The sequence below is a fragment of the Pseudomonas oryzihabitans genome (genome assembly GCF_007665395.1).
In the GTDB taxonomy this organism is placed as follows: Bacteria; Pseudomonadota; Gammaproteobacteria; order Pseudomonadales; family Pseudomonadaceae; genus Chryseomonas; species Chryseomonas psychrotolerans_C.
In genome coordinates, this window is record NZ_VDND01000015.1 from 57672 (window position 1) to 109454 (window position 51783).

Sequence of the window (51783 nt, forward strand, 5' to 3'; positions counted from 1 at the left end):
TAGCCAAGCTGGACCGTGCACGGCGCGTGGAAGAGGTGGCGCGCATGTTGGGCGGCGTCGACCTGACCCGTGAATCCCTGGCCCACGCTCGCAAGCTGGTGGTCAGCCGCTAGACGCAGGCAGCCACCAGACATGAAAAAGGCGACCCCGTGGTCGCCTTTTTCATGTCTGGGTCTTCACTTGCGCTGGCGGATGTACAGCACCAGATTGTGATCGACCAGTTCGAATCCATGCTCTTCGACGATCTCGCGCTGGCGCTTTTCGATGGATGCATCGGTGAACTCGATGACTTCGCCGGTATCCACATCCACCATGTGATCGTGGTGCCCGGTATCAGCCAGCTCGAACACGGCATGGCCGCCATCGAAGTTGTGGCGCACCACCAGACCAGCCGCCTCGAATTGGGTGAGGACCCGGTAGACCGTCGCCAGGCCCACGTCTTCGCCCGCTTCCATCAACGCCTTGTAGACGTCTTCGGCGCTCATGTGGCGCTGCTCGGTGGTGTCCAGCATCTGCAATATCTTGACGCGCGGCAGGGTCACTTTCAGACCCGCTTTGCGGAGTTCGTTGTTCTCTACCATGCTCTTTCTCGGTGCCGAGTGCTTTCGCAGCCCTCGGGAATACGGGTATGATCGGTGCTTCGTTGCCCAGCAAGATAGTGGAAGTCTCCCACCGATGCAAAACCTCAAGCAAACGCTGACCGGGCTCTCTCTGATGGGCCTAGCCATGCTCGCCGGCTGCTCTCTGCCGGGGGTTTACAAGATCGACATCCAGCAGGGCAACGTCGTCACCCAGGATATGATAGACCAGTTGCGCCCCGGAATGACCCGGCAACAAGTCCGGTTTATCATGGGTACGCCGCTGATCCAAGACACCTTCCATCCTGATCGCTGGGACTACCTGTACAGCCTGCAGGCTGCCGGTGGCCAGCGGAAGCAAGAGCGTGTCAGCCTGGTCTTCAACGGCAACAACCAGCTGAGCGGCCTGGCCGGCGACTTCATGCCCGGCACCAGTCGCGAACAGCAGATCATGGGTAGCGACAGCGGCAACAGCGTGGATACCACCGCTCCTGTCCAGCCTTCGGCCCCTGCCGCAGCTCCGGAGACCCCGGCGGTTCCCGGCTCGACCGAAGACAACATCCAGAAAGAGATCGACAGCGCCCGTCCTGCCGCCGTGCCGACGCCCGAGCGCATCCGTACCGACGGACAGTGATCCTCCGCTAGCGGCCAGCCTTGGCCCTGGCCTGGTCGGCGCGCCGCTTGCGACTCTCCTTGGGGTCTGCGAGCAGCGGCCGATAGATCTCCACGCGATCTCCCTCCATCAGCCGGGACTCCCCTGGCTTGGCGATCAGCTTGCCGAAGATACCGACCCGGTAGCCTTCACGCTCCGCGGGCTCCAGCTGCTCGAGCAGACCTGAAGCCAGTACCGCCTGCTCTACGGTGGCACCCTCTTCCAGCTGCAGACTCAACAGCCACTGGCGCTCCGGCAACGCCAGAGCCACCTCGATGGCGAGCCGCTCAGCCATACAAGGCCCGGGCACGCTGGCAGAAGGCATCCACCATGGTGTTGGCGGCCTGGTTGAACAGTGGCCCCAGGGTCGCGCGGACGATGGCGCTGTCATATTCGAAGGACAGATCCAGCGAGATCTTGCAGGCCTTGTCGCCCAGCGCCTTGAAGGACCAGACGCCGTGCAGCTGCTTGAACGGCCCCTTCTCCAGATCCATGGTGATGGACTCGTCAGGCACCAGGGTATTGCGGGTCACGAACTGCTGGCTGAGACCGCCCTTGGCCACGGTGAGCCCGGCGCGCATCTGGCTTTCATCCTGCTCCAGGATCTGCGCGGACGAGCACCAGGGCAGGAACTCTGGATAACGATCCACGTCATTGACCAGCGCATAGAGCGCCGAAGCAGGATAGGGCAGCAACGCCGAACGTTGGATGTGCGTGCTCATCGGAACCTCGTAGAATAGCGAATTCGGTGTCGGACCTTGAATTTGAGGGCGGCGCACGCATTTTACTCCCGCACCAGCCTGCCGCGGCCCAGAACCGCGGTATTGTCCGTGTTTGCTCATACCCGCTCAAGCGCGTGGCGACATTTCCCCTGACTCGCTGTACCCTGGAATCATGGCCAAGCAAAAGAAAGTCTCCCCCGGCAGCATCGCGCAAAACAAAAAGGCGCTACACGAATACTTCGTCGACACCCGTTTCGAAGCGGGTGTTTCCCTGGCAGGTTGGGAGGTGAAGAGCCTGAGAGCCGGCAAGGCACAGCTGACCGACAGCTATGTGCTGCTCAAGGATGGCGAGGCCTGGCTGCTCGGCAGCCATATCACCCCGCTGCAGACCGCCAGCACCCACGTCATCGCCGACCCGACGCGCACCCGCAAGCTGCTGCTGAACAAGCGCGAGCTGGGCAAGCTGTTCGGCGCCGTGCAGCAGAAGGGCTATGCCTGCGTCGCCTTGTCGCTGTACTGGAAGAAGCACCTGGTCAAGTGCGAGATCGCCCTGGCCAAGGGCAAGAAGGAGTTCGACAAACGCGCCACCGAACGCGAGCGCGACTCCGACCGCGAGATCCAGCGCGCCATCCGCAAGGATGCCAAGTAACCAAGCGGCCGAAAAACGTTTCGTCGACAATGACTTGCGTAGCGCGGCCGGAATTCCTATAGTGACTGACCAGCAAGTTTTGGGGGCGATTAGGATTCGACGCCGGTAACGAAACTTGAGGGGCATGCCGAGCTGGTAGCAGAACTCGTAAATTCGCTGCTGCAAACTTATAGTTGCCAACGACGACAACTACGCTCTAGCTGCTTAATGCGGCTAGCAGTCGCTAGGGGATGCCTGTAAACCCGAAACGACTGTCAGATAGAACAGGATCGCCGCCAAGTTCGCTGTAGACGTAACGGCTAAAACTTATACAGCTCGCCCAAAGCACCCTGCCCGTCGGGCCGCAATGGGTTAACTCAGTAGACAGGGCTAAGCATGTAGAACCGATAGCGGAGAGCTGGCGGACGGGGGTTCAAATCCCCCCGCCTCCACCAAACAAGCGTTACAAATCAAGGGGTTAGCCGCAAGGCCAACCCCTTTTTTTGGCTCGAAATGGGCCGTTTTGGCTCGGTAATGCCAGCGTAATGACAGCCTGGCCCTGGAGGGACCCTGATGTACAACCTGCTTGTCAGCTCAGCCCCCTGGGGTACGCGCCGAGGCACCTTTCCATCCGGACGAGTTCTGACTTCCTACGCATCCGACGCGGTCAATGCGCGGTTTCTCGTTGACGAGGAACCGGACCTCGATGCCCTCATGCTGCTTCCTGCCCTGTTCGCTCAGGAGGTTTACCCTCGTGAAAACAGGTTCGCGCGTGTCGGTCGCATTACCAAAGCGCAGATCCGCGGTCGTGAGGTACAGCTGGACTATTACTTCGATCAAGACGTGCCACCGATTCCTATGGAGGACATCGAGCGCCTAGCGGGAGAGCTTGGTATAGATATGTCCGGGGGGATCACCGAGCTTGAGCACACCCACTGGGTGGTGAAAGACATCGACTTGTTCGAGATCCTGTTCCTGCACCTCCGACAGAGCAGTCGGGTTCCTGCCCTTTTTGATCTGCCTTCGAGTCCGAACATCGATCAACTGCAGCTCTCTGCAATGATGCCTTTTGGCGGTGGCTTCCATGGCACTTACCAGGCTATTCGAGCAGCAGCAGCCCGCAACGGTATGCAGTGCGATAGGGCAGACACTATCTGGCAAAACGAAGCCATCATTGACGATGTGGCACACCTGATCGACAGGTCCCGCATCGTAGTTGTTGACTGCACCGGACGGAACGCGAATGTCTACTACGAGCTCGGGCTAGCTCATGCGTGGGGTAAGGAAGTTATTCTGATTACGCAGAGTGCTGCAGACATCCCCTTCGATATTCAGCACATTAGATACCTGCAGTACTATCCGAACGATCAAGGCATTCAAGGCCTTGAGGATCGACTATCGGAACGCATAGCGGCTATCTTGAATCGATAGCCCTGGCGCACTGGCAGGCAAAGTAGCCTGCTTATGGACCCCCGACTAGCAGCTGCCGGCACCTAATCGCGAGTTACTGGCAGCTGCTGACCGCCGCCACCAGCAACCGCTCGTAGCCGATCCGCTGCCGGCGCTCCGCCAGCAGCGCCCTCACCTTCACCTCCAGGCTGTCCTCCTTGCGCAGCCCCTCCGCCGCCCAGGCCGGCACCGCCGGCGCCTTCACTCGGTGCGGCACCTGGACCGGTACCTCTACGCGCACCAAGCGCGGCTCTAGATCGGCAACAGATTGAACAGCACGCCTCGCTACCTTCAGTGGAGACTTCGTCCGCCGATACCCTCAATGACCGTTGTGGTCATTACGGAGGATTGCCATGAAGAAAGTCGTTCTGTTCGGCCTACTGCTTGCTTTGTCTGGCCCGATGCTGGCCCAGGCCTGCCCCAAAGGCACCCATCCAGTTGGCGGCTCGGGCTCTCACCACAAAGGCGGTAGCTGCGTTTAACGCCTAGCCCGGCCTAGCGCCGGGCTTTCATTATCTAGACGCCCTACCCCCGCGGCTTCCCTCACTGCAGCGGGTTCATCTCGGTCTGCACCATGTTGCGGTACTGCCGAGTGCGAAACGGCCCTGCGCCGGGCTTCCTGTTCCTGCGTGTCACGATCCTGGTCTAAGCTGAGCCTTTGCCCTGGAGGTCGCTATGGAAGATCCTCTACTCGCCCTTCTATTTCGTCTCAACGAAAACCAAATCGCACTCAGCTTGGCCATCGACGAGCTGACAGCCTGGGTGACAGAGCGCGGCTCAGTCCAGGTCGGCGAGGCCGTCGAGCAGCACCTGCAAACGCTCCAGCTCAACGCCGACGCAATCGAAGACGCACTGGCTCAGCTTATTGCGGAACGGGCGCTGCGACCCCGCTCCTGATACACAACCAGTAAGCCCGCCATTTCGAGCTTTCCCGGGCATACGAGGTAGTATTTCCGCTTGGCCTTAAGTGCCTTCGGGGCGTTGAGCCGTGATCCACATAGGATCCAGGGCCTTGGACACAGTTGTCCTACCGATTTCCAGCGCCTAGGAAACGCTGGGTTGTCAAACGGAGCGGTGGCACTAAGCATATCTCCTCAGGTCTATGGAGCCCACATAGGCTTAAACACCTACTCCACAGGAGGTAGCCATGTCTATTGGTGATGCAGAGTATCGGCTACGCATGATGTTTCTCGATCATCTGAACCTCACGATGGTCATGGATCAGGCTCGTCTAGACCCTATCTTCATGGCTCAGCTGATCGCCCGGCTTAACGCAAAACGCCCAGATAGCTTAATGACGGAGGAAGGTGCTCTGCTGGAATGGGCATATTCCGCCCAACGCCTCCAGAGGCGACAGCCAAGAAGAACGGAGACCTAAACCGCGTTTCACCTGCTCGGTATGACCATACCGGGCTTAGCATTCTCAACTCTAGTGGTCGGCTTCTGCTAAGGTGCATGCCAGACAGTTTCCAGCCCCTCTCGACCCTTTGTCTGGTATTGGGCTGGGCCCGACTTGCATCGGGCCTTTTACACTTTCGCCAGGGACGGCGCCTTTTCTATTAGCCTCCAGCCCGATGAGCAAATCCCCTCTCGTCCAAGCCCTCCTCGACTCCCATCTTCGCATGACGTTGACCGGTCTCCCTGCGGACAAACGCGACTGCCTGTGCGAGCAGATCGCAGACCTGATGGACCGAGACATCGTCGTCAGCAACACCGTCGGACAGCAGGACTGGCTACTAGCGAAAGCCTGGGCAGCGGCCGCTGGGAGGACGAAACGAAATCTCCGCCACTCGGGGCCGCGCCGCGCGGCGAACATGGAGCAGATTCGCGCCACCCTTGCAGACGTGCTGATAGGGAAGTAGGGAGGGTCTAACTACCTTTTAATCCCTTGGATTTGAGGGCTTACTGGCAGCTGCTGACCGCCGCCCCTCGCAGTGATAGTCAACCTGCTGGCTCACAGGGCGTGCCAAACTGAAGCCAGCGTGCATATCTGCAGCCTCATTCGCATAATTGTCTGACGATTAATGTCAAAATGATATCTATTCCTTATCGCGCGAAGGAGGTAGGTGTGCAAAGAAAAAAGCAATTGAGGTGATCGCAATCGCGACGTGTGGTGCGTCATTCGCCTTGCTATCCGCATTCGTTATCGCAATACTCAGCGCGAATGGTTTGACGATAGAGTTCAAGCCAGAGATCGAAAAGGAGCGTTCGGTTGCGCTATCAATTGGCAAGGACAGTGACCCTCTTTAATCCTGGTGGCCACTATCAGGTGAACAGGCCTCCGCCTCTCTCAGGGCCACTCAAAGAGGACAGTAGCGGTGACGAGACAATGTTCCTTCTCCTAACGCTAAGCATGATGTGCGTAGGACTTGGTACGGTATTTTTCGCCGCGATACAGGCCCGTTGAGGGCCCTAGTACACCGTCACTGGCAGCTTGCAGCTGCAGCCTCCAGCACCCGCTCGTAACCAATTCGCTGCCTGCGCTCAGCCAGCAGCGCCCGGACCTCTACCTCGAGGCTGCCCTTCTCATATCCCCTTCCCCTAGCATACTGGATACCTGATCTTAATCTGCCCTTAAGCAAGCCACGCTACCCTCCTAGTAGCCATCTTTAGGATATAGCCATGACCATGGGCAATGGCGAGTATGAGCTCCATACGATGTTTCTAAGCCATCTGAACCTAAAGATGGTGATGGATCACGCTCGAGTCGATCCGGCCTTTATGGTTCATCTGATCAGTCAGCTTGAAGAACGTGGAGAAAAGCGAACCAAAGAGGAGAAATCACTTCTTGAGTGGTCGCGCTTAACGAGTCAAGCCCGAGGCATCAAAAAGTGACCGATGCGGAGCTTCGCGGTGTGGTCATCGTGTTGGCACTAGCTACGGCCATCGCCGGTGCGGCGTTCCTCGCGATAGCTCTCGGGCTCTGGTGAGGTGCGGCCCAGAAACTTTCCAGCCCACTAGAGGCCCTTGGCCGGGCATTGGGGCTAGGCCCCGAGTCGCAGAGGGCCCTTTTACGCTTTCGCCAGGGACGGCGCCTTTACGATCCGCCTATCCAAGAAACAAATGCGCAAGTCCCCGATCTCGGAAGTCCTCATTGATGCTACCCGGCTACTGGAATTAGGTAAGCTGACTAGCTACGAACGCCAGGCGATCTGCGACACGGTCATGGATTTGATAGGACGAGAAACCTCCCCTTGCAACAGTAGTGCTCAACAGCAGTGGCTGATAGCCAAAGCGTGGTCAACTGCTGCCGGCGTCACAAGTATGCAGGGGCGTAGCTTCGGTCCCCGTAATAGGGTTAGCTGGGACCGCATTCGTGCCATCCTTGCAGACGTGCCGATAGGGAAATAGGTGGGATCTTTCTACCTTCGCTAGGGACTACTGGCAGGCTTGTACTGCTGCTCCCTGCTCCCTGCTCCCTGCTCCAGCTCTTAGCCGAGCCACTGCCGGCGGTCACAGGCAGCGCCCCATCTCAAGGCTGTCCTCCTTACGCAGCCCCTCCACCGCCCAGGCCGGTACCGCTTAAGCCGTGACCCGGCACCGCACCTGAACCGGCATCTAAGCGCGCTCCCAAACATGTCAGTAAGCGTGGCCAGGCTTACAAACAGGGTTGGCCGAAGGCCCCAGCCGACCAGCGCACTTCAGAAACGAAACGACAAGCCGAAAGCATGGAATACTCCTACATAGAGCCATGCCCATGTCGCTTCGATCCCTCTCTATAGCCAAACGATTGATGCTAGGTTACGGCGTACTTGCTTTGCTCGTCACTGGTCTTGGACTCTTCGGCCTGTTGCAGCTATCAGAGCTTCGTGCTCAAGGCGTCATGATTGAAACCAATGCTGTCGCCGGCATCGCTGAGTCCAACAACCTCGCGTTGCAGGTGGCGCGTACCCGTACCGAGGTGGTGCGTCTCCTTACGACACCCGACGCGCAGACCCTGGCGTCCACCGAGAAGAAGATCCGCGAGCTCATTGTGTCTGCACAGGAAGGGTTCAAACGCTACGAGAAGATGGTGGATTCGGACCGCGAGCGACGTGCCTTTGAGAACCTGAAACGACTACATCAGGGTTACGTGAGCGATATTGATCAAGTGATCAGCTCACTGGTCAATGGAAAGCTCACCGAAGCACAGGCTCTGGTTCAGGCCAGCATGGTTGATATTGGAGCGAAAATGAATGACGAGGCTGAGGCGCTCGTTGAAATTAACAAAGAGGATATGCAGGCCACCTCGCGGGAGTCTGACGCCACATACACCCATACAAAGACCATTACCTGGACAATCATTGGTCTGGCTTTAGGCCTGACCGTGCTGCTGGCCTGGCGCCTGACCCTGAGCATGACCCGCCCCATCGCCGAGGCGGTGCTTGCCGCCCGGACCATCGCCAGCGGTGACCTGACCCAGAGCCTGGATACCCGCGGTCACGACGAAGCCGCCCAGCTGCTGCAGGCCATGCAGCAGATGCAGACCAACCTGCGCGACACCCTGGGGCACCTGGGCCATTCCGCCACCCAGCTGGCCTCGGCCGCCGAGGAAATGACCGCGGTCATGCAGGAGAGCGCCCACGGCCTGCAGCAGCAGAACAGCGAGATCGAAATGGCCGCCACCGCCGTTACCGAGATGAGCCAGGCGGTGGACGAGGTAGCCGGCAACGCCACCTCGACCTCCACCGAATCGCGCCAGGCCGCCGATACCGCGCGCCAGGGCCAGCGCCAGCTGGGCGATACCCTCGGCGCCATCGAGGTGCTCACCGAGAACGTGCTGGGCGCCAGCGAGCAGGCCCGCCAACTGGCCGAGCAGACCCGCGACATCAGCCAGGTGCTGGACGTCATTCGTTCGGTCGCCGAGCAGACCAACCTGCTGGCGCTCAACGCCGCCATCGAAGCCGCCCGCGCCGGCGATGCCGGTCGTGGCTTCGCCGTGGTCGCCGACGAGGTGCGCGCCCTCGCCCACCGCACCGGCGAATCCACCCGCGAGATCGAAGGCATGATCGGCAGCATCCAGCAGGGCACCGGCCAGACCGTCGATGCGCTGCTGACCAGTGCCGACCAGGCCCGCCAGACCCGCGAGCAGGCGCAGTCGGCCAACGCCGCCCTGGCCGCCATCGCCCAGTCGGTGTCGGGCATCGACGAGCGCAACCTGGTGATCGCCAGCGCCGCCGAAGAGCAGGCGCAGGTGGCCCGCGAGGTGGACCGCAACCTGGTACGCATCCGCGACCTGTCGGTGCAGACCGCTGCCGGCGCCGAGCAGACGCGTACCGCGAGTCAGCAGTTGTCAGAGTTGGCCGTAGAACTGAACAGCCAGCTAGAACGCTTTCGCTTGTAATTACAAATCAGAACTTTGGCGCACCTCACAACAGACTGATCCTGCCAGAAAGCTATGTCTATATGTGCGCCAAAGTCACCTCTACGGTGGCATGCCGAATCCGTAGTCAATAAAACCATTCTTGCATTCCCACTATCGCCTAAACTGTGACTCCATAAATGCACATAAGAGCATTAACGAAGCGTCACCAAGGTCAGGTGAGCAAAAAACTTCGGTGTAGTGCATAGCTAGAAAGCTCCGACCTGGCTTGCGGCAAGAAATTGAAGCACAGCTATCGACAAGACGTACCAATGCGTTCACCACCTCTGTTCTCGCAACCCATTTGCTTGGGAGGAATCTAACAAAAAAGCGAGATAAGCCCTGATCGAAGTAGAGACCGCTTGTCGGTTCCCAAAGCGGATCACTCAAGCCTAGAAAAATTGCGCCGAAACAAAGATATCACCTCTCCGCGAGTAGACCTCCATGTTTGGCACCAAGCTGAAAAAACGTATCGCCGCACTTGAGCTGGAATTAGCTGAGCACATGCAGATGCGCGAGTCCTTCCAAAAGGACGCTCTTTGCTGGGTATTAGATGCTAATAATAGATTCATCAGCCTTAACGAGAAGTTCGCGCGAGAGATGGGCTACCCGCAAGGTAGCATTGAAGGTCGAAACATCGAAGACTTCATTCCCAACTATGTTAAAGGTTTACCCTGCTACGCTGAGCTAATGAGCAAACTTGCCCAAGGACAGCAAGCTAGCGGTGTCCACAAGATTAATAGAGCAACTGGCGAAACAGCTTGGCTATACGCCATCTGGACACCACTACGGGACCAGAACGGCAGTGTCCGCATGATTAGGTGCTATGCTTACGATCGAACAGAGCAGATAAGCAAAGATGCTGAACAAGACAGCCTAATCGACGCACTACTTCGCTCTACCGCGGTAATCGAGTTCAACTTATCTGGCGAAGTGGTGATGGCAAATGATATATTTCTTCGCTCGATGGGCTACTCAAGCAGCCAGATCATAGGCAAGCATCATCGTATGTTTTGTGCGCCTGAAGAAAGCAACTCAATTGAGTATGCTCACTTTTGGGAGCGCCTAAAGCGCGGCGAATACATAGCGGCAAGATTCAAAAGGATAGATAGCTCTGGCAGAGTAGTTTGGCTAGAAGCATCCTATAACCCCATGAAGAACACTCGAGGCGAACTTTACAAAGTAGTCAAATTTGCAACCATCATCACCGAGCAAGTTCTTCAAGAACAAGCTATAGCGAGTGCTGCCCAAGTCGCATTCGAAATATCCCAGAGCACTGACGAGACGGCTAGACAAGGTGCTGCGGTAGTTCAGAGCACTACCATGGTAATGAAAGGAATTGCCACTGAGATACAGACCGCGTCTGATGGCATAGAAGCCCTGGGTGCACAATCAATCGAAATCAGCTCAATCGTGAAGACTATCCGGGGAATCGCGGAACAGACCAACCTGTTGGCTCTGAATGCTGCCATAGAAGCTGCACGAGCTGGAGAACAAGGACGCGGCTTTGCGGTAGTCGCCGATGAAGTCAGGCAACTGGCTGGCCGCACAAGCAAGGCAACCGAAGAAATCGTTGGGGTAGTTCAGCAAAACCAGAAATTGGCACAGACTGCGGTGGAAAACATGGCGAAAAGCCGACAGGAAGCTGAGCGCGGATTGCAGTTTGCAAGCGAAGCAGCGGCTCGAATCGGTGAGATTCAGGACGGTGCGCAGCAGGTGGTTAACTCTGTCAGCCAATTCGCTCGGCAGCTAAGTTAGCTAAGAACTCAGCCTCGTGGATCTTTTCCGATTAGCGCGCTAAACATACCGTTGTGATGTAGCTTTGCAGCGCGACTATCTGGTTGCGGGCTGTGGCGATGCCGTCTCGGAGACGCCAATAATCCCACTCAGCGGCGTCATCAAGTCGGGGGGCGGCGCCATCACCCAGGCCGGTGGAGCTGGGGGTATTGGGCACGTTGACGCCACTGGCTGGACAGCTGGCCTGGAGACGCAGCCGGCGACGGCCATCAGCAACATCGCCGCGCAGGCGGTCGTTCTCATCCTTCGCATTCTGTATTTCCTCGGTATGCTTGCGGTCCAGATCGGCTACTTTCTGCTGGGCATCCTGCTGCTTGGCCAAGGCCTCGCGGACCTGCTGAGCAGCGGCATTGGAGATCGCCGCCAGATCCGCCTGGTGGGCGGTGCGCTCGTTGGCGGTCTCGGTCTTGGCGCCGGACACCAGGCCGGATAGCCGCCAGCCATTCAGGGACCAGCCGATACCGACCCCTAAGGCGAGCAACACGATAGCGGTGACTGCGAGCACGGCCGTCCTGTACTGCTCGAATAGCGCGTTCACGCCAGCACCGCACGGCCGCGCGCGGCGAGAGCCAGGCGATCATCCAGGCCATTGGTGCCGCCGTTGATCTTCCGAGTGATAGCCGAGGTGTTTCCGGCGTCGGCCAGGTCGTTCAGCCCGTTGACTGACCAGAAGTGCGCAGCTGACATGCAGGCGTTCCATGGGAGTTCCAGCAACTCGGGATGGCTGATGAGATCCAGCGCCAAAGCGGCACCAGCGGCGACGTAGTTGGCCCGGCCGGTGACCTGCACCAGGCCGCGCCCGCGGTACTTCCAGCCGTCACCGGAGGCCTCCGAGCCATTCCCATTGCGATTGGCGTAGGCGTTGTTCGCGATTGCCTCTGGGCGGCGAGCCAGCTTGGTGGCCAACTCGTTCGGAGTACGCGGAATTGCCGACGCGGCCACGGCATAGCGGCTCGGCCAGGTGTTGGCCAGGCCCTGGGCGCTGTAGTTGAGGTTTTCCACCAGCACGGTGAGCTGGGCCGACTCGTGGCCACACTGGGCGATGAACTCGGCCATGCGTTTAGCGTTCTGGTCGATGCCATAGCGGTTCATGGCTGAATTGAGGGCCGGCACGAAGACGGCGGCCACCTTCCTGCTGTTCGGCAGGATCTGGACGAGCTGCTGCTCGGTGATGGGCATGGGTTTTCTCCAGGCGAAAAAATACCCGCGCTGGGCGGGCTGGTCGTCCTCATGGTCGTGAGGAATCAGGTAGGCAGTCGGTGTCAGGCGCAGCGATTCCGCTTGGTCGTGAGGATTTCAGTCGGCACCGTAGTGGCTCGCGCCACCGATCCGAACGCCGATCCACATGAGCCACGCTCGCCAGCGTGCAATGCCGCTCGAACGCAAGGCATTGAAGAAGACACGGTCGGCTTCCTGGCGCGGAAGCATTCCGGTGCGATACAGCCAGTCGTGCAGCACCGCGGCGGCGTGGCCGTAGGCGCCCACCAGTTCGAAGACCAACGGCAGGCGCGGCACACTGGCGAAGTCGGTCTCGAAGCCGGGTGGCACGGTCAGCAGCCCCTGGTCGGGGTCCAGATACGAAAATGGCGCCAGGAGGCGCCATGTCTTGCGGTCGGTCTGCAGTTCGGCCTGCAGCGGCTCAGGGAATCGGTTCACACCGTGGCCAGATCAGGCAGCACCGGCAACTCGGCCATAAAGGCGTCCAGCGTGGGAACGTCCCGCTCGCCCGCCTTCACCTTGGCCAGCTCCTCATAGGCGTAGGCCCAAACCAGTGAACGCCAGGCGCGGAATGCTCGGCCGTCGTCCTGGAACCGCGGCACCGCTGGCTCCTCCGCATAGCTCACCGCCGTGGCGATGGAGTCGTAGCCGCGCGCTTTCGCCGCGGCGTCGAGACTCGCCTGGATGGCCAGCTCGAAGGTACCCGTGAGGGCGAGCTGGGCCTGCTCCTGCTTGTGCGCCTTGGTGATCAGCCTGCTGGTGTCGATGTTACCCATTGGCTGCTTCCTCGCCTGCTATCGACTGGGTGATGGCAGGCAGATGGATATCGATCACTTTGCCGAACTTCTTCCCCTCAAGCACCGGAGGAAAGGCTTCTGCCTCTGTTGGCGTCGAGCTGATCGGCACCAGCAGAGACAGGTTGATCACGCCCGCATCATCACAGACGACGTCGGATGCCAGGTGCGGGGTCTGGACTGCATCGCGAGGCAGCGTGGCGCCCTTGTCCATGAATGAGAAGTCGAACGCCTCGTTATTGATCGTCAGCACCGCTCCTTGAACGGTCACCACGAAGTCCACTGCCGCCAAGCCAGCGGGTCGATATGGCAGTTGCGTGATATTGAACATCAGTACCACCTCCCCACAGCTCGCATCATCAAAACCCCAGTCATGTCACTACTGGTGTTGTTCGTTATAAAACCACTGACATATGTACTGTTCAGGGCTTCAATCCCTTCGACACGTCCGCCTGAATTACCGGCAGACATCTTCACGGTAACGGATGGCGTATCAGCGAACGCGGCCGCGAAGCCCAGGCTATAGCCGTTCGCCCGATTGGCAGACGCCGTGAAACTAGGCGTCGACCAACACTCCTGGGTGCCGTCGGCATAGCGGGTGTAGTTTCCGCTGGAGTTACTGCCGCGCTCGATGATTGCGCCCGTAACGGTTGAGCCGGAGCGCCCTACTGCCCCAACAATATTGTCTCGACGGTATCCGTTCGAGTAGAGCTCGGTGAAGTTGTCGTTGACCTTCCCGAACGCCGTTTTGGCAGGGTCCCCGATATAGGAACCATTGTTCGTCGTGGTATCTACAATTTTCTGAGCCATGCTCACGCCTCGTGACTAGGAACTGCATAGATGAACGGCCAGTTGAAATAGGGATCATTCCCCGATGGCGAGCCGTAGATGTCGTAGTTCTGGTAGTACTGCGCCATCGTGGTGCTGGCCCGGAAATAGCCGTAGGAAGGGGTATTGCCCGTGCCCGCCCCGTCTCCCAGGTAGCCGGTGAAGTTGGAGATCAGGATGTAACTGTTGGCGCTGACCGAGAACGAATCGGTTGTGGTCCAGTACCAGGTGCGGTTGTAGCCGGATTGGTTGATGGGCCCGTCACGCCGGTAGTTGCGGGTGGCGTACTGGAACACCATCTGCGGGTAGCCCGCGTCCAAGATCAGGCCCCCTTGCGCGTCCCACATCTGCACCCCCCAGGCACCCGAGCTGCGCGGCGGCATGAAGACCGCGACGCAGTAGGTGTAGGTCTGGGTGGTACCGACGATGTCCGGACTGATGGTCATCCCTGTCCAGTTTCCCGGGCTACCCAGCTGCCTGAAGTTGCCGCAGCCATAGCCGCTGGCATTGAGCTTCTGGAACACCATCGGCGGTTGCTGAGTGGTAACGGCCTGCGGCCAGTTCACCTGCAGTGGCTTGTTGGTGTTGGCGCCCACGACGTATTGCGCAGTGAAGAGCCAGTGCAGCAGCGAGTTCTGGCCATCGATCACCAGGGCGTTCTGGTCATTGAACAGCTGAATGGCGTAGCTCATCCGAAGGACACCGCCAATATCAGTACCGACAGGTTGCCGGTCATGTTGAGGGTCACGCGCCGGCCATCCACCCGGTAGGCCGGGATTCCATAGCCCTGTTTGTCTTCCTGCACCCAGATCATGTAGCGCGATCCCAGGTCGCCGGGCACGTCGTAGGTCATGGTCGTGAAGTTGTTGGTCGGGTTGGTGACGACGCCCCGGTGAATGATCCTCAGGGCGAAGCGGGCGCGATTGAGCATCACGCGCCCCGCCGCGTCGTTGATAATGAAGTCGTAGGCCATCAGAGCGCTTTCCCGATCAGCAGCCGCAGCACGCCGTTGCCGTCGTACATGGTCAGCCGCTGGTTGGTGATGTTCAGCCGCCCTTCCCCGGCGATCGAACCGTTGATTTCAAAGGCGCCCCCCTTATCCAACCTCCAGCCCGTCTGCCCGGCCACGTAGTCGTTGGACTGAATGGTCTGGCCGATCTTGGCGTTGGTGATGGTGCCGTCGCCGATAATGGCGGTGTTGATGATCGTCTGGCCGTTCTGGATCACGAACGGCGTAGTGACCGTGCTTCCATCGGTGTTGAGCACCGCGAACCGCGAGGCCATGACCAGGAACTGACTGGTGACGTCACCACCCGAGTAGTCCACGCCCAGCGCGATGCCGGCAGCGTAGCGCCGACCGTTGGCCGTGATCTCCGTCTTGATCGAGTAGGACGACGAGACTTTCGCAGCCAGGCCGTTCAGCGAGTTGGCCTGCTGGACAGTCGCTTGCTGGGCGACTTGCACGGCTGCGTTCGTATCCCCCAACGCGGCGGAAAGGGTATCGGTGCGCTGCGCCTGCGCCTGCGTGGCATCTGCTGCGACCGACTGGACGGTGATCGAGCCGGCATACACCGTCGCGTCACCCGCGCCCCAGCCGGAGTCGCCCGCGCCCTGCGGCATGATCAACGCTTGGATGCCCGAGGTCTGGGTCGCCATGGCAGAAAGCTGGTTGCCCTGGTTCGTCGCCTTGGTGTCCAGGGCGTTGATCGCATTGGCCTGCGCGGCCGTGGCGTTCTCGGTGTTCGTGACCCGACTGGTCAGGCCAGAGATCGCACTAGCCTGGCTCGTCAGGGTGGCGCCCTGCTGAGTCACGGTCGCCTGCGTATCGCTCAGCGCCTGTGCCGACGCCGCCGGCGCCTTCCTCCCGATCGACACCCAGGCGATATCGATCACCGCCGAGGTGTCTGCAGAGTTGGCCAAGTCGATTCGCAGCGAAGTGTTGGTCTTACCTACCCAACCCGTGTTCGCCGACAGGTCGATCTCCACCGTCTGCCAGTCCGTGGTCGACAGATCCACCGTCCAAGACGCAGCCCGTGCTTCAGCCAAGGCGCCATCCTGGTTCGCCCAATACAGGCGCGCCCCAGTGCCCCTGCTCGTGTTCTTCCGGCGAAACCGGATGCGCACGATGGGGTTGGCGGTACCGTCGATACCGGTGAACGTCGCGATCCGAAAGTTCGCATATCCCGAGATCGTGGCGTAAGCGGGATTCGCAGTGAGAGTGGCGCCCGAAGCCGCCTGCTCGAGGTACCAGCTGCGGAGGGATCCAAGAAACTCCCAGTTCGCGGCCGCAACGAAGATGCCCAAGCCACCCATCTGCGCCTGCAGATTGGTGATCTGCGAGCCCTGGCTGGTGATGGTCCCTTCCGCCGCCGATACGCGCGTGCCGAGCGCGGAGGTCGCGGTGGCGTTGGCCGCCGTCCCGACGGCATTCACCTTGCCATTGTCTTGCCAGCCGCTCGCCAGCGCGCCCACTTCCAACTGGGCTCGGTCAATCTCCCAGGTCACCGCGCTGATACTGCTGGTGCCAAGCACCCGAACGATAGCGCGGGTGTACACGGTCCCGGCCGGCAGGGTGAAGGTCAGCGTCAGCCGCTGCCAGTCCCCGGTTGCGGCGACCCGAGTGCCCTCCAGGTAGCCCAGGGACGCCTGGTTGGCATCAGCCCCGCGTAGCGCCAGGTAGAGCGGCACGCCTGCGGTGGCCTTCACGAAGGCCGACAGGGTCACCGTCTGCCCCGCCGCGGCCAGGCTGGCCCGGGCGAAGGTGTTGGTGACGTAGGCGCCCTTGTCCCCCGCCAAGCCCGTCAGGGCCGCCTTCTGGCTGAAGCCGGCCGGATCAAGGCTGCTGGTAGCGCGCGACCAGGTGACCGTGCCATCGGCGCCGCCCTCCCAGCCATCGGCCCAGGACTGCGTGGTGGCGGCCCAGGTATCGAAGGACGGGTTGAACAGCAGGTTCTCCCCGCCCACTGTTGCCAGGTTCGAGTTGATGGTGGTGATCTGGTTGCCCTGGGCGGTGATGCTGTTGCCCTGGCTGGTCACCGTGTTCTGCAAGGCATTGACGCTGTTCTGCGCCGCCGTCACGTTGCCGTTGGTGGTGCTCAGCCCGTTCTGCAGGCTGGTGATCGCCGACCCCTGGTTGGTGATCGCGCCCTCCGCCGAGGTGACCCGGGCGGTGACCGCGGCCGTTGCCGTGGCGTTTGCCGCGATGCCATCAGCCGCGACCTGGCCGTTGTTCTTCCAGCCGGTGACGATGGCGCCGACCTCGAGCTGTGCCCGGGTGCCTTCGACATAGCCATCGGCGACGCCGGAAGCGCTCGAGCGGATCCGGTAGAAAACCGAAACCAGGGCCGTATCCGTAGGCAGGCCAGGATGGGTGAAGCTGATCCGTTTGCCGGTGGTGTCCAGCTCGAAGAGAGCCGAGACGGGCGCACCGATAGCGGTTCCATCTGCCTTGAGCGCCTGGATGAAGATCTGCATCCGAATGCCGGCCGTGGCGCGAACATAGATCGAAGCGGTGAGCACCTGGCCGGCTGTTGCCTTTGCGCGGTAGGCAGAGGCGGTGACGATCGAGAAATAGCGGGCGCTGGTGTCGATCCCCTTGAAGTCGATTCGCATCGATTTCTCGGCGGAGCTGAGCCATGACGTCACGAGGCTGGCGGTGGCCGAGGTCGTGCTATCGACCGTGCCGCCATCCATGTTCCAGCCTTTGGCCAGCGCCGCATTGCTGCTGACCTCCGTGAACGCCGGGTTGTACAGCAGGTTCTCCCCGCCGGCATTCGCCAGGTTGGCGTTGATGCTGGTGATCGCCGAGCCCTGGCTGGTGATCGTGTTGCCCTGAGCCGTCACCTGGTTCTGCAGGGTCTGGACGGTGGTGCTGTCCGCCTTGCCGGCCACGCTGCTGCTCACTGTGTCCACGCGCTGGCCCAGGGCCGTATCGGCGTCGGCCCGCGCCTTCGTCTCGCTGGTGATCGCCGTGGTGTTGTTACCCACGGTGGTCGACAGGCTGTCTATGCGGGTACCAAGGGCGCTGTCGGCATCCGTGCGCGCCTTGACCTCGCTGCTGATCGCCGAGGTGTTGCTGTTAGTGTTGGCCGCGACGGTGTCGATACGGCTACCCAGGGCGGTGTCGGCGTCGGTCCGCGCCTTTACCTCGGTCTGGATCGCCGAGGCGTTGCTGCCGTTGGCGGCCGAGACCGTGTCGATGCGCTGACCCAGCGAGGTGTCGGCGTTCTGCCGGGTAGTCGCCTCGCTGGTGACAGCCGCCTGACGGTCCTTGGCCTCCTGCAGCACAGCCGCCGCTCGGGCGTTGGCCTCAGTGGTGATCGCGTCGGCATTGGCCTTGTCGGCGTTGACCCGGGCGGTGACCTCGGCGAGATCAGCTTCCGCGCGGTCCTTGGCCTCCTGAGCAACCTTCGCGGCCACCGAGCCTTCGGTCGTCACCGGCGCGGTGATCAGGTCCACCTTGGCCAGCAGCTGCTTGCCCAGTTGCGTCTCGGTGATCTTGCCCGTCAGCCCTTCCAGGTAGGCCGAGACATCGTTACTGGTGGCAGTCACGACCTTGAGGAAATCGCTCGTCCCGTAGGCGTTACGCGAGCGCACGAAATAGTAGTAGTTGGTGTAGAACGCCAGGCCGGTATGGGTGAAGGTCAGCCCCTGGCCGAGATAGCTCGCCTTGTCGGCGGTGGCCTTCGGATCGGTGGTGAACCAGTATTCGTAGGTGCCGCCGTTCAGGCCGTGCAGTGGGTTGCTCGGCACCAGGGTGATCGAGTCGATGTTGGCGTAGACGGCGACCTGCTCAGGGATTGGCGGCCCGTCGATGCTGACGCTGATGCTCACCTCACCCGAGCGCGCCAGCGGGCCCACGGCGGCGACGCTCATGGTGTAGTTGCCGGACGGCAGATCGTTGAACGGGATCTGCAGCGAGTCGGCGCCCAGGGTCTTCGATTGCACCGCCGTGGTGCCCTGGCGCACGGTGACCACATAGCCCTGCACGCTACCCTGGGTAGGCGCCACCCACGACAGCACACCCTGGCTGACTTCGGCGTTATGGGCCGGCGTCCAGGCCAGGTTGGTGGGCGTGCCGATGCCTCCGGTGGGCAGGCTGATGAAGCCGATCGGGTTGTAGGGCTGGCCCACGGCATCGCCGAACATCTGGGCGTCGTACTGGGACACGTTGACCGTGCAGCCGCCGGTGGCCGTCATGGTCCAATCCTGGACGATGAACTCGCCATCGATGTTCAGGCTGGGCAGGTAGACGCGCACCACGCGGCCTGGACGGCAATTGTAGCCGTTGAAATTCAGCGGGATCGACAGCGCGCCCCCGGCGCGGCGCCGACGCAGCTCCATGTTGGCCAGGCGCTGCGCCTGGTAGGCATCGGTGATGTAGCTGAAGGACAGGGTCTCTGCCGCCTCGCCGCCATCTTCCGCCACCCACTCGGCCACACGGACCTCGGGATAGTCGGTGTCCGCCCAGGCCTGGGCCGGATCCATGAAGGTGCCGCGGATGATGTTGATCGCCGAGTCGTTGTTGACCTCGGTGGATCCGCTGACGGTCCCGATCACCATGTCCTCGGTGATGGTGAAGTCGTAGGGACCGTAGTAGGCGCCGACCTGCAGTGACCACTTGCCACCCACGCGCACCAGCTGGCCGCCACACGCCTGTTCCAGCTTCTGCAGGACCTGGGTGCGCTGCTCATCCGCGCCGATCACGCACGAGGTCTGATAGCGGGAGCTGGAGCTGCCGTCGGCATTGCTCACCACTTCCTCGGACACGTTCGCGCCGTCCGCGAAGGTGGCAAAGACGATCTCGTCGTCCGGCACGTTGCAGCGGTTGCGCAGAAACCACAGCAGATGGAGCGCGGTGTTCTCGCTGTAGCCGGTCAGCCCATTGCGCGGGTCGAAGATATCGGTCCGGCCGCGCACGATGAAGCGCACGTCCGGGATGCCCGAGGGGAAGCGCTCGGCGCTGTAGCGCAGCGACAAGCGCACGTAGCTCAGGCCTCGGCCGATCTGGCTGTCTTTCCAGTCCGGACAGTTGGTCTTGAGGAACGCATTCGGCTGGGTGGGGTTGATCACCACCTCGAAGGTGGCGCTGTCGCCGTAAGCGTTGATGTCCTCTTCACCCAGCAGGATCTGGTCGACACCTGCGATGGCGCCTTCGGCCAGCACGTAGACCAGGTGCAGCCACTCACCATCGCCCTGGTCGCCCTTCTGCTCCTGGACCCAGGCCAGCAGGCCGCCGGTGCTGACTCGGCCCAGTAGGAAGCGACAGGCTGCCTTCGAGCTACGGACAGTCTGGGCGGAGGGCTCCTGCTGCTGGGCCGCCTTGACGTTAGAGGCCTTGGCTTGTTGATCAGCGACGTAATAGCCAGCGGCCGCGCCGACAATGGCACCGCCGACGTTGCCCTGCGCATAGCCGACGACCGCACCAATGACGACCGAGGCGATCTTGCTCGTACCTTGAGCCATTACTCAACTCTCCAGACCGCCAGCGGTTCACACTCAATGCGGGCCACCCCGGTCTCGCAGGGGGTCCAGTATTCGTTTGCCCAGCGCACGGCCACGCCCAGGCCATTGGCGCCCCGGTAGGTGGCCAGGTCGCCGCGCTGGACGAATGCCGGGTTAACCCGGTTGAAGTAGGCGTCGAGGATCGCCTCGACACTGCCGTGCCCCTTGGCCACGACCCGCTTGGCGCCTGTCTCGGTCTTGTACTTGCCCCGGTAGGCTTCGGCCGGATCAACGCCGCATACCGCCAAAGCGCAATCTGCCGCAAACGTGCAGCAGTCGAACTCGCCCCATGAAAAAGGCCGCTCGGAGGCGGCCTTGATCGTTGCGGAAAGCTTGAGGGTCCAGTCGGGATGTCGCATCGCACTACTCGTAGGTGAAGGCCGGGGCATCCTTGGCGGTGCCCCAGTAGATTGGCCAGCTGGCAAGCTGGGCCACGGCGAAGAAGAAGCGGTCGCCCTCATGGCGCGCGCGGTGACTCTCGTCGGTCCAGCGCTCGGTGCCGGTGCGACTCCACTCGGCCATGCGGTCGATCAAGTTGACGGTGATGGAGTTGCCGGCCTCGGCATTGCCGCCGTAGCTGATCTGGGCAGCATCCATCCGGCCGGAGAACAGCACGTCGGCGGCGTAATTGCCTGCTTCGTCCATCACGATGAACAGCAGGCGGCCTGGGCGACCTCGGCAGCCCTTAACCGTCGTAGAGCTGAGGATCTCCATGTCCAGGCCATCCAGGGTCAGGTCGATGGTCATCGGCGAGCTGCTATTCCCGCTCTCCTGCGACTGGCCGACCTGACCGAAGTGGCCAACGCCCTTGTAGGTGATGCCGTCCACCACCAGGTCACCCAGACCCGTGTGGGCGTAAACCATGCCGTCTACGAAATCGAGCTGGGCGGCGTAGACCGCGCGGAAGTTGCCTCGCGCGATAATGTCCACCACCGACTGGCTGAAGGGGAAACTGGCCGCCATCAGAAGGCCTCGCGGAATTGCAGAGACAGGCTGGCCACAAGGGGCTGCACGTTGGAGCTATTGGTGTTGTCCATCCGGCGCATCTCCGAGTAGGGATTGCGGTACTCAACCGCGGCGCCCGCCGATAGGGTCTGCCGGATCGGCTTATTGATGTACACGGTGGCCTTGCCGGAGGAGTCGCTGATGGCGTCCTGCACCACCTCGAACATCTCGCCGGCGACGGTCAGGTAGTCGCCTTGGCTGAAGACCCTCTTGCTGGCAGTCATGCCCTGCATCTGCATGCTGGTGGCGAATGCCGGGCCGCTGAACACCGCCGGGGCGCCTATGTCGTCGGTGCGCAGCCGGTCCCAGGCCGGCACCCGGACCGTTCCGGCCATGCCGCGCAGCCGGCCCAGCATAGCCGTCAGCAGCCGATGCCGGTCACGTGTTAGTCCAGCGAACGAGAGCTGGCACTGCCAGTAGTCGCCCGGGTACCCGACCACCTGCTGGGCATTGGATAGCGTCGAGGTGAAGGCGCGGTTGTTGTAGACGATGCCCCAGGTCATCTCGCTGGGAACAAGATCGGCGGGCCAATCTATGGCCATAGGGCCTCCAAAATCGAAGTTCTGATTAGCGGCCGGTGATCGCCCGGCGCATACCCCGAGTGAGGGGGCCGTTCCGCATGATGTCTCTCTGGATGTCCTTCATCGCCTGGGCGTAGGCCTGCTGGCCGGCGTTCTGGATCATCTGGACGGTCTCCGGGCTAACGTCGCCATTGATGTGAAACACCTGCTGCGGAGCGTTGATGTTGGTTGCCATGGTGCCGCTCGTGCCTACACCGCGGCCCGAAAGCGCTTTCACGCCCAGGGAGCCATCAGCAGTTCTGGTCAGCGGCATGACTGCCTCTGGACCAGCTTCACCCATGATGCCGCTCCGCCCTCCGGCCATTCCGAATGCGGTTGGCGTCGAGACCACCTGGTTGGTGAATGCGCCGCCGTTGGCGAACATCTGCACGCCGCCCGCCCAGGCGCCACCCATTGCCTGGGTCTTGCTGAATAGCGACATGAATGACTGGCCGGTGGAGCTGCCAGTGAAAGAGGATATGCCGGCCACCAGCGCCTTCCGGATCTGGATCCGGATGAGATCGGTGATGATCGAGTCCGCGAAGCTCTTGAAGTCCAGCTTCCCGGTCTTGACGAAGCTGGTCAGGGCATCCTCAGCACCGCTGAAGGCATCCTGGAACAGCGCCTTGGTCTGCGCCGCCATGTTGGCCGCGCTATCCTCATAGTTGGCGAAAGCGCTGCGCGCCCCATTGACCCAGTCGGCGTTGAACTCGTCCTGCTGCTGGTAGAACTCAGCCGTGCTGGCCAAGGACTTTTGGTGGTAGGACTCGAGGTCGGCCAGCTCCTGCTCGTACTGCCGCTGGCTAATGCCGCCATTGCCCTCGCCCAGCTCCGCCTTGCTCGTCAGATCACGCAGCTGCCGCTGGTATTGCTGCTCAGCACGGAGCCGCTCCCGAATGCGCTGCTGGTCCTTGTCGCTCTGGCCGAGGCCGGCGAGCTGCTGCGCATAGCCATCCTGTTCGGACTGGAGCTGAGAGCTCAGGCTATTCCGATAAGCCGCGATCTTCGCATCCTCCTGCTGGAGCTGGATGCGCTTCTCCAGTGCGGCATTGGTCTGGTACTCGGTGCGCAGCTTGTCCTGTGAAGCCAGCAAGCTCTTCTGATCGGCCGTGAGGGTCTTCTTTTCCTTCAGGTCCGAAATACGCTGTTCGAACTCCAGCAGTTCGCGCTGCTTCGGGCCGATCTTGCCAGTGGTGGTTAGCTGATCTTCCAGGGCAGCACCCTGCTGCTTCAAGGTCAGCAGCAGGCGCGTCGCCTCGTCGTCGGTGTACGCCTTTACTCGTGGAGCCTTCTTGTCCTTGAATTGCTCCTCAATATTGGCCTTTACCCTCGCGATGTTCTCCGGCTTCAAGCGCTCGTCGTTGGGCGCTTCTTTCCGAATTTTATCCAGCAGCCGGTTGTAGTCCTTCAGAGCATCGGCGCGCTTTTCAGCATTGGTTCTGGATGACTTTTCAAGCTCATCGACCTTCGCCATTGCGGCGATCGCTTCTCGCTGCTGTTGAGCTCCAATTCCTTCTGCGGCGGCGATCGCCGCGCGCGTATCCCTGCTCTGTTTCAGGTAGATAAGTTGCAGCTCCAGACCGGCGCGCTGCTGATCCTGCGCCGCCTGGTCACGACTTGCCTGTCGACCGGTAAGAGAGCTGCGCGCGGGAAGATCATCCAACTGCTTTTGGACCTTCTCAATCTGTTGCGCCAGGGTGTCCTCGCGCCCAATGTTGAGCATCGCGTCCCAAGCAGCCTTGGCGCCGGTAGTGAGGCTTTTCCAGGCAGACTCTAGGCCTCCAAGGTTCTCCTTGATGGTCTTGGCACGACCCTGCAAGGCTTCGGCATAGGTAGCTTCGGCAAGATTGGCAGCAGCTGTTTTATCGCCCTGCTCTTCCAGCGCCCGGATCTGAGCGTAAACCGTAGCGGTGAGGTAGTTGTATTGCTCATTGAGCGCAGCCGAAGCCTTGGTCGGCTCGTCTGCCAGGCGCCTGAACTCGGCGACCGTCTCGGAGACGGCCTTGCCGGTAGCAGATTCCCAGGCCACCGCGGCGACGGCCATGTCCTTGAATTGGTCGCTGGTGAGCGAGCCGGTGGCCACCAGTTGGGCCAGGGCATCTGCTGCGGCGCCGGTGGTGCCGGTCACACCGCTGACTTCCTTGGCCAAGTCCGCCAGCTGCCCAGTGCTCTTGCCCGCCAAGTTGCCGGTCGAGACCAGAGAAACGCGGAAGGCATCCTGCTCAGCGCTACCCTGCTTGTAGGCGATCGCCAGCACTCCGGCGGCGGCTGCAAGCAGCGTGAACGGATTGACCATGCCGGCGACATAGCCACCCAGGGCGCGGGCCGCCGGGCCAATGCCGCCGAACATGTCCTTCAGCTGACCGCCCTGCTGTAGCAGCACCTGCAGCGGCTGCTGGCCGGCCTGTAGGCTGACCACGATATCCGTGAACTGCGCCGGCACGCCACGCAGTGCCGCGGCCTGGGCCTTGGCGCTCATGGTGTACTTGTCGTTTGCCGACGTTGCACCCGCCAGACCGTCCCGCATGGCGTTCAGCTTGCCCAGGTACTCGGCATAGTCGTCAGCCGGCAGGCGATTGGCCTTGCGATGGGCGGCCAGCTGCTGCTCCATCTTGTCGAGCTCGCCCAGGCGCGCCACCACCGGGTCGATCTTGCCCAGCAGCTTTTCGAGGTCATCCTGCTGCTTCTGGGCGTCGGCCTTGAAGCGCTGCATCGAACGCGTGGCACGGTCCATGCCCTGCTCGAAGCCACCGGTCTTGGCGACCAGGTCAAGCGTCAAACTGCCGAGGGAGCGGGTTGCCATGTCTCAATTCCAGGTGGTGGCCCGCCGAAGCGGGCGATCAGTGCCAGGTGGCCATGGCCTTTTCGATGGAAATGCCGTTCGCATCCTCCTCGGCCTGGGCCAGGGCGGACTCGTAGGGCATGAAGGCCTCCATCTCCACCTCGCCGCCGTGGATCCGCGTCAACACTGTGGCCAGCATGGCGAAGCCGTGCTCAAGGCGATTGCCCAGGTTCAGGCTGCCGCGGCGTCGGAGATAGACGTACCAGTCCATGGCTTCGGCGTAGGTGAGGCGATTCTTGGCTTCGAGGATCGTGCGCCCGCCGATGCCATGCAGCACGAGCTCGTGCCACATCTCATCGACGGGGGTCAGTTTTTTGCTTCGGCCTTCCCGAGTCCGTTGACCTCATGCACGACTTTCAGCAGGGCGAAGGCCAGATTGGGCTCGAGGTTCAGCGCGTCCTCGTAGGGGATCTGCTCGTCGCCCTTCTCACCCAGCAGCACGCATTCGCTGATCAGCTTGGCGTTGCGGCTGCGCTTGGCCAGCGCGGCTTCGTCTTCGCCGGCGGCCGGCGCATAGAGCTGCTCGACCACAGCGAACGACTGCCGCTTCACCAGCACGGTGAATTCGTCGATCACCGGCTTTTTCTTGGCGTCCAGCTGACCGCGATTCCACTGGATGGTCATCTTCACGGGCGCCGCTTCGACAAAGGCGCCGGCGGCTTTCAGGTCGTTCAGATTCATGAATTAGGTGCTCTTACGCTGCCAGGTGGAGCCGCCGGTGCGCTGCACGGTGGCCGCGGTGCTCACCACCGAGTTGGTGGTGAAGTCGAAGGGGAAGTCCGAGACGTAGCCGTCGAAGACGAACCAGGTGCGCGTGGTGGGCAGCACGAAGTCGGTGCCGTCGGTATTGGCCGTCGGCAATGCGGTCTGGTTGCCCTTTTCGTCCTTCGGGCCATCGGAGAAGCCCACGACCCAGCGGACGGTGTTCTTGCCGGAGGCCTGGGACAGCTCGTGCAGGCGGACGTGGCTGGCCTTGGTGGCGTCGGCCTGGATGGTCATCGAGGCGCTGCCCGGCGTGCGCAGGCCCTTCTCAAAGGTGCGGTCCTGATCCTTGAGGGTGGTGGTGTCGATCTGGTCGGCCGGGTTGCCGCCGGGGTTGAAGGCGGTGACGCCCTCGATTTCCAAGACGGTGTTCTTGCCGGTGCCGGTGGAAGGCGGGACCAGGGCGAAGATCTGGGTTCCTTGGGTGAGCATTGCCATTGGAGCGTCTCCTGCGGGCATGAAAAAACCCGCCGGAGCGGGTTGGATGGTGATTCGGTGGGTCAGCGGTGGACGATCCAGTCCAGATCGAAGCTGACGCGGAAGTTCTTGGTCTCGGGGTCGCGCCCCTGGCCGTTGTAGGCGACGACATAGGCCATGCCTTCGAGCGCGTCTCGCAATGCCATGGCGGCCGCGAGGGTGCTGGCGCCGGTGGTGCCGTAGATGTCCACCTGGGTCCGGAACCCATCCACGTCCGGGCGGCCGGACAAGAAGTTGTCTGGGTTGCCGCTGATGGTCTGCCAGACGGCATAGGGCAACGCCGCGCCCGACTCGGCCTCGCCGAAGGGATAGACCCGCACCGGGTCGGCGCCGAATAGCGCCCTGACCTCGTTGGAGGCGGCAGCGGCCTTAAAGAGGGGCGGAAACATCAGACCAACTCCTTGTTCAGCTCATCGTTGAGCACGTCGACGAAGGTCTGGATGACGTCCGGCACGTTGTTGTCCAGCGCCGGCCGCATGAAGGGCTTGGCCCGGGAGTGCTCGGTACCGAACTCGACGAATTTCCAATAGGTGGGGTACGGCGATCGCTTGTCGTACCGGGCGCCGCCGATGATCCCGACGCGCATGACGATGCCGCCCTCGCGCTGTCCCTTGATCGTGCCCTCGCGGGTGACGATGAAGTCGGCGATGTTCATCGGGGTTTCAGGGTCGTCCTGCTGGTTGGCCCGGTCGATCGCTTCATCGCGCACGATCTTCATCGCCGCCCGGGCAGCACGACGCACCGAGTAGCGCTGGACCTTTTCCGGCAGCTGGGTCAGCCGCTCGATGGCATCGTCCACGCCTTTCAGGGTGAAGGTGATCATGCTCAGCCCTCGTTCAAGCCGCCGGACACCATCAGGGTGAGGTACTCCCGCCCGGAGCTTTTGTCCGGCAAGACGGCCTCGATGTTGTAGGTGGTGCCGCGGTGGACGGCGCGCATGGCGGCGGTCACCCCAGCGCGGTACCGGATGACGATCCTGGCCGTGACCTCGTTCTGAGTGGCCTGGCCGGCAATGAACTCGCGGCCGCTCACCGGTTCGACGGAGCACGGGATGGCCTTGCTAGTCAGGTTCGACCAGCCACTGATCATCTCGCCGGTGTTCGGGTCCTGGTGGCGCCCGTCACGCTGCAGCATCACGCGCTGCCGGAGCTGGCCGGCGCGCATCACACACCCAGCCCGGTGCGGTACGGCTGCAGCAGGTGCCGCGAGCCCATGGGGATCTCGGCGACGGTCACGCCGGTGGCCACGTCCTCGCGATTGGCAAACAGGTGGCCGAGGATCAGCAGGCAGGCGGCCTGGATGGAAGCGTTCAGGATCATCGCGCAGGCCTGCATCTCGACCTCGGCGCGGGCATCGGCGAACGCCAGGTCGGCACGGTCACGCGCGCCCTGGCGATCTTCGGGGTCAACCACCGCCTGAGCGGCAGCCACGGCCTGCTCATAGCGGATACGGGTGGAGCTGATCGCCGCCGGCACCTCGGCCACGGCGGCGTCCAGCGCAGCCTGATCAGCGTAGAACCGGCGCTGCATGAACCGGCTGGCTGAGTCCTCGGCCGCATCCAACAGGGCCTGGACCAGTTCCTGGTCCTCGGGCTCGGCCAGCAGGTGCTGCATGCCCAGCTCTATGCTGATCACGGACATCGCTTACTCCTGGGGCGGGTTGTCGTTCGACAGTTCAACGGGAGGCTGATCGGCAGGCGGCTGGTCAGCAGGCGGGGGCGTGTCGGCCGGCGGGGTATCAGCAGCAGCCGGCAGAAGCGCGGCCAGTTGCTTGGCCAGCTCGGCCTCCGCCTGCTCCTGCTTGCCGATGAAGTCACCGACTCGGGCGCCCTGGGCGTCGACGATGATCCAGCGCTGCCCTTTCTTCTCCAGCCGCAGGGCAGTTGAAGCATCAGCGCCGGGCGGGACGCTCAGCGGAGTGCTGAGGGTCGTAGCAGCTCCGCCGGGTGCAGAGGTGCTGGCGGCCGGCTTCTTCTCGCCGCCCACCTCACCCACGATCTCGCACAGTTTCAGCTGCTCCAGCTCCTTGGCCAGCCACATCGGAGCCGCATAGGGCTCATCGTCGATATCACGGATTTTGCCGCGGTCCTCGTAGGCACGCAGCGGCTTGATCAGTTGATCGGACATGTCTCACCTCGAAGGGCCGGCAGCGCCGGCCCGTGCAGGGGGTTAGGCCGCAGCGACAGCGAGCTTGCCGGTGACGAAGGCTTCGGTCCGGTAGATGGCCAGGGCCAGGCGCTCTTCGGCGCGCAGGGTGACCATGTTGTTCTCGAAGTCCTTGTCGTTCTCGGTGGAGATCAGCACCTCGACGTCCATGCGGTCGAAGATCTGAGCACCCAGCTTGAACGCACCGGTGAGGAAGTCGTTCTGCTTCATCGCCTGGGTGGCCACCACCGGGCGGTTCCACAGGCGGGCAGCGGTGCCTTCCTGCGGTTGGCCGATGATGTAGCGGCCGACGTCGTCCTTGATCAGCTCGATCAGGGCCCAGTCGATGGGGTTCAGCACGATGCCATCCGAGGGAAACTCGGCCAGCTCGGCCTGCAGCAGGGCCAGGCGCAGGCGGTCGATGCGCTGCTCACCGGTCACGGTGACACCACCGGGCGCTGCATACGCGGCCGCCACCGGGACCAGGCCCTGCAGGTTGGCGCCAGCGCCGCTGCCGTACAGCAGCTGGGACTCTTCGGCCAGCAGCAGGCCGTAGCGGGCGCGGGCGTCGATGTAGCTCTGCAGGGCCTTGGCATCGTCCAGGATCTGGCGCGAGGCCTTGAACAGGTGGGCGATGGTGCGTACCGGCGCGTTGACCAGGGCGGTGGTGATGTCGGAGTACGGCTTGGCGCCGCCCTCGGCAACGGTTGCCGCGTTGTTGGTGAAGCCGGTCTCGCGAACGTACTCGATGGAGCCCGATTCGGTCTGGCCCGGGGCGACCAGGTCACGGATGGTGGCGCGGCGCAGGCCGGGCAGCGCGACGGTGTCCAAGCGCTCGGCCGGGGCCAGGCCGCCTGCGGTGGTGGTGGTGATGGCAGCGCGCGGCACAGACACACGACGCGAGCCGCGGAACGAGGAGTTGACGCCTTCCATCTGCTCGCTGGCAACGAACAGCTCGCCAGCGGACTTGGGGGCCTCGGGGCGCTGGGTGGCGCTGTTGGCAGCGACCAGCTTCTGCTCGGCTTCGAGCACGCGGGCCTGTAGCTCGCCCTGCTTCATCAGCAGTTCGTCGACCTTGGCACGGGTCTCGGTGTTCATCTCGCCGTGGCGGGCAATTTCCTTGTTGCTGGTTTCCGCCTGGGATTTGATCTGATCGCCGATGCTCTTCAGGCTGGCGTTCAGCTCGTTGTACTGCTTGTCGAAGTCGCTCATTGCGATGCTCCTTGGAGAGATTTGAGGATGTCGGATGCCGCGCTCAGAGAGGCGGTGAGGTCTGGCGCGACAGCGCTAGGCTTGTCGGTCGGGGCAGCGTCATGCGTGCCCCCGCCAGCAGCGCGCGGCGTGCTGGACTTGAAACTGGCGAAGAGCTCGCGCCGTTCGCTGCGGGTCATACCCGCCTTGGCCAGGGCAACATCCATGGCCTTGAGCGCATTGCTCTGCTGGGTCTGCTCGTCCTGGCGCTCGGTGATCTCGTCCGAGGACAGCAGGCCAGTGGCGAAGCCCAGCTCCAGGGCGCGGCGACCGCGAATGAAGGTCTCGTCGTCCATCATCTCGGCGACGTCCTTTACCGGCTGGCCGCTGCCCTCGGCGTAGAGGTCGGCCATGGCGGCGTCGAACTCTTCCATGGTCCCGGCGATATCGCGCAGGTCGTTGCGGTTGCCGACGGCCAAGGTCCAGCAGTTGTGAATCATCAGGAAGCCGCTGGCGGCCACCTCGCGCTGGGCGCCGGCCATGTAGATGACCGAGCCGGCGGAGGCGGCCAGGCCGAGCACCTTGGTGGTGATGGGCTGGCTGTGCTCGCGCAGGCGGTTGTAGATGGCCAGGCCCTCGAACATGTCGCCGCCCGGGGAGTTGATGTAGACGGTGACCGGCTTGTCGCCGATGGAGCGCAGTGCGGCATCGATGCGCGAGACGGTCACGCCGTCGCCGTACCAGTCCTCGCCGATCACCCCGTAGATGGTGATGGTGTCGCTGGTGGACTCCACCGCCGCCTTGATGGCCGGATTCCATTTGTCGAGCGCGCGCGGGCTCAGCTCGCAGCGGAAGCCGCCAGCCTTGGATTTGAATTGCATGAGTTACCCCTTGGAGTTTGCCGGCTGGTCCAGCCAGTTCTGCAGAGCAGCCCTTGCGGCTTGCCCGTCGTCGCCCTGACCGAGCTTGTCGATCGGTGACAGGTTGGTTTGCACGGTGAGCACACCGGCGTTGCCGCCCATCCTGGGCAGGTTCTCCCTCATGCGGCACTCGTCGCGGGTGTAGATGCCGTTCTGCACCATCTGCGAATACAGGGTGGCGCGGCCAGCGCTGTCGGCGCGCAGCAGGCCCTCGATGGAAAATTCCGAGTAGGTCTGGCGGCGCTGGGCCGGCGTGAGCAGGTTGCGGTTGATGCCCTCTTCGATCCGCCGCATGTAGCTGCGCAGGGTGAAGGTCAGGAAGCGCAGCAGCTTCTGCTCCAGGCCCGTGCCCCAGTTCGACGCCTTGTCGCTGTAACCCGCCAGGGTCGGGTCCACCATGTAGAAGCGGCAGATCTCCTCGGCGCTGTACTCGCGCGACTCCAGCAACTGGGCGTCGACCGGATTGATGCCGATGACCTTGGCGCTGACGCCCTGCTCCAGCACCGGCGACTTGCCGGCATTCATAGCGCCGCTAATGCGCTGAACGTAGTCCCGAAAGTCTTCCCGCTGCTGCTTGTTCAGCGTCCGATCAACCTCGAAGGCAACCGTCTGGTGCATGCCGTTCTTGAAGGTGGAGCCGGCCACGTCTTCCGCCGACATCGCCGCGCCGAAGACATCGGCGCCGTAGGCGATGGGCGACAGGCCGATCTGTCCATCCAGCGAGAAAGCCGGGATGTGCATCATGTCGCTGCGCGCGATGTCTCGCAGCTGACCGTTCTTCTCCCGGTACCGGTAGAGGATTTCGCCGCTGTCGGCGACGTCCAGGTCCATGCGGTTGGGCAGTAGGAACTCCAGCGCCACGATCCGGCCGCCGATGCGCACGATCTCGACGAAGGCATTGCCGCGCAGCAGCATCGAGGCGACCACCGCCTCCCAGAACTGCACCGCGGTCATGCGGCTGTTGGGGTTGGTGTTGATGATCCAGTGCAGGTCGTTGTCACTGGCCACCTTGCGGCCGCCGTCGGCCTGGCGCATGTACAGGCCCAGCGGGAGCGTCGCGATCGTCTCGGAGATCAGCCGGACGCAGGACCAGCAGGCCGCCAGGCGCATCGCCTTGTTGACGGTGATGGTCTTGCCGGTAGCGGACGTGCTGCCGACCGTTTGCGCCCAGATCCCGCCGGCGCCACCGGACAGCGACCGGCCGACCCAGTCGATGATCGATGTCTGCGGGGCGGACACCGCGCTGCTCAGTACGGACAAGAGGGACTTAGCCACTGGTCAGCCCTCTTCGGATGAATGCCGCCGCGGCGAAGCACGAGGCCGCGCCAGCGAGCAACGCCCAGCCCAGGCCGAGCAGGATGAAAACGCCGGCCACGGCCAGGCCGAAGCCCAGCACTGCGATCAGCAGGTATAGGATCGATGCGGTGCTCATTCGAATATGGGGTCTCGGATTGCCGCCATGAATTGGTCGATGCCTTGCTGGCTCCCCGGATTGAGGGAAATCAGCGTGACAGCGTTGAACAGCGCCATGAGCGGGTCGATCTTGGCCGAGCCGCTAGCCTGCTTGGTGATCAGGATTGAGTTCGCCCTGGGCTCCACTCGCGCGTTGCCGCAACACCAAGCCATCATCGGTTGACCACCATGCACCATCTCGCCTTCTGCCAGGCGACGCTCGGTGGTCTTGATTGCGCCACCGAGCTTCCAGCCCTGGGAGATGCCGACGATCTTCTCGTCAGGAACGCCCGCCTCCTCGATCGCATCTCGTATAGCGCCGATCCCGGCCGGGTCGACGCCGATTTGGTCCAGAATTCCAGCGTTCTCCACCAGGGCAGCTAGCTGCGCTACCTGCTCGACATCTTCGCCGATCCTTTCTACCAGTGTGAGGTGGCCGTCCTTTGCGAAATCGCGGAACCGAGGGGCTTCTGACTTGCGTCGTTCCAGCACGGACGGGTGTGCCCAGGCATGCGTCCAAGCCAACCAGCGACGTGAGCCTCTTTCGCGCCCTACCGCGGCAAAGCCTAGCAAGTCGTCAAGGCCGCCGCCGTCAATGCCTAGATCGATGACTTCGCAACGCTCAATCAAATCATCTAGCGTCTGGCAGAAGTCGACGACCTGCTGCTCCCAGAAGTCCGTGCCCGCCCAGCGATCAGACAGGAGCGCTAGGCCGATCTCGACATTCAGGTGCTTCGCCAGGAAGCCACGGAACGACTCCTCGCCATCCAGCTGTGCCTGGGCGTAACCACGCTCGATGAAGGGCACGTCCACCGACAGCCCGAGATTCGGATTGGTGACGTAGGCGTTTGCCGCGTCCCGGTGAGCGCCAGCGTCGAGCATGGACTTGGGAAACTCGTAGAGTACCGGCAGGAAGGACTTGTCCTCGATCTTGCCGTCACGCACCTGGCGGGCATACAGCAGCTTCTGCCGAAAGACACCGGCTGGCGGGTCGTCTGACTGGGTTGTCGCCCAGATGATGAAGCCCTCGGGGCGCGACGCCAGGCCGCCGGTGGCCTCCCGCAGCATCGCCTCGGCGTTGTTGCGCTTGCCGAACACCCAGAGTTCATCGATGAAGATACCGATGGCCTTCTTGCCGGATACGGTCTCGCTGTCGGCCGCCACCACCTTCAGCGTGGCGCCGGTGACGCGATGGGTCACGGTCCGGATATGGTTCTGCACCTGAAGGAGTTCTTTGAGTTCGTCGTCGGCGTTGACCATGTCGCGGATCGGGATGTAGCTGTTGTCGGCAATCTCCTTCGTCGGCGCGATGATCACGAACTCGCCGGAGGGCCGCCAGTTGAGGATCAGCGCCGTCAGCATGATGCCGGCAGCGATAGTCGACTTGCCGTTCTTCTTGCTGATCAGCAGCAGGAACTCGGTGATCATCCGGCGCCCGGTCTCGGCATCGTAGGCACCGAAGATCGCGGCGACGAACTCGTTCACCCAGGGTCGTACGGTCTCGCACATCAGCGGGCTGCCGGTGGCGTCCACCATGCGCAGCTGGCCGAACACCTCCAGCGCTTCCGCAGCCTGGTCAGGGAAGAGAGGTCCCTGCGGGATGAGCGATTCGCGAGCGACGATCCGGCGCTCCCAGTCGGGGCACGAGGTCGACCACTTCACGGCCTACCGCCTGGCACCGCCTTGAGCTGCGGCGGCTGGCGCGGGCCGAACTTGCCACCCGCGGCCTGGCCGGCCTTCTCCTTCGCCTGCTCCTTCTTGCCGCCCTCGCCACGGCGCTGGTGGATGAAGGGCATCAGCGCCTTCGCCGCGTCGACACGGAGCTTCGGCTCAGTGCCGCCATCGTTCATCACCGCCAGCAGGAAGTCCTTCGGATCGGAGTGGGTCAGTGCCCTGGCCAGGTCGAAGCCGGCCGGCCCATCCTCATCGACCTGCTCGTCCTCGGCGTTTTCTTCAGGCTGCTGGGTGAGCTCGGCCGCCGTCTTGGGCGCCCGCTTGGGGTGCTCGGCTTTAACACCAGCTTTAACATCTGCTTTAACACCGCTGCGCTTTGGGCCCAGGGCGTTGAGCTTGTGCAGCTCCAGCTTCACGTCCACATCGGCGGCTAGGCGCGAACCCGCTGCCGACGCGGTTTTGGCCGAGTACCCGGCAGCGATCGCCGCGTCTTTGTTGGACGCACCTCCCCTGATCGCTTCAATGAAGGCGATCTTTTTCGGGGTGAGTGACATTTAACAAAACCTGTGGGAGGAAAAAAATCTGCGCGTGCGGGGAGGCGCGGTCTAGAAGCCCTCAGGCTCCAGGGTTTGGACCCGCCCCCTGCTCCTGAGGGGAAGGCACAGCACGACGACTAGGCGGACCAGATCTGCCTTTCCTAGGCGAGAACACGTCATCGTGCCGCCATCCAGCGTCCAGTCGGTACTCAATTGCAGGCCTCGAAAGATTCAGGTATCTGCACCATTCGTTGAGACACATGGTCAGGCCGTGTGCGGTGTAGCGTCGGGACGACTTGAGCTGATGGGTCTTGGTCATCTTTGGGATGCCGCGCTTCTGGTTACAGCGAGGGCAGCTCGCTACCAGATTGTCTGCCCTGTTGTCATCGGTACAGGCATTGAGATGATCGACATGCATGTCATCCCAGGTAATAACTCGCGAGCACCAGTGACAGTTAAACGGCCCATCGCCATGCTCAGCGGGATAGACAACCCGGTGCTCGTAGACGCGGTTGCTTTGTCGCCGCAAAGGATGGTCGGGCGAGTGGGTCAGCTTGTAGCCATATGCATTGGTCAGGGTTCCTGGTTTTACCTTGCTCAGCTTGTCCGTCGTCCCGGTCCGCCGCTTACGCGTGTAGTGCATCTCGCACATCTGCACTCCCTTGCGATTGGCCACAGTCGAGCAGCCAGGCACACAGCATAAGGCTGCCTGTTTCGCATTGGACATGATGACCTCTAGAGGTAGTACTGCTGGTTCTCTTCTTTCTGCTTAACCGAAGAGTGGCAATGAGCACACAGGGATACCCATCGGCTCCGGTCCCAGAAGATCTCCATATCTCCTCGATGAGGAGTGCTATGGTCGACCACGGTCGCTAGAGTCACACGCCCCGCTCGCTCGCAGTAAACACATAGCGGATGCTGTTGTAGGTGGACCAGCCGAGCCTGCTGCCACTTGTAGCCATAGCCACGCTGGGATGAGGTCTGCGCGGAGGTACGCCACGAGCCAGGCGCTACGGTTGCCGTCCGTTCTTTGAGCACCTTGGTCTTGGGCTTGAGCATCCGTAGCTTGCCCATCAGATAGGCCGGCCTGCCAGGTCGTGGCGAGGCGCATCCTTCTCTTCAGCCTCAGCCATCTGGTCGGCCATGAAGTCCACCATCACGCGATTGCTGTCGGCCAGCTCGCGGTTGCTATCAGCTAGCGCCTGCAACGCCTTGGTCTGTCGCGTTAGGGCGTCCATTAGTTCTTCGTGCTCGGTCATCACATCCTCCTGAGTCTTGAACCTTCAAATCCTTGCGGCTATTACTTCATTACCGAATAACTCGAAGGGCTAGCCATGAAGGGTATAGGGACCATCACGGTCAACACTCCAGCGGACGATATGGTCGTCTTGCCAAATACGGCTTTCGATTGGGTAACAAGCGAAGATGGTCTTAGCACCAGTGCAGACGGCCGATCTACAACCAGGATCCGCGCTCCAGATTGGCTAGGCATCCAGACGAACGATTTTCCGGACTGGTATAGCAGTTATACGATCCTGATAACTCAGGATTCGAAAGAGCTATTTTTCGAGGTAACTAGGTACCAGAGAAATCCGTATAGCGAAGATGGGTGGTTGTGGTTTCACGTCGTTTTAAGGTGATTAAGGGTAGCCCTCAAGCGGCTGCCGGTGGCCACCCCACTGCTCTGGCAGCGTGCAGGCTGAGACCTCAATGGCGTAGAGCTTGGCCGGCACCTGCATGGAGCCGACCTCGAAGCCTGGCGCTGCGACCCAGATCGTCTGCAGCGTGTTGCGGCATTCCCAAGTGCGGGTGACGTAGCCGGAGCCGGTACCCACTAGAAACACCACAACTAGGGCCAAGACCCAACGGAACGCGGTTCGTGCCTGCTTCATCCGTGCGCCCTCCCCACTCGACGCTGAATCTGCCGGCGATCCCGACCATCTACCAGAGCGCCGATCCGGCGGAAGAAGTAGGCGCCGCAGAAGATCGTGTGACCTACCACTAGCGCGCTCGCCATGCTGTTGTTGATCAGCTTCCACGGCTCCATCAGCCATAGAGCCAGGTGCGCCAGCACGTAGAGGGTAGAGGCCGTGACGATGAACATAACCTCGGTCCGGTCATCCTGGCGGAATCGGTTGCCGTTGGCGGCGAACCAGATGCAACGGGCAATGACCAAGCCGTAGGCCAGTACGGCAGCAATGGAGATCAGCAGCATCAGTTAGCTCCAGGCGGGTTGAACCGCTCCAGCGCGCCCTTCACCTTTACTTCAAGCATTCCCAGCACGGGGTAGGCGCAGAACCCGAGCACCATCAGGTAGCCCGAGCGGTATTCGTTGGTCATGGGGATGAAGTAGCCGCACGCCTTGCCCACGAAGAAAGCGGACAGGAACTTGATGGCGAAGCTCTTCGCGGAGAAGCGCATCTCGGTGGTCGGCGGCCAGAAGTAGCTGATCACTCCGCCGAAACCGCCCAGCAGGCCCGGCATGCACCACAGCAGAACGGCCTCCAGCATCTGATCCACTGGCATTGCCCTCTAGGTGTTGCCCTCTTCCAGGCATGAAAAAGGCCCGCCGAAGCGAGCCTTGGAAATGACGACAAAAGGCAGGTTGCCCTATTGTCAAATAGGCCCATTGGGCCTAATATACATCGCATGGGAAGCGCACAACGCGCGGCCCGACAGCCCCAAAGGGACGCACCAATGAGCATCGAAATGACCAGCGCCGAACTTGAGAAAATCCACTCGGAGATCGCCAAGCTGATGGCTGAAACCAGCAAGCTGAACGCCGAGACCAGCAAGCTTCGCACCGACGCCCTGTGGTATCCCATCGCGGTAGCCACCGGCCTAGTCAGCTCAGTGGCCGGCGTGACGGCGATAGTCATCAAGCTCTTCTTCTGAATCACCAGGCCCCGCGAAAGCGGGGTCTCTCTTTGAGGTCCACCATGCAGCGCATTCAGCACTACCAGCCGCCCACCACCGAAGACCTAGCCCAGCTCAAGGCGCAGCTCAAAGCTGCAGGCATGAAGGCGACCGCTGACGAAATGGCGTCCTTGGCAGGCCTGTCTGATGGTAGGCAATGGCGGAAGTACACCGGGGGCGCGCAGCCCCGCGAGCTTGGCGCGCAGATGCTGTTCTTTATCGCCGCTAGGTTGACCCTGCCTGAGGATCAGCTGGAACCCATCTACGCGAAGATGCGCGAGATCGGCGCCACACTGGACCTCGAAGGGTAGAAAGAAAAAGCCCAGCGCTATGGCTGGGCTTGTGCTGCTAACCCATTAGGAATGGGTGGTGGTCAGTTTGTAGAACCAAGCTTCAGAAGTATCCGTGTCGCCGGTAGAAGCCCCAGGCACTACATCGTTGTAGACACCCGCCTTGAAGTAGAACTCGGTATTCGGGTTCTGAGCCACCCACAGCGAGAGGTCTCCAGAGAAGGTTCTCCGGTCACCATTTACCTCGAAATAGGCAGACAGCTGGCCCGAAGAATTGACCTTGGCGTAGTACTGGATTCGAGCACCCTTTGCTACGCCAGACATCAGCGTGCTGTTCGCCGTAGCCGTATTAGCATCAGGGTTCGCCCGAAACGATACGATCAGATTTCGAGTTCCTTTCCCGTCGTCTTCACATTTGAACTTTAGCAGCGGGTTTTTGCCGTCTTCGACATGGATTTGACCGATGAAGGCGCCACCTTTGCCGTCAGAATCCGGAAGATCCTTTACTACAAGGGACGCGCCGATCGAATGAGTACCGCCAGTAGCCTTCCAGTTTTGCTCAGCGCTGCCATCCGCCGTGTACTCCCGCAGCTCGCTACGAGTCTTTTCAGACAGTGTAGTGGTGGCACCAGCGACCGGAGCGATGAGCTTCACGTAGCTATCAGTGATTAGAAAGTACTTCGGGATATCGAGCGTCGGCAGCTCAGACGGCTTGTAAGTCTTGGCTTTCTTAGTGTTGTCATCGATTTGAGGAGTGGTCAGGCTCCAGTGAAGATCAAAGGGTGCAGTAGCCATCTGGTGTTACCTCGTTGCTTGATGAGTAGGTTGTGCAGCTTGGGCTGCTCTCATGTCGCTCAGAGGCGATTGCTCGAGGCTCTTGGCCTTCACATGATTCAACGTCCCGCAGCGGGAGCATTTGATCTGGAGCTCGGTGAACTCACCCACGCGGGCGAGTAGTCGGTTGCACTGTCCACAACGGCAATCTTTCAACATGGTCTGCAAAGCCTCGGTCTGCTAGGCTCCGCCACGCTCGCGCGAGCAGGGGGCCTTGGCTGGCTTGCAGGCATACTCTGCAGGTTAGTGTCCGCTGTCGGTGCTCGTAACACCGTCAGCGGTCGCTCTCTTTTTTCCTCCAGATACGCAAAAGCCCCGAACATTGTCGGGGCTTTTGTTTTTGAAGCCGATAAATCAATCGGTTGATACGACGAGCTTCAGTCCCTCTGCATCTCATTAGCGATCCACTCTTCAGTTGCCCGCGTGGTTTCGCACTGCAGTTGATAAAGAGTGCGCTCCGCCGCTTCGCACTCTGACCGCAGACGCTGGATAGGCCCCTGCTGCTGATGAACCTGCTTCAGAAGCTCTGTGACTCTTTCGTGCAGCCTTTCAGACTGATTGCTCACACTCTGCTCCAGATACGAAAAACCCCGGCGCGCTGGCCGGGGTCTTGGTCTTCTCCATCACGCTGACGGACGGAGTAGATGATGGTGGGAAATTTCGCTCATTCGATCACACTTGTCAAGCGACCTCGTTCAACAACCCCTCCCGCTCCAGTATCTCTGTGACGTGCACCTGTGCCTCGGCCAGCAGGCGCTCCAGCTGCTTGTGGATCTCTCGACGCCATCGGCTGCGCGTTGAGTCTGGCCGGGCCTCAAGGTCCCAGGTGTTCATGTCATACAGCTGATCTTCGAACATCAGCACCTTGGTAGACCGCTTGACCTCTTTCCCGTCCTTGGTCTGCTGGAGACCTTTCATCTTCGGCACCGCCCAGGTTGCGGTCGCCTTCATCACGAACAACTTAGGCGCCGGAGAAGTTACACGGGGATGCAGCCGGCCTATCGCCTGAATGCGGTTGTAGTCATGACTGGAAAACTTTGCCAGCAGCACGTCCCAACATCCGCTGGATAGCTCGCGGTGCAGCAGCGCGTGCAGGCAGCAGTCGAAGTCGAACCGGTCACGGGCCGATAGCATGTCCGCGAAGCCACCCGAAGGCGCATTGGTCACGATCTTCTGCCAGCTCTGCTTGGCCGAGTTGTCGATGCTGTCTGCCGCCAGGGCGCGAACGATGGCCGCCCCTACTCGCTCATAAACGCTCATGCCGCCCCCGGGCCGCTATTCAGACCGAAGATGTCGCGCAAGGCGTCCGTGGCGGCGGCGTTCTTCGAGTTGTCCTGCTGGAGCCAGGCCTTGGCGAACGCCTCGAAACCCAGCGGAGAGGGTGAGCCCATCCAACTAGCCACCAATCGAAGCAACTGGGTCATGGTCTCGAACCCCATCGCCTCATGCGGCAGGCGTTGAGCCAGCACCTGAAGCAGCTTGATCTCGGCTTGGGTCATGGACTTCTTGGGACGTGCGGCCGTAATGCTCGTAACGGTCATGGTCAATCTCCAGTGCGGTGCGAGGCGCCAGGCCCGCGGCGGTTGTTTTCGGAGTAGGTAGGGGTCTGCTTCCGCTGCAGGGTGGCGAGCTGCTGTTCCAGCGCCCGGATCTTTCGGCATAGGGTGAGGGTGACCTCCGGCTCCGGGATGGGCTCGGCGGTGGCCGCCAGCACCCAGCCGGCGCCGTCGCAGGCCGGGCAATCCATCTCGTAGCTGGTGCCGCGGTAGGTCCCGACGCCGTGACATGTCACGCAGCGCGAAATCGGCTGCACCCTCTTGGTCAGGTCGGGCCCGTGCTGCTTTCTGCTCATGCAGCACCTCGCCCGTAGTTACGGCCCTGGAACGGCCGGGAGGCCTCCACCTCCTCCATGGAGGACACAGCGAGCGGCTCGAACTTGCTGAAGCGGCCCAGGAATGCCGTTCGGACGGTGCCCGTCTCGATGTCGCGGCCCTTGCCGATGATGATTTCAGCGATGCCTAAGGCCTCGGTGTCCGGGTGATACACCTCGTCTCGATAGACGAACATGATCATGTCGGCGTCCTGCTCGATAGCGCCTGACTCGCGCAGGTCGGACGGCACCGGGCGCTTGTTCGGGCGCTTCTCGACGTCGCGACTCAACTGACTGAGGATGATCACCGGGCAGCCGAGCTCGCGCGCCATGAGCTTGCAGCCCCTGCTGATCGCACTGACCTGTTGCACCCGGTTGTCGGTGTTGCCGTCGTCATCCACAAGCTGCAGGTAGTCGATCACCACCAGGTCTAGGCCGCTCTGGCGCTTCTTCTTGCGTGCCTCGGCCCGGATGCGGCCCATAGTCAGGCAGGGGCGGTCGGTCATCTTGAGGCCCGAGTCCTTGATCTTGGCGCCAGCGGCGTTCATGCGCATTCCGTTCTCGCCAATGAAGCCGCGGCCAGCCTTGATGTCCTGCAGCGGCACCTTGCCCTCGGCAGCCAGGAAGCGGTCCATCAGCTGGCCGTTGCTCATCTCCAGGCTGACCACCAAGGCGACCTTGCGCTGCCGAATGGCTACGTCTGCCGCGATGTTCATCGCCAAGGTGGTCTTGCCCATGGCTGGGCGGCCGGCGATGACGATCAGTTGCTCCGGGCGCAGGCCCTGCAGTAGCTCGTCCAGATCCGGGATACCAGTGCTCAGCCCCTCAAAGCCGCCTTGCAGCTCCTCGCGGCGTTCGAGTGTCGCCATGTGCTCGCTCAGCACGTCCCATGCGTCAACGATCACCTCGGACGTGGTGTCCGAATCGAGGCCAAGCACCTCAGCCTGAATCGCCGCCACCTTGTCCTCGGTCGGTGCGTTCTGGTGCGCCAGGTCGACAATGCGCTGGCTCAGGCCTAGAAGAGCCCGATCCATGGCGCGCTCCCGCACGATCCGGGCGTACTCCTTCGCATTGGAGGCGGCTGTGACGTTGTGGTGGAGCTGGCCAGTGAAGCCCAGCGCCAGCGTGCCATCGCTCAGCATCCCGATCTTGTCGGCCACGGTGAAGGCGTCCACCGGCTGGCCCTGGCTCTGCATCACCTGAATGGCGCGGAAGACCTCGGCGCAGTCGCGGTCGTAGAAGTCCGAGGCCTTCAGGTCGGCCATCAGCACGTCGATCAGCTCCGGCCGTTGCAGCATGGCGCCCAGGACGTTGTGCTCAGCCTCGAGGCTGAATAGCTCGCGGGTCATGGGGCAGTCCTCCGCTCGGAGTTCCAGGTGAAGCCGATCAGCTCTCCTCCGCCCTGGCGCAGGCGGTCCATGGCGCGAGCGCCGATGTAATCCTGCATACCCTGGCGATCGAGGTTGCTGATGACGATGGTCGGTCGCACGCCCTGATAGCGACGGTCGATAACTTCGTGGAGCAGGGCTACCTCCCAGTCGCTACCCTTGCTGGCGCCCACTTCGTCCACCACCAGCAGGTCGAAGCCGGCCAGCTCGGCCAGGACGTTCTCCTCGGTGAAGGTCGCCGTGCGCGACATGGCCGCCTTAGCCGCCCGGAAGATCGACGATGCCGAAACGATAACGGCCTGGGCCCGGTGCCGACGGATCACCTGCTGCACGACGGCGCTTGCCAGGTGGGTCTTGCCGGTCCCGACGTTGCCCAGCATCAGCAAGCACTGGCCGGCCTGGTAGCGGGCAGGAAACTCGGCGGCGTAAGCCTGGCAGACGGACAGGGCGTGAGCCTGCTCCTTCGAGCGAGCCATGAAGCTGTCGAAGGTGCAGGCCTTGAAGCGCTCAGTGACGCCGCTGCGAATCAGCCGCTCGTTCACGAGAGTCCTCGCAGCCTCGGCCTGAGCGTTGGCGCGCTGGCCACTGGGCACGTCGGCCAGGTTCAAAGCTTGCCACTGACAGCGGCTGCAGCCCTTGGTCCGCGGGGCGCCGTCGAACTGCTCGACCTGCTGGTGGGCATAGCTGCCGTGGTCAGGGCAATGACGCGAGTTGTGATCCACCTGGATGATGGCAGGGGCGCGGGTGAAGATAGGGGCGTGGCTTACCATTGGTTGCCCTCCCCGTACTGGTCAGCAGTGTGCTGGGGAAGATCGCCCAGGCCTGACCGGCGAGCGCCAGCGGCACCTTTGACCACCTCATCCAGCCAGCGCTCTCCGTTCAGCCAGGTTGCGCCGTTCGGGATGTACCGGCCGTTCTCCTTGAGCCAGTCATGGCTGGCCATCTGGTTGCCCAGGGCGGTCATGATCCTGGCGAACAGGTCGGCGTTCGGCTTGAGCTTCGTCCAGGCCTTTAGGGCGTCCTTGCGCTGGACCTTCTTCGGGTACCGGCTCCAGAACTGGGAAAACTGCTCCACTGACTGATCTGCACCAGTCACCTCGGTGACGGTAGTCGGTTCAATGGTGGTTCCCTGATGGTTCAATGACGGATTGGGTGCATGCTGTGCACCCCGCTCTGTCTTGGCGTGCACCCCGTTCTGCTCTGGCGTGCACCCCGTTTCGTCCTGACGTGCACCCCGTGCATGCTGTGCACCCCGTTCGAGGATCACTTCGTAGCAGACGGGCACTCGGTCCTTGCGATCAATATAGGCGGCAGCCACCGCCTGGTTTCCCTTCGCGATCAGGCCGGCGCCTTCCAGATCGCGGAGGCGGTACTGGATAGTGCGAGGCGCCAGGCCGGTGTCGAGGCTGAGGGTGGAAATGGACGGGAAGGCTGCACGTCCGAATTTGTCGGCATAGTTAGCAAGGCACAGCAGGACGTGCCGCGCATGCGGCTCCGTTACGATCTGCTGATCCATCGCCCAGGTCATCGCTTGAACGCTCATACGGCACGCTCCAGCGCCCGCACAGCGCGGCCCATCCGGGCTTTAGCATTCTTCAGCACATCGCGAGCCTTCAGGCGCCGGCGGTGGGCCTTAGCGGTGAAGCGGATCACGCCCTCCCATTCCTCCTTTTCCGGATCGATGCTCCCTTCCGGACGCCCGTAGGCGTCGAAGTAGGTGTCGTACATGCTGCGCAGCTCGCCCCGGGCCGCCCGATAGGCGTTCTCGGCATGGACGACATCGATGGCGGACTGGGCAACGCGGGCGATCAGGTCTTGCTTGGATGCGGTCATACGGCCCCCTTGAGCCGCAGTTGGAAGCGGCCCTGGATGTCTGGGTGTTCGGCTTGGGTAGGGGTGACCATCTGGCAGCCAGCGACGAAGCGCTTGAAGGCCATGGTGACGCTGGTCTTCGCCCAGATCTGGTACTGCGAGCCCTTAGCGTCTTCGTGGCCGTTGCGGACCATTCCCGCCGGGTGCGGCTGGTGCATCCAGTTCTTCAGGACGAAATCAACCACCGGACCGGAAAGGCCATAGCGCTTGCTCATCTCCGCCTTGACGCCAGTAAGCGATAGGCAGTTCTGCGGGCAATGGTCCCAAACGTGGGAGTGGCTCAGATCCTCAATAAGCCGAGCATGGTCGGCCTGGATGCCTTGCACCCGCTCAATCTCCACCTGATGGGCAGCCTGCTGGCGCTCAATGGCAACCAGTTGGTTTGCGCTGGCAGCAATCAGCTCGGCCTGGGTCATCGGCCTGGAATAGCTACCTGTCTTCCGGATGCTGGGCAGTACATCGTGTGTCACCCAGCGTTTGAAGGTCTTGGCCTCTGGCTTCGTGCTGCCGATGACGGCGGCATAAAGACCAGGCTCGTTGATTGTGGTAACGCCTCGGGGTCCAAAACCGCCGATTTGGCGGTTTTGCTTCTCATCGTCGTCGAGCCGGGTCGTCATCTTGTTGGAATCGGAGTAGCCCAGGATCTCAGCCACCTCCATAGCGATGAACCAGGGCTCACCATGCTCGTCAACGATGACGCGCACCTGGCGACCGTTGAAGTCAAAGGGGGTCATGTTCATGCCGGCGCACTCCCGTTCAGCTTCTCGCCTGCCTCAATGCCCGACTCAGCAATCTGCAGGATCAGGTCACCAGGAACGCCCTGCATGTGCAGCTCGGCGGCGAGGTGGAAGAAGAGGCCCGATACGATTTGAACTGGCGCCGCACCGGTTTTAGTAAAGTGCTGCTGGATTGCGGGAGTGACCTTCTCATCGAATAGGCCGGCGAAGTCCTGGAAGGTGCTCATGCTGCACCTCCGGTCTCATCCAGGGCCTGAGATGCGTCCCAGCAGACAGCCTCTGCCGATCCCACGGCATGGCTGATCATCACCAGGCGGCTGAAGAGAGCGCCGTTGGTGATGTTGTCGGCCATGAGTACCGCCAGGTCGCGGTGGGCTGCGTTGAGAAGCTCTGCGGCAGCCGTGAGGGAGGCCCCAGCCGGGGCGCCGAAGGACGTGACAAAAAGACTGGTCCTACCGTTGACCCCGTCGTCGCCAATGTCGAGATGCGTGCCGTTACCCATCAGGCGCTTCATTTCACACCTTCCGCGCGATCGATTGCACGTCGGCAAGAGGTCTGCATAGCGGCTGCCGTCTCGATTAGGAAACCCAAAGCCTCGACTTCGCAGCTGGTTGCGTTGCGCCCTTCCTCGTTATCGTCATCGGCAATCCGGCGGAGCAGTTGGAAGGCGCCATTCAAAGCGCCCTCGACGCGGGCCATGACCTCCGAGACGGGAATGTTTTCCATCACGCACAGGGCCGCGTGGCCGCTGGGAATATCCATAAAAGACACGCTGACGGTTTCAAGTTGCGGAGCGGTGTTGCTGGTGGTATTTTTCATGACGTCCCTTCTCTGGACATGAGTTACCCCTGCGAACTGCTCTAACAGTTCGTTTCGAAGCCCGCCTGCAAGCGGGCTTTGTGCTGTCTGCGGGGTAGAAAACAGACGGCACAGTCTTCAGCTATAGCGGCTAGGGAGGGCTGGTCATTGCCACACCTGCCTTAGCACTGGATGCCCGTACAGACCCATCGGGCCCAGATGTCAATCCGCTATGTTCGGAGCAGAATTTCTCCATCGGCTTGAGCTGTGCTGCCTTTGCTAAGGCAGGGCACAGCTCAGTGGCCAGGACTTCGCCGCCGGTCAACTGCTGCGCCAGCAAAGCGCGAGACGCGGACATGCCGATAGCGCCGCTAGCCCACTGCGAAACTGCGGACTGCGTTACTCCCATGGCGGCTGCTGTGCGCGACTGCCCACCAAAGAAGTCGATGAGCCGCTTGACGTGAATGACCACGGCGAACCTCCGAATAAGTCAACTTATAGGATAAGAGAAGTTTAATTATTTGCAAGCCCCATAAGTCGACTTATAGGATTGATTCCATGGAACTCAAAGATCGCGTCAAGGCGTCGCGTAAGAAGGCTGGCCTCACACAGAAGGCTCTGGCTGAGCGGCTCAAGGTGTCCCAGGTAGCAATCAGCCAGCTGGAAAGCGGCATTGCTCGGACGAGCACGCATCTATTGAAAATCGCCCTGATCTGCAAGGTGAATCCGGTTTGGCTTGCGGAGGGCCGGGGCGAAATGAACATGGCCCTGCAGCAGGATCACGTCGAGCAAGTCGACCTGCAGGCGCCTCAATGGAGGAACGTACCGATCGTGGGAACCGCTCAACTCGGACCCGAGGGGTACTGGCTATCCCTCGGCCCAGGCGACGGCTATGTCTTCGTCCCGACCAATGATCCAGAGGCCTACGCCATCCGCCTGCGCGGTGACTCCATGGCGCCGGCGATTCGCAGCGGCTGGGTGGCCGTGTGCGGACCAGGCAGCGAGCCGGCCGCCGGCGAGTACGTCCACATCCGGCTCAAGAGCGAGTACGACGATGGCGAGAGCATGGTGAAGGAGTTCTTGTACTGCACCGATGACGCCGTGCACGTCTCCTCAGTCAACTCGGCCTACGGCCGGAAGGCGCTCACCTGGGAACAGATCGAGATCATCCACGCGGTGACCATGCTGGTACCGCCAAGCCAGGTCAGGGCCTACTGATCGCAGCAAGCCCGCCACCTCACGGGCTTTTTTGTGCCTAGTTCTTTTGTGCTACCCGTCTCGCCTTGCGAATGCTGCCTTGCTGCACTACTGTACATTTAAACAGTATCACAGTAAGGAGGTATCCCTCGTGTCCAAAGCGAAGTCTGTCAGCTCTAAAGTACTTGTCACCAGCTACGAGCGCCTGGCGCAGCGAGTCAATGCGCAGCTGAGAGAGCCGAAGGCTCAGCTTGCCCAGCGCTGCACGGTCAGGAGGCTTGAGGGCGACTTCGAGGAGGACTGGGAAAAGCTGACCGATGAAGTCCAGGAGTCGGGGATGGTGCAGGTCCGGCAGGATGGGGACGACGTCACCTTCATCTGGAGCCGCCCGACTGGCGACGAGTGATACCCCGAGCCCGCAGCGATGCGGGCTTTTTATCGCCTGCGTGAAAATATATAACTCAGCTTATTGACCAACAGATTAAGTGAACTTATATTCCTCCCATGCCCTGGAGGATGTTATGGAAAGCACTCGCACCTACGGAAATTTCAAAGGCCGCATAGGCGTTCTAGCTGAAGGCGAGCTCAAGGCATTGCTATGTGCCGCGGCTGGTGAGCAGACCAAGCAGATTGCTCGGACACTAGGACTGGCGCCCGGAACGGTCAAGAAGGCTCTGGACCGAGCATTCTTCAAGCTGGGCGTCAACAACCGTGCAGGCCTCGTGGGTGAAGCTCTGCGCCGCGGCGTCATCGGACCTTTGATGGTGATCATCGCTAGCTTCGGGGGCTATCAGGCAGCTACCTCCTTCGATGGAGACCATCTTCGGCGCGGCCCAAGTCGCCGTGTCGTCGAGATGCGTGTTCTGAAAGCCCGAGAGGATGCGGCACATACCGCTTGAGGAGGACGCACCATGCGCCTGTTCATCGTCGTTTTCATCGTCACCTGCGCTGGTTTTTTCGGCGTCACCCAGTACCTGGCGGAGCCGGTGAAGGATCAACCGATGGTGATCATCGGCTACCAGGACGAGTAACCCGGTTGTCAGCGTCCTGCCCATCCAGAGCGGTGTGCAGTGCAGTGACCACCAGCCTTTTTGCGAAAGCCAACTATCGCGGCGGGGCGAAGCCTTGCCTGGAGGAACCGATGTCCAGCTATGCCCAGTGGCTCGCCCAGCGCGCCAGCAGCGCCGACACCATGCAATTGCATACCGCCCTCCTCCCGGCTGGCGATCACATGGCTGCCGAATACCGCCGCCTCCTATCCGACCCGGCCGTCAGCCACCTGTGGGGCGCAATCCGCTCCCGCCTGGCCGACCTGGAGCAGACCATCAGCAACCTTCGCGGCGCCCAGGCCGCATGACCTCGGAGAAAGCTATGACCATCTCGCCCCTCCGCCTCTTCCTCGCCGTGATCGCCTTCTTCTTCTGGCTCAGCCTATCCGGCGCCCTGCTGCGCGGTTTCGCACCGGCGCTCGTCAGCAGCCGCGACACCGCGATGGTGATCCTGGGCTTCGCTATCCCCCCTATCTGGCTGGCCGCCTCTGCCGCGGTCGCCTGGTATCTCCTCACCAAACGCCGCACCGCGGCCACCTCCAAGGAGTAACACCAAGATGAAACGCATCACCATGATCCTGGCCGCGTGCCTGCTCGCCGCTCTGGCGGGCTGCTCCAAGGTCCCAGCCGGCAACGTCGGCGTGATCGTCAACCTGTACGGCAGCGAGAAGGGTGTGGACCTCAAGGAGGTCGGCACCGGGCGTTACTGGGTCGGTTGGAATGAAGAGCTTTTCCTGTTCCCCACCTTCACCCAGACCGAGACCTGGTCCGACGCCGAATCGATCAGCTTCCAGACCGTCGAGGGCATGAAGGTCGGCAGCGCGGTCGGTATCACCTACTCGGTGGATCCGGACAAGGTCACTACCCTGTTCCAGAAGTACCGGGCAGGCATCGACGAGATCACCAACAAATTCCTGCGCAACATGGTGCGGGATGCCTTCAACGACGTCGCCTCGAAGCAGCCAGTCGAGAGCGTCTACGGCGCCGGCAAGGCCGACCTGCTGCTGGCCGTCGAGGATCGGGTGCGCCAGCAGGTGAAGCCCATCGGCATCAACATCGAGCGCATCTACTACGCCGCCGACCTGGTGCTCCCGCCGCAGGTAACGAACAGCCTGAACGCCAAGATCCAGGCCACCCAGATGGCCGAGCAGCGCCGCAACGAAGTCGCCCAGGCCAAAGCCGAAGCGGACAAGGAGCGTGCCAGGGCTCAGGGCGAGGCCGACGCCAAGCTAACCCTGGCCGAGGCTGACGCCAAGGCGATTCAGATCCGTGCTCAGGCGCTGCGCTCGAACCCGGACGTGGTGACCCTGAACGCCGTCGAGAAGTGGGATGGCAAGCTTCCCACCTACCTCTCGCCCGGCGCACCTATGCCCTTCATTGGCCTTTCCAAGTAACCCATATGCCAGGGGCGGCCATCGGCCTCCCCGCTGGAGACCTTATGACCCGCATCCACGTGTTCCTTTGGGTCGGCCTGGGCAGCGCCCTCGCCTTCACTATCGACAAGACCCCCAACACCAACACGATGGCGGCCATCATGATCGGCGCGGCCATCTCCCTGGCTGCCCATTGGGCACTGGAGCGCAGAGCATGAAAGTCCCCGCCCCTATAGCCGCCCAGGGCCGTCAGCTGGTCGCCCTGGGACAGGCCATGCAGAACCCGAATACCACCGTGCAGCAACTGCTGGAGCTGTCGCTGGCCTGCGGCATCACGCTTCCAGCCGGGCGCCAGCAGATCCTGCCGCAGGAGGTGCGCCATGGATGAGGTGATCCCACTCGATGGCCTCCAGGCCATTCCGCCCTGCGAGCCGAAGATGGACGAGCTGACTCATGTGTTGTTGCTCGGTCTCCTCACCAGCCTGGTCCAGATGCGCGATCAGGAGGCCGATCCGGTGCGCCATGCTGACTTGGCATCCGTTACCAGCTCGCTCGGCTCGATCATTGCGCGGCACGAGCCGCAGGAGGAAGCATGAGACGCCAGCCGATCAACCCTGCCGCACTTCCGCGAGTCGGGCAGCCCTTCGCGGGTGGCTTCTACGCCGGCCGGATCTACTTCGACGGCCAGGAGCATGCCCTGGTCGATTCAGGCCGTGATCACGAGCTGGCAGCCGCCTGGTGGGACAAGGATGGCCCGCGACCCAACATCCGGGGCGCCTGCAGCTGCCATGACGGCCGGGCGAACACCCGCGCCATGGCCGAGGCCGGTAGCACCATCGCCGCGCAGATTCTGGCCATGAGCATCCGCGGCTTCGACGACTGGCACCTGCCGGCGATCGAGGAGCTGCAGCTGATTCGGGCGAACCTGTGCCAGCTGCCGAAGTGGGAGGTCTGGTATGCACACCAGGGGCCGAGCGGTCCAGCGCAGGCGTTCTGCCACGGCGAGTACTGGAGCAGCACCCAGCGCACCGCCGGCGGCGCCTGGGCGGTGATGATGCGCAACTGGAACAACTCGTCGTCGAACTGGGGCTTCAAGGTGAAGGGGATCCGCCCGATCAGGTCGGTACCTATCAAGCCGCTTGGCTTCATCCACGATGCGGCTACGGATGGCTCCGAACGGGGCCATGAATCTCGACCCGCGTCCCGCGATGAGGTGGTCGCGGTCGTCGAGCGCTTCGTCAACGAAGACTCGGGCCGCTTCTATGGTCGCGCGGCAGAGTTCGTGGATGCCTTGGTGGGCACTGGGGAAGTGCGCCATGACTAGGACCGTGCTGAAAATCATCCAGGATGGTGTCGGCTACTTCCTCAACACCGAGACCTCTTCGCCCGGCACCCGGAGCGGCAAACGCTATCGCCTGTTCAAGACGGCCAATGGAGGCAAGGACAAGCTGGGATGGGTTGGGGTCGGCGCTCAGGCTGGGCAGGAACTGCTCGACACGAAGGGTCGCGCTGACCTAGTGGCGGCCTGCGAACGAATCTTCGCGTCGAAGCGCCCGCAGCGGTACGTGCCAAGGGAAAGGATCAGAGGAATGCCTGGGCCTTGGGAGGGTGAAGCGTTTCCTGAGCGCCAGGAGGCCCGGTCGAAACGGCAAAACGTGACATGTCACGAAGGCGGGAAGTGATGGCGAGATACCTGACCATCAGGAAGTTCGCCCAGGAAACAGGCTACACGGAGGACGCCGTGCGCTCCAAGATCCGGGACGGGATCTGGAAGCTCGGCGAAGTATGGTTTCGGGCGCCGGATGGCCGGACGCTCATGGATATGCAGGGGTATGAGTCATGGGTAGAGATGGGCGAGGAGTCAGGCCAGTCTCGGACACGAGCATCGAAATCTCGTTCATGTACCGCGGTGTTAGGTGTCGTGAACGGGTCGCGCTCAAGCCCACCGCCACTAACCTAAAGCGCGCCGAGCAGCACCGCGCAGCAATCCTGGATGCGATCGCCCGCGGCGCCTTCGACTACGCAGTGACGTTCCCAGGCTCGGCCAGGGCGTTGCAGTTCGCACCGGAGAGCAGCCGGAAGACCATGGCCGGCTTCCTGACGGGTTGGCTGGAGGCGAAGCGGAAGCATGTCGCGAGCAGCACCTTCGAAGGCTACCGGAAGATCATCACCATGCGCCTGGTACCGCAGTTCGGCGAGGTGATGGTGGTGGACTTCAAGCGGAAGGCTCTGAAGGACTGGCTGGACACCCTTGAGGTGGGCAACAAGACGCTAAGCAATATCCAGAGCTGCCTTCGCTCGGCGCTGAACGACGCAGTAGACGAGGAGATCCTGGAGCTGAACCCGCTGGCTGGGTGGACCTATGCCCGGAAGGAGGCGCCGGCCCGGGAGGATGATGTGGATCCGTTCACCCCCGAGGAGCAGCGCGCGATCCTGGCGGCGGCCACCGGTCAGGCCCGGAACCTGATCCAGTTCGCCCTGTGGACCGGAATGCGCACCAGTGAGCTGGTGGCGCTGGACTGGGGCGATGTCGACTGGCTGCGCGGCGAGATCAGGGTGAGTAAGGCGATGACCCAGGCCGCCGGTGGCGAGGCCGAAGTGACGAAGACGACCTCGGGGCGGCGCTCGATCAAACTGCTTGCCCCAGCGATGGAAGCGCTCAAGGCACAGAAGGGATTCACCTTCCTGGCCGGCGTCGAGATATTCCAGAACCCGCGCACCCTAGAGCGATGGGCCGGAGATCAGCCGATCCGGAAAACGATGTGGGCGCATATCCTGAAGAGATCAGGCGTGCGCTACCGGCGTCCCTACCAGACCCGCCACACCTACGCCTCAATGATGCTCTCGGCCGGCGAGCATCCAATGTGGGTTGCAAAGCAATTGGGCCATAGCGATTGGACGATGATCGCCAGGGTCTATGGAAGATGGATGCCCACCGCCGATGACCAGGTCGGGCTAAAAGCGGTGACGGCTTTCGGCTCATTCCTCGGTACGCCTAAAGAGTCGATTGCAACCTGACGCGGCAATTGGCATTGTTCGGCTCTGCCTCACTGCGCTGGATTGCACGTGAATGGCGCGCCTCGCTGGGGATACGAGAGAACTATGGACGACTTAGAAAGCTTTCAGCTGCGTTACGTAGGAGCCCGCTTCAACAAGGCCAGGCTTCCTGTTGACGTCTTGTCTGACCTTCCAGCTTTTAGAGATTTGCTGGTCGCTTATGCAAAAGATGAATGGCACAGGCAAAATCAGCAATACAAACGAGTGCCGAAAGGATTCGACAAAAGTTTGGATTTTGATCTAACCGCCATCGAAGAAGGCAGCGCCATACCCAAAATTGATTGGAACAAATCTACTGCGCAAGAAACCCTACCGGGACTTGCAGATC

74 protein-coding genes, 1 other RNA gene and 3 pseudogenes (2 of these 78 running past the window's edge) are annotated in these 51783 nt (G+C 61.9%); 27 read left to right on the forward strand and 51 right to left on the reverse strand.

Translation table 11 applies throughout. The annotated features are described in order from the left end of the window. Positions 1-113, forward strand: the 3' end of a protein-coding gene (gene recN, locus FSV73_RS23310; protein WP_145012231.1) for a DNA repair protein RecN. 1555 nt of this gene lie to the left of the window's left edge; only the last 113 of its 1668 coding nucleotides appear in the window; its start codon lies off the left edge, out of view; the stop codon is at positions 111-113. Positions 114-176: 63 nt separating this feature from the next. Here the strand turns inward: recN and fur are convergent, their stop codons facing one another. Continuing rightward, positions 177-581, reverse strand: coding sequence for a ferric iron uptake transcriptional regulator (gene fur, locus FSV73_RS23315; RefSeq protein ID WP_007162667.1), 405 nt, complete (start codon positions 579-581; stop codon positions 177-179). A gap of 94 nt (positions 582-675) precedes the next feature. Between fur and FSV73_RS23320 the strand changes: the two genes are divergently transcribed. Beyond that, positions 676-1212 (forward strand): outer membrane protein assembly factor BamE, encoded by a 537-nt coding sequence (locus FSV73_RS23320; protein ID WP_145012234.1) that lies wholly within the window; start codon positions 676-678, stop codon positions 1210-1212. Positions 1213-1219: 7 nt separating this feature from the next. Here FSV73_RS23320 and FSV73_RS23325 read toward each other — a convergent pair whose 3' ends face one another. Continuing rightward, positions 1220-1525, reverse strand: a complete 306-nt coding sequence (locus FSV73_RS23325) for an RnfH family protein (protein WP_145012238.1) — start codon at positions 1523-1525, stop codon at positions 1220-1222. Further along, entirely contained in the window at positions 1518-1952 is a 435-nt protein-coding gene (locus tag FSV73_RS23330; protein ID WP_145012241.1) for a type II toxin-antitoxin system RatA family toxin, read from the reverse strand. The genes FSV73_RS23325 and FSV73_RS23330 overlap by 8 nt, the downstream gene beginning before the upstream one ends. A 172-nt stretch (positions 1953-2124) precedes the next feature. On the opposite strand from FSV73_RS23330, the gene smpB reads away from it, so the two are divergent. From smpB to FSV73_RS25655, 3 genes are all read left to right on the forward strand, one after another. Continuing rightward, entirely contained in the window at positions 2125-2601 is a 477-nt protein-coding gene (gene smpB, locus FSV73_RS23335; RefSeq protein ID WP_007162671.1) for an SsrA-binding protein SmpB, read from the forward strand. Positions 2602-2682: 81 nt separating this feature from the next. Continuing rightward, positions 2683-3035: a transfer-messenger RNA gene (ssrA, locus tag FSV73_RS23340) on the forward strand. Positions 3036-3153: 118 nt separating this feature from the next. Continuing rightward, complete coding sequence (locus FSV73_RS25655) at positions 3154-4011, forward strand: hypothetical protein (RefSeq protein ID WP_186309320.1); 858 nt, start codon at positions 3154-3156, stop codon at positions 4009-4011. A 73-nt stretch (positions 4012-4084) separates the two neighbouring features. On the opposite strand, the gene FSV73_RS25660 is transcribed toward FSV73_RS25655, so the two are convergent. Further along, complete coding sequence (locus FSV73_RS25660) at positions 4085-4324, reverse strand: hypothetical protein (RefSeq protein WP_186309326.1); 240 nt, start codon at positions 4322-4324, stop codon at positions 4085-4087. A 380-nt stretch (positions 4325-4704) separates the two neighbouring features. On the opposite strand from FSV73_RS25660, the gene FSV73_RS23355 reads away from it, so the two are divergent. From FSV73_RS23355 to FSV73_RS23365, 3 genes are all read left to right on the forward strand, one after another. Continuing rightward, on the forward strand, positions 4705-4926 hold the full coding sequence (locus FSV73_RS23355; protein ID WP_145012244.1) for a hypothetical protein: 222 nt from the start codon (positions 4705-4707) through the stop codon (positions 4924-4926). A gap of 250 nt (positions 4927-5176) precedes the next feature. After that, positions 5177-5407, forward strand: coding sequence for a hypothetical protein (locus tag FSV73_RS23360; protein WP_145012247.1), 231 nt, complete (start codon positions 5177-5179; stop codon positions 5405-5407). A 244-nt stretch (positions 5408-5651) separates the two neighbouring features. Next, the gene (locus tag FSV73_RS23365; protein WP_145012250.1) at positions 5652-5891 is read left to right on the forward strand and encodes a hypothetical protein; all 240 of its coding nucleotides are present in this window, start codon (positions 5652-5654) and stop codon (positions 5889-5891) included. 561 nt (positions 5892-6452) lie between these two features. Here FSV73_RS23365 and FSV73_RS26285 read toward each other — a convergent pair. Continuing rightward, positions 6453-6548: pseudogene (locus FSV73_RS26285) on the reverse strand (hypothetical protein); the annotation flags it as partial. A gap of 103 nt (positions 6549-6651) precedes the next feature. Here FSV73_RS26285 and FSV73_RS23370 point away from each other — a divergent pair. From FSV73_RS23370 to FSV73_RS26295, 4 genes and pseudogenes are all read left to right on the forward strand, one after another. Further along, positions 6652-6864 carry a hypothetical protein gene (locus tag FSV73_RS23370; RefSeq protein WP_145012253.1) on the forward strand — a complete coding sequence of 71 codons (213 nt, stop codon included), beginning with the start codon at positions 6652-6654 and terminating at the stop codon, positions 6862-6864. An 862-nt stretch (positions 6865-7726) separates the two neighbouring features. Continuing rightward, complete coding sequence (locus FSV73_RS23375) at positions 7727-9352, forward strand: methyl-accepting chemotaxis protein (protein ID WP_145012257.1); 1626 nt, start codon at positions 7727-7729, stop codon at positions 9350-9352. Positions 9353-9880: 528 nt separating this feature from the next. Then, a pseudogene (locus FSV73_RS26290) lies at positions 9881-10591 on the forward strand (PAS domain-containing protein); the annotation flags it as partial. 102 nt (positions 10592-10693) lie between these two features. Continuing rightward, positions 10694-11128, forward strand: a pseudogene (locus tag FSV73_RS26295) (methyl-accepting chemotaxis protein); the annotation flags it as partial. Between the two features lie 31 nt (positions 11129-11159). Here the strand turns inward: FSV73_RS26295 and FSV73_RS23385 are convergent. The 32 genes from FSV73_RS23385 to FSV73_RS23540 all read right to left on the reverse strand — a co-directional run bounded on the left by FSV73_RS23385 (position 11160) and on the right by FSV73_RS23540 (position 36594). Then, positions 11160-11705: a lysis protein gene (locus FSV73_RS23385; RefSeq protein WP_145012263.1), complete on the reverse strand. Its 546-nt coding sequence runs from the start codon at positions 11703-11705 to the stop codon at positions 11160-11162. Beyond that, positions 11702-12346: a glycoside hydrolase family 19 protein gene (locus FSV73_RS23390; protein WP_145012267.1), complete on the reverse strand. Its 645-nt coding sequence runs from the start codon at positions 12344-12346 to the stop codon at positions 11702-11704. The genes FSV73_RS23385 and FSV73_RS23390 overlap by 4 nt, the downstream gene beginning before the upstream one ends. A 117-nt stretch (positions 12347-12463) precedes the next feature. After that, entirely contained in the window at positions 12464-12823 is a 360-nt protein-coding gene (locus FSV73_RS23395) for a DUF1353 domain-containing protein (protein ID WP_145012270.1), read from the reverse strand. Next, positions 12820-13161 (reverse strand): hypothetical protein, encoded by a 342-nt coding sequence (locus tag FSV73_RS23400; RefSeq protein WP_145012273.1) that lies wholly within the window; start codon positions 13159-13161, stop codon positions 12820-12822. The genes FSV73_RS23395 and FSV73_RS23400 overlap by 4 nt, the downstream gene beginning before the upstream one ends. Continuing rightward, positions 13154-13510 (reverse strand): hypothetical protein, encoded by a 357-nt coding sequence (locus FSV73_RS23405; protein ID WP_145012276.1) that lies wholly within the window; start codon positions 13508-13510, stop codon positions 13154-13156. The genes FSV73_RS23400 and FSV73_RS23405 overlap by 8 nt, the downstream gene beginning before the upstream one ends. Further along, positions 13510-13989, reverse strand: coding sequence for a hypothetical protein (locus FSV73_RS23410; protein ID WP_145012278.1), 480 nt, complete (start codon positions 13987-13989; stop codon positions 13510-13512). The genes FSV73_RS23405 and FSV73_RS23410 overlap by 1 nt, the downstream gene beginning before the upstream one ends. A 2-nt stretch (positions 13990-13991) precedes the next feature. After that, on the reverse strand, positions 13992-14699 hold the full coding sequence (locus FSV73_RS23415; protein WP_145012281.1) for a hypothetical protein: 708 nt from the start codon (positions 14697-14699) through the stop codon (positions 13992-13994). Further along, on the reverse strand, positions 14696-14980 hold the full coding sequence (locus tag FSV73_RS23420) for a hypothetical protein (protein WP_145012284.1): 285 nt from the start codon (positions 14978-14980) through the stop codon (positions 14696-14698). Before FSV73_RS23420 ends, FSV73_RS23415 begins: the two co-directional genes overlap by 4 nt. Continuing rightward, entirely contained in the window at positions 14980-20472 is a 5493-nt protein-coding gene (locus tag FSV73_RS23425; RefSeq protein WP_145012287.1) for a phage tail tip fiber protein, read from the reverse strand. Before FSV73_RS23425 ends, FSV73_RS23420 begins: the two co-directional genes overlap by 1 nt. Further along, complete coding sequence (locus FSV73_RS23430; RefSeq protein ID WP_145012290.1) at positions 20472-20870, reverse strand: DUF6950 family protein; 399 nt, start codon at positions 20868-20870, stop codon at positions 20472-20474. The genes FSV73_RS23425 and FSV73_RS23430 overlap by 1 nt, the downstream gene beginning before the upstream one ends. Positions 20871-20874: 4 nt before the next feature. Next, entirely contained in the window at positions 20875-21474 is a 600-nt protein-coding gene (locus FSV73_RS23435; protein WP_145012293.1) for a hypothetical protein, read from the reverse strand. Continuing rightward, complete coding sequence (locus tag FSV73_RS23440) at positions 21474-22058, reverse strand: hypothetical protein (RefSeq protein WP_145012296.1); 585 nt, start codon at positions 22056-22058, stop codon at positions 21474-21476. The genes FSV73_RS23435 and FSV73_RS23440 overlap by 1 nt, the downstream gene beginning before the upstream one ends. A 25-nt stretch (positions 22059-22083) precedes the next feature. After that, positions 22084-24879 (reverse strand): phage tail tape measure protein, encoded by a 2796-nt coding sequence (locus FSV73_RS23445; protein ID WP_145012299.1) that lies wholly within the window; start codon positions 24877-24879, stop codon positions 22084-22086. Between the two features lie 37 nt (positions 24880-24916). Continuing rightward, positions 24917-25210, reverse strand: a complete 294-nt coding sequence (locus tag FSV73_RS23450; RefSeq protein WP_058790166.1) for a phage tail assembly protein T — start codon at positions 25208-25210, stop codon at positions 24917-24919. A 14-nt stretch (positions 25211-25224) separates the two neighbouring features. Then, complete coding sequence (locus tag FSV73_RS23455) at positions 25225-25599, reverse strand: phage tail assembly chaperone family protein, TAC (RefSeq protein WP_145012302.1); 375 nt, start codon at positions 25597-25599, stop codon at positions 25225-25227. A 3-nt stretch (positions 25600-25602) separates the two neighbouring features. After that, entirely contained in the window at positions 25603-26118 is a 516-nt protein-coding gene (locus FSV73_RS23460) for a phage tail tube protein (protein ID WP_145012305.1), read from the reverse strand. A 62-nt stretch (positions 26119-26180) separates the two neighbouring features. Beyond that, positions 26181-26546 (reverse strand): DUF3168 domain-containing protein, encoded by a 366-nt coding sequence (locus FSV73_RS23465; protein WP_145012308.1) that lies wholly within the window; start codon positions 26544-26546, stop codon positions 26181-26183. Then, positions 26546-26980 (reverse strand): HK97-gp10 family putative phage morphogenesis protein, encoded by a 435-nt coding sequence (locus tag FSV73_RS23470; RefSeq protein WP_145012311.1) that lies wholly within the window; start codon positions 26978-26980, stop codon positions 26546-26548. Before FSV73_RS23470 ends, FSV73_RS23465 begins: the two co-directional genes overlap by 1 nt. Before the next feature lie 2 nt (positions 26981-26982). Further along, a complete protein-coding gene (locus tag FSV73_RS23475; protein ID WP_145012313.1) occupies positions 26983-27321 on the reverse strand; it encodes a phage head closure protein in 339 nt (112 codons plus the stop codon). Further along, complete coding sequence (locus tag FSV73_RS23480) at positions 27321-27797, reverse strand: head-tail connector protein (RefSeq protein ID WP_145012316.1); 477 nt, start codon at positions 27795-27797, stop codon at positions 27321-27323. The genes FSV73_RS23475 and FSV73_RS23480 overlap by 1 nt, the downstream gene beginning before the upstream one ends. 3 nt (positions 27798-27800) lie before the next feature. Next, positions 27801-28283, reverse strand: a complete 483-nt coding sequence (locus FSV73_RS23485; RefSeq protein ID WP_260856149.1) for a hypothetical protein — start codon at positions 28281-28283, stop codon at positions 27801-27803. A gap of 42 nt (positions 28284-28325) precedes the next feature. Continuing rightward, positions 28326-29513 (reverse strand): phage major capsid protein, encoded by a 1188-nt coding sequence (locus FSV73_RS23490; protein ID WP_145012319.1) that lies wholly within the window; start codon positions 29511-29513, stop codon positions 28326-28328. Continuing rightward, a complete protein-coding gene (locus FSV73_RS23495) occupies positions 29510-30373 on the reverse strand; it encodes a head maturation protease, ClpP-related (protein WP_145012323.1) in 864 nt (287 codons plus the stop codon). The genes FSV73_RS23490 and FSV73_RS23495 overlap by 4 nt, the downstream gene beginning before the upstream one ends. Positions 30374-30376: 3 nt before the next feature. Further along, positions 30377-31687 carry a phage portal protein gene (locus FSV73_RS23500; protein WP_186309321.1) on the reverse strand — a complete coding sequence of 437 codons (1311 nt, stop codon included), beginning with the start codon at positions 31685-31687 and terminating at the stop codon, positions 30377-30379. Further along, on the reverse strand, positions 31680-31844 hold the full coding sequence (locus tag FSV73_RS25665; protein WP_166655923.1) for a hypothetical protein: 165 nt from the start codon (positions 31842-31844) through the stop codon (positions 31680-31682). Before FSV73_RS25665 ends, FSV73_RS23500 begins: the two co-directional genes overlap by 8 nt. Continuing rightward, a complete protein-coding gene (locus FSV73_RS23505; RefSeq protein ID WP_145012326.1) occupies positions 31841-33526 on the reverse strand; it encodes a terminase large subunit in 1686 nt (561 codons plus the stop codon). The genes FSV73_RS25665 and FSV73_RS23505 overlap by 4 nt, the downstream gene beginning before the upstream one ends. Beyond that, the gene (locus FSV73_RS23510) at positions 33523-34092 is read right to left on the reverse strand and encodes a terminase small subunit (RefSeq protein WP_145012329.1); all 570 of its coding nucleotides are present in this window, start codon (positions 34090-34092) and stop codon (positions 33523-33525) included. Before FSV73_RS23510 ends, FSV73_RS23505 begins: the two co-directional genes overlap by 4 nt. A 717-nt stretch (positions 34093-34809) precedes the next feature. Next, positions 34810-35148 carry an HNH endonuclease signature motif containing protein gene (locus FSV73_RS23520; protein ID WP_145012336.1) on the reverse strand — a complete coding sequence of 113 codons (339 nt, stop codon included), beginning with the start codon at positions 35146-35148 and terminating at the stop codon, positions 34810-34812. After that, a complete protein-coding gene (locus FSV73_RS23525; RefSeq protein ID WP_145012339.1) occupies positions 35148-35333 on the reverse strand; it encodes a hypothetical protein in 186 nt (61 codons plus the stop codon). The genes FSV73_RS23520 and FSV73_RS23525 overlap by 1 nt, the downstream gene beginning before the upstream one ends. Before the next feature lie 381 nt (positions 35334-35714). Then, positions 35715-35966: a hypothetical protein gene (locus FSV73_RS23530; protein WP_145012342.1), complete on the reverse strand. Its 252-nt coding sequence runs from the start codon at positions 35964-35966 to the stop codon at positions 35715-35717. Continuing rightward, positions 35963-36289 (reverse strand): hypothetical protein, encoded by a 327-nt coding sequence (locus tag FSV73_RS23535; protein WP_145012345.1) that lies wholly within the window; start codon positions 36287-36289, stop codon positions 35963-35965. The genes FSV73_RS23530 and FSV73_RS23535 overlap by 4 nt, the downstream gene beginning before the upstream one ends. Next, complete coding sequence (locus FSV73_RS23540) at positions 36289-36594, reverse strand: hypothetical protein (RefSeq protein ID WP_145012348.1); 306 nt, start codon at positions 36592-36594, stop codon at positions 36289-36291. The genes FSV73_RS23535 and FSV73_RS23540 overlap by 1 nt, the downstream gene beginning before the upstream one ends. Before the next feature lie 177 nt (positions 36595-36771). Between FSV73_RS23540 and FSV73_RS23545 the strand changes: the two genes are divergently transcribed. Both FSV73_RS23545 and FSV73_RS23550 read left to right on the forward strand, forming a co-directional pair. Then, on the forward strand, positions 36772-36969 hold the full coding sequence (locus FSV73_RS23545) for a hypothetical protein (RefSeq protein ID WP_437179311.1): 198 nt from the start codon (positions 36772-36774) through the stop codon (positions 36967-36969). A 44-nt stretch (positions 36970-37013) separates the two neighbouring features. Continuing rightward, complete coding sequence (locus FSV73_RS23550; protein WP_145012352.1) at positions 37014-37301, forward strand: XRE family transcriptional regulator; 288 nt, start codon at positions 37014-37016, stop codon at positions 37299-37301. 45 nt (positions 37302-37346) lie between these two features. Here FSV73_RS23550 and FSV73_RS23555 read toward each other — a convergent pair whose 3' ends face one another. The 14 genes from FSV73_RS23555 to FSV73_RS23620 form a co-directional block, all read right to left on the reverse strand. Beyond that, positions 37347-38075, reverse strand: coding sequence for a polysaccharide lyase family 7 protein (locus FSV73_RS23555; RefSeq protein ID WP_145012355.1), 729 nt, complete (start codon positions 38073-38075; stop codon positions 37347-37349). Between the two features lie 6 nt (positions 38076-38081). Further along, the gene (locus tag FSV73_RS23560; RefSeq protein WP_145012452.1) at positions 38082-38273 is read right to left on the reverse strand and encodes a Com family DNA-binding transcriptional regulator; all 192 of its coding nucleotides are present in this window, start codon (positions 38271-38273) and stop codon (positions 38082-38084) included. Between the two features lie 522 nt (positions 38274-38795). Next, the gene (locus FSV73_RS23565; protein WP_145012358.1) at positions 38796-39374 is read right to left on the reverse strand and encodes a hypothetical protein; all 579 of its coding nucleotides are present in this window, start codon (positions 39372-39374) and stop codon (positions 38796-38798) included. Continuing rightward, positions 39371-39655, reverse strand: coding sequence for a hypothetical protein (locus FSV73_RS23570; RefSeq protein WP_145012361.1), 285 nt, complete (start codon positions 39653-39655; stop codon positions 39371-39373). Before FSV73_RS23570 ends, FSV73_RS23565 begins: the two co-directional genes overlap by 4 nt. A 2-nt stretch (positions 39656-39657) precedes the next feature. Continuing rightward, positions 39658-39966 carry a hypothetical protein gene (locus FSV73_RS23575; RefSeq protein ID WP_145012364.1) on the reverse strand — a complete coding sequence of 103 codons (309 nt, stop codon included), beginning with the start codon at positions 39964-39966 and terminating at the stop codon, positions 39658-39660. Then, positions 39963-41333 (reverse strand): replicative DNA helicase, encoded by a 1371-nt coding sequence (gene dnaB, locus FSV73_RS23580; RefSeq protein ID WP_145012367.1) that lies wholly within the window; start codon positions 41331-41333, stop codon positions 39963-39965. Before dnaB ends, FSV73_RS23575 begins: the two co-directional genes overlap by 4 nt. Further along, on the reverse strand, positions 41330-42142 hold the full coding sequence (locus FSV73_RS23585; RefSeq protein WP_145012371.1) for an ATP-binding protein: 813 nt from the start codon (positions 42140-42142) through the stop codon (positions 41330-41332). Before FSV73_RS23585 ends, dnaB begins: the two co-directional genes overlap by 4 nt. Then, a complete protein-coding gene (locus FSV73_RS23590; protein ID WP_145012374.1) occupies positions 42136-42915 on the reverse strand; it encodes a helix-turn-helix domain-containing protein in 780 nt (259 codons plus the stop codon). The genes FSV73_RS23585 and FSV73_RS23590 overlap by 7 nt, the downstream gene beginning before the upstream one ends. After that, the gene (locus FSV73_RS23595; protein WP_145012377.1) at positions 42912-43205 is read right to left on the reverse strand and encodes a hypothetical protein; all 294 of its coding nucleotides are present in this window, start codon (positions 43203-43205) and stop codon (positions 42912-42914) included. Before FSV73_RS23595 ends, FSV73_RS23590 begins: the two co-directional genes overlap by 4 nt. Beyond that, entirely contained in the window at positions 43202-43984 is a 783-nt protein-coding gene (locus FSV73_RS23600) for a BRO-N domain-containing protein (RefSeq protein ID WP_145012380.1), read from the reverse strand. Before FSV73_RS23600 ends, FSV73_RS23595 begins: the two co-directional genes overlap by 4 nt. Then, entirely contained in the window at positions 43981-44208 is a 228-nt protein-coding gene (locus tag FSV73_RS23605; RefSeq protein WP_145012383.1) for a hypothetical protein, read from the reverse strand. Before FSV73_RS23605 ends, FSV73_RS23600 begins: the two co-directional genes overlap by 4 nt. Beyond that, a complete protein-coding gene (locus tag FSV73_RS23610) occupies positions 44205-44495 on the reverse strand; it encodes a hypothetical protein (RefSeq protein ID WP_145012386.1) in 291 nt (96 codons plus the stop codon). Before FSV73_RS23610 ends, FSV73_RS23605 begins: the two co-directional genes overlap by 4 nt. Further along, on the reverse strand, positions 44492-44800 hold the full coding sequence (locus FSV73_RS23615; RefSeq protein WP_145012389.1) for a hypothetical protein: 309 nt from the start codon (positions 44798-44800) through the stop codon (positions 44492-44494). Before FSV73_RS23615 ends, FSV73_RS23610 begins: the two co-directional genes overlap by 4 nt. Positions 44801-44930: 130 nt before the next feature. Beyond that, positions 44931-45251, reverse strand: a complete 321-nt coding sequence (locus tag FSV73_RS23620; protein ID WP_145012392.1) for a transcriptional regulator — start codon at positions 45249-45251, stop codon at positions 44931-44933. A gap of 86 nt (positions 45252-45337) precedes the next feature. Between FSV73_RS23620 and FSV73_RS23625 the strand changes: the two genes are divergently transcribed. From FSV73_RS23625 to FSV73_RS23680, 13 genes are all read left to right on the forward strand, one after another. Next, positions 45338-45997, forward strand: a complete 660-nt coding sequence (locus FSV73_RS23625; protein ID WP_145012395.1) for an XRE family transcriptional regulator — start codon at positions 45338-45340, stop codon at positions 45995-45997. A 130-nt stretch (positions 45998-46127) separates the two neighbouring features. After that, on the forward strand, positions 46128-46382 hold the full coding sequence (locus FSV73_RS23630) for a DUF1654 domain-containing protein (protein ID WP_186309322.1): 255 nt from the start codon (positions 46128-46130) through the stop codon (positions 46380-46382). Positions 46383-46497: 115 nt separating this feature from the next. Next, the gene (locus tag FSV73_RS23635; RefSeq protein WP_145012400.1) at positions 46498-46875 is read left to right on the forward strand and encodes a response regulator transcription factor; all 378 of its coding nucleotides are present in this window, start codon (positions 46498-46500) and stop codon (positions 46873-46875) included. 242 nt (positions 46876-47117) lie between these two features. After that, positions 47118-47333 carry a hypothetical protein gene (locus FSV73_RS23640; RefSeq protein WP_145012403.1) on the forward strand — a complete coding sequence of 72 codons (216 nt, stop codon included), beginning with the start codon at positions 47118-47120 and terminating at the stop codon, positions 47331-47333. A gap of 14 nt (positions 47334-47347) precedes the next feature. Next, positions 47348-47575 carry a hypothetical protein gene (locus tag FSV73_RS23645; RefSeq protein ID WP_145012406.1) on the forward strand — a complete coding sequence of 76 codons (228 nt, stop codon included), beginning with the start codon at positions 47348-47350 and terminating at the stop codon, positions 47573-47575. Between the two features lie 7 nt (positions 47576-47582). Further along, positions 47583-48419 (forward strand): prohibitin family protein, encoded by an 837-nt coding sequence (locus FSV73_RS23650; protein ID WP_145012409.1) that lies wholly within the window; start codon positions 47583-47585, stop codon positions 48417-48419. Between the two features lie 44 nt (positions 48420-48463). Further along, positions 48464-48616, forward strand: coding sequence for a hypothetical protein (locus FSV73_RS25670; protein ID WP_186309323.1), 153 nt, complete (start codon positions 48464-48466; stop codon positions 48614-48616). After that, complete coding sequence (locus FSV73_RS25675; RefSeq protein ID WP_186309324.1) at positions 48613-48786, forward strand: hypothetical protein; 174 nt, start codon at positions 48613-48615, stop codon at positions 48784-48786. Before FSV73_RS25670 ends, FSV73_RS25675 begins: the two co-directional genes overlap by 4 nt. Next, on the forward strand, positions 48779-48994 hold the full coding sequence (locus FSV73_RS23655) for a hypothetical protein (RefSeq protein ID WP_145012412.1): 216 nt from the start codon (positions 48779-48781) through the stop codon (positions 48992-48994). The genes FSV73_RS25675 and FSV73_RS23655 overlap by 8 nt, the downstream gene beginning before the upstream one ends. Beyond that, entirely contained in the window at positions 48991-49722 is a 732-nt protein-coding gene (locus FSV73_RS23660) for an Lcl domain-containing protein (RefSeq protein ID WP_145012415.1), read from the forward strand. Before FSV73_RS23655 ends, FSV73_RS23660 begins: the two co-directional genes overlap by 4 nt. Next, the gene (locus tag FSV73_RS23665) at positions 49715-50080 is read left to right on the forward strand and encodes a hypothetical protein (protein WP_145012418.1); all 366 of its coding nucleotides are present in this window, start codon (positions 49715-49717) and stop codon (positions 50078-50080) included. Before FSV73_RS23660 ends, FSV73_RS23665 begins: the two co-directional genes overlap by 8 nt. 157 nt (positions 50081-50237) lie before the next feature. Then, complete coding sequence (locus tag FSV73_RS23675) at positions 50238-51416, forward strand: Arm DNA-binding domain-containing protein (protein WP_145012422.1); 1179 nt, start codon at positions 50238-50240, stop codon at positions 51414-51416. Positions 51417-51500: 84 nt separating this feature from the next. After that, positions 51501-51783, forward strand: partial view of a hypothetical protein gene (locus FSV73_RS23680; protein WP_145012425.1) — the 5' portion only. The gene runs 851 nt beyond the window's last position; the window shows 283 of its 1134 coding nt (coding positions 1-283); the start codon lies at positions 51501-51503; the stop codon falls past the right edge of the window.

Coding starts and splice junctions, on each gene's coding strand:
- fur (WP_007162667.1), bottom strand. CDS start 581: ATGGTAGAGAACAACGAACTCCGCAAAGCGGGTCTGAAAGTGACCCTG.
- FSV73_RS23320 (WP_145012234.1), top strand. CDS start 676: ATGCAAAACCTCAAGCAAACGCTGACCGGGCTCTCTCTGATGGGCCTA.
- FSV73_RS23325 (WP_145012238.1), bottom strand. CDS start 1,525: ATGGCTGAGCGGCTCGCCATCGAGGTGGCTCTGGCGTTGCCGGAGCGC.
- FSV73_RS23330 (WP_145012241.1), bottom strand. CDS start 1,952: ATGAGCACGCACATCCAACGTTCGGCGTTGCTGCCCTATCCTGCTTCG.
- smpB (WP_007162671.1), top strand. CDS start 2,125: ATGGCCAAGCAAAAGAAAGTCTCCCCCGGCAGCATCGCGCAAAACAAA.
- FSV73_RS25655 (WP_186309320.1), top strand. CDS start 3,154: ATGTACAACCTGCTTGTCAGCTCAGCCCCCTGGGGTACGCGCCGAGGC.
- FSV73_RS23355 (WP_145012244.1), top strand. CDS start 4,705: ATGGAAGATCCTCTACTCGCCCTTCTATTTCGTCTCAACGAAAACCAA.
- FSV73_RS23360 (WP_145012247.1), top strand. CDS start 5,177: ATGTCTATTGGTGATGCAGAGTATCGGCTACGCATGATGTTTCTCGAT.
- FSV73_RS23365 (WP_145012250.1), top strand. CDS start 5,652: ATGACGTTGACCGGTCTCCCTGCGGACAAACGCGACTGCCTGTGCGAG.
- FSV73_RS23370 (WP_145012253.1), top strand. CDS start 6,652: ATGACCATGGGCAATGGCGAGTATGAGCTCCATACGATGTTTCTAAGC.
- FSV73_RS23375 (WP_145012257.1), top strand. CDS start 7,727: ATGTCGCTTCGATCCCTCTCTATAGCCAAACGATTGATGCTAGGTTAC.
- FSV73_RS23390 (WP_145012267.1), bottom strand. CDS start 12,346: ATGCCCATCACCGAGCAGCAGCTCGTCCAGATCCTGCCGAACAGCAGG.
- FSV73_RS23400 (WP_145012273.1), bottom strand. CDS start 13,161: ATGGGTAACATCGACACCAGCAGGCTGATCACCAAGGCGCACAAGCAG.
- FSV73_RS23405 (WP_145012276.1), bottom strand. CDS start 13,510: ATGTTCAATATCACGCAACTGCCATATCGACCCGCTGGCTTGGCGGCA.
- FSV73_RS23410 (WP_145012278.1), bottom strand. CDS start 13,989: ATGGCTCAGAAAATTGTAGATACCACGACGAACAATGGTTCCTATATC.
- FSV73_RS23415 (WP_145012281.1), bottom strand. CDS start 14,699: ATGAGCTACGCCATTCAGCTGTTCAATGACCAGAACGCCCTGGTGATC.
- FSV73_RS23420 (WP_145012284.1), bottom strand. CDS start 14,980: ATGGCCTACGACTTCATTATCAACGACGCGGCGGGGCGCGTGATGCTC.
- FSV73_RS23425 (WP_145012287.1), bottom strand. CDS start 20,472: ATGGCTCAAGGTACGAGCAAGATCGCCTCGGTCGTCATTGGTGCGGTC.
- FSV73_RS23430 (WP_145012290.1), bottom strand. CDS start 20,870: ATGCGACATCCCGACTGGACCCTCAAGCTTTCCGCAACGATCAAGGCC.
- FSV73_RS23435 (WP_145012293.1), bottom strand. CDS start 21,474: ATGGCGGCCAGTTTCCCCTTCAGCCAGTCGGTGGTGGACATTATCGCG.
- FSV73_RS23440 (WP_145012296.1), bottom strand. CDS start 22,058: ATGGCCATAGATTGGCCCGCCGATCTTGTTCCCAGCGAGATGACCTGG.
- FSV73_RS23445 (WP_145012299.1), bottom strand. CDS start 24,879: ATGGCAACCCGCTCCCTCGGCAGTTTGACGCTTGACCTGGTCGCCAAG.
- FSV73_RS23450 (WP_058790166.1), bottom strand. CDS start 25,210: ATGTGGCACGAGCTCGTGCTGCATGGCATCGGCGGGCGCACGATCCTC.
- FSV73_RS23455 (WP_145012302.1), bottom strand. CDS start 25,599: ATGAATCTGAACGACCTGAAAGCCGCCGGCGCCTTTGTCGAAGCGGCG.
- FSV73_RS23460 (WP_145012305.1), bottom strand. CDS start 26,118: ATGGCAATGCTCACCCAAGGAACCCAGATCTTCGCCCTGGTCCCGCCT.
- FSV73_RS23465 (WP_145012308.1), bottom strand. CDS start 26,546: ATGTTTCCGCCCCTCTTTAAGGCCGCTGCCGCCTCCAACGAGGTCAGG.
- FSV73_RS23470 (WP_145012311.1), bottom strand. CDS start 26,980: ATGATCACCTTCACCCTGAAAGGCGTGGACGATGCCATCGAGCGGCTG.
- FSV73_RS23475 (WP_145012313.1), bottom strand. CDS start 27,321: ATGCGCGCCGGCCAGCTCCGGCAGCGCGTGATGCTGCAGCGTGACGGG.
- FSV73_RS23480 (WP_145012316.1), bottom strand. CDS start 27,797: ATGTCCGTGATCAGCATAGAGCTGGGCATGCAGCACCTGCTGGCCGAG.
- FSV73_RS23485 (WP_260856149.1), bottom strand. CDS start 28,283: ATGTCCGATCAACTGATCAAGCCGCTGCGTGCCTACGAGGACCGCGGC.
- FSV73_RS23490 (WP_145012319.1), bottom strand. CDS start 29,513: ATGAGCGACTTCGACAAGCAGTACAACGAGCTGAACGCCAGCCTGAAG.
- FSV73_RS23495 (WP_145012323.1), bottom strand. CDS start 30,373: ATGCAATTCAAATCCAAGGCTGGCGGCTTCCGCTGCGAGCTGAGCCCG.
- FSV73_RS25665 (WP_166655923.1), bottom strand. CDS start 31,844: ATGAGCACCGCATCGATCCTATACCTGCTGATCGCAGTGCTGGGCTTC.
- FSV73_RS23510 (WP_145012329.1), bottom strand. CDS start 34,092: ATGTCACTCACCCCGAAAAAGATCGCCTTCATTGAAGCGATCAGGGGA.
- FSV73_RS23520 (WP_145012336.1), bottom strand. CDS start 35,148: ATGGGCAAGCTACGGATGCTCAAGCCCAAGACCAAGGTGCTCAAAGAA.
- FSV73_RS23525 (WP_145012339.1), bottom strand. CDS start 35,333: ATGACCGAGCACGAAGAACTAATGGACGCCCTAACGCGACAGACCAAG.
- FSV73_RS23530 (WP_145012342.1), bottom strand. CDS start 35,966: ATGAAGCAGGCACGAACCGCGTTCCGTTGGGTCTTGGCCCTAGTTGTG.
- FSV73_RS23535 (WP_145012345.1), bottom strand. CDS start 36,289: ATGCTGCTGATCTCCATTGCTGCCGTACTGGCCTACGGCTTGGTCATT.
- FSV73_RS23545 (WP_437179311.1), top strand. CDS start 36,772: ATGAGCATCGAAATGACCAGCGCCGAACTTGAGAAAATCCACTCGGAG.
- FSV73_RS23550 (WP_145012352.1), top strand. CDS start 37,014: ATGCAGCGCATTCAGCACTACCAGCCGCCCACCACCGAAGACCTAGCC.
- FSV73_RS23555 (WP_145012355.1), bottom strand. CDS start 38,075: ATGGCTACTGCACCCTTTGATCTTCACTGGAGCCTGACCACTCCTCAA.
- FSV73_RS23560 (WP_145012452.1), bottom strand. CDS start 38,273: ATGTTGAAAGATTGCCGTTGTGGACAGTGCAACCGACTACTCGCCCGC.
- FSV73_RS23565 (WP_145012358.1), bottom strand. CDS start 39,374: ATGAGCGTTTATGAGCGAGTAGGGGCGGCCATCGTTCGCGCCCTGGCG.
- FSV73_RS23570 (WP_145012361.1), bottom strand. CDS start 39,655: ATGACCGTTACGAGCATTACGGCCGCACGTCCCAAGAAGTCCATGACC.
- FSV73_RS23575 (WP_145012364.1), bottom strand. CDS start 39,966: ATGAGCAGAAAGCAGCACGGGCCCGACCTGACCAAGAGGGTGCAGCCG.
- dnaB (WP_145012367.1), bottom strand. CDS start 41,333: ATGACCCGCGAGCTATTCAGCCTCGAGGCTGAGCACAACGTCCTGGGC.
- FSV73_RS23585 (WP_145012371.1), bottom strand. CDS start 42,142: ATGGTAAGCCACGCCCCTATCTTCACCCGCGCCCCTGCCATCATCCAG.
- FSV73_RS23590 (WP_145012374.1), bottom strand. CDS start 42,915: ATGAGCGTTCAAGCGATGACCTGGGCGATGGATCAGCAGATCGTAACG.
- FSV73_RS23595 (WP_145012377.1), bottom strand. CDS start 43,205: ATGACCGCATCCAAGCAAGACCTGATCGCCCGCGTTGCCCAGTCCGCC.
- FSV73_RS23600 (WP_145012380.1), bottom strand. CDS start 43,984: ATGAACATGACCCCCTTTGACTTCAACGGTCGCCAGGTGCGCGTCATC.
- FSV73_RS23605 (WP_145012383.1), bottom strand. CDS start 44,208: ATGAGCACCTTCCAGGACTTCGCCGGCCTATTCGATGAGAAGGTCACT.
- FSV73_RS23610 (WP_145012386.1), bottom strand. CDS start 44,495: ATGAAGCGCCTGATGGGTAACGGCACGCATCTCGACATTGGCGACGAC.
- FSV73_RS23615 (WP_145012389.1), bottom strand. CDS start 44,800: ATGAAAAATACCACCAGCAACACCGCTCCGCAACTTGAAACCGTCAGC.
- FSV73_RS23625 (WP_145012395.1), top strand. CDS start 45,338: ATGGAACTCAAAGATCGCGTCAAGGCGTCGCGTAAGAAGGCTGGCCTC.
- FSV73_RS23635 (WP_145012400.1), top strand. CDS start 46,498: ATGGAAAGCACTCGCACCTACGGAAATTTCAAAGGCCGCATAGGCGTT.
- FSV73_RS23640 (WP_145012403.1), top strand. CDS start 47,118: ATGTCCAGCTATGCCCAGTGGCTCGCCCAGCGCGCCAGCAGCGCCGAC.
- FSV73_RS23645 (WP_145012406.1), top strand. CDS start 47,348: ATGACCATCTCGCCCCTCCGCCTCTTCCTCGCCGTGATCGCCTTCTTC.
- FSV73_RS23650 (WP_145012409.1), top strand. CDS start 47,583: ATGAAACGCATCACCATGATCCTGGCCGCGTGCCTGCTCGCCGCTCTG.
- FSV73_RS25670 (WP_186309323.1), top strand. CDS start 48,464: ATGACCCGCATCCACGTGTTCCTTTGGGTCGGCCTGGGCAGCGCCCTC.
- FSV73_RS25675 (WP_186309324.1), top strand. CDS start 48,613: ATGAAAGTCCCCGCCCCTATAGCCGCCCAGGGCCGTCAGCTGGTCGCC.
- FSV73_RS23655 (WP_145012412.1), top strand. CDS start 48,779: ATGGATGAGGTGATCCCACTCGATGGCCTCCAGGCCATTCCGCCCTGC.
- FSV73_RS23660 (WP_145012415.1), top strand. CDS start 48,991: ATGAGACGCCAGCCGATCAACCCTGCCGCACTTCCGCGAGTCGGGCAG.
- FSV73_RS23665 (WP_145012418.1), top strand. CDS start 49,715: ATGACTAGGACCGTGCTGAAAATCATCCAGGATGGTGTCGGCTACTTC.
- FSV73_RS23675 (WP_145012422.1), top strand. CDS start 50,238: ATGGGTAGAGATGGGCGAGGAGTCAGGCCAGTCTCGGACACGAGCATC.